Below are 56,481 nucleotides of genomic sequence, written 5' to 3'. Positions count from 1 at the left end.
TCAGCGCCATGAAGCCGGAGGCGATGGCGGCGAGGGCCGGCGTGAGCGACGGGAACCGGCCGAGGTTGATCAGCAGGCCGTTGAGGCCCGCGATGATCCCGCAGCCGATCAGGGCGGGGATCAGCGGGACGAAGATGTTCGCCACGCGGCGCAGGAGGAGCTTGCCGGGGGTCGCGTTGCGCCGGCGCCGCGCCTCCCTCAGCTCCGATCCGCGCGCGGCGAGTTCGGCGGCTGCGGTGGCCGGGCCGCCGCCCCGCTCACCCGTCGGCATGCCCGGCCCGTACGCCGACTCCGGCACCGACCCTGATGTCGGCGTAGGTGTCGGTGTCGGCGTCCGCGTCGGTGTCTCCGCCGCCCGGACCAGCGCCTCGAACTCCGGTGTGACGCGGGCGACGCGGCCCGGACCGAGGACGACCTGGTAGGTGTCCTCGTCCGCCACCACGCCCAGGACGGCGGGGAGGGCTCTGAGGGGTTCCTCCTGGACCAGGGTCCGGTCCCGCAGGCCCACGCGGAGGCGGGTCATGCAGTGGGCCACGGAGGTGATGTTCGCGGGGCCGCCGAGGAGGGGGAGCAGGGCTGCCGCGGTGGCGGCGGGCGAGGTGGGGTCCTTCGGTGTGCGCACCACCCGAGGGTGCTGGTCAGCGGGGCGCCGCCGCGAGCGCCGCGCGCAAGTGGCCGTCGCTCTCCTCCAGAAGGCGGGCGGCGGTCGGCCCGTCGACGCCGCCGAGGATGGTGAGGATCGCGTTCTTCACCTCGCCGTCCGTCGCGGCGAGGGCCCGCTCGATCTCCTCGTCGCCCGCGCCCGTCGCGAGCGACACGATGCGCCGGGAACGGGCCCGGAGCTTCTCGTTCGAGGCACGTACGTCGACCATCAGGTTCCCGTATGTCTTGCCGAGCCGGATCATCGTGATCGTCGAGAGCATGTTCAGGACCAGCTTCTGTGCCGTGCCCGCCTTCAGCCGGGTCGAGCCGGTCAGCAGTTCGGGTCCGACGACCACCTCGATGCCGTGGTCGGCGGCGGCCGCCAGCGCGCTGTCCGCGTTGCAGGACAGGCCGATCGTCAACGCGCCCCGCGCACGGGCGTGTTCGACGGCGCCGATGGCGTAGGGGGTGCGGCCCGAGGCGGACACCCCGACCACCGTGTCGTCGGGGGTCAGGCCGAGATCCGCGAGGTCCCGCGCCGCCAGCTCCTTGGAGTCCTCGGCGCCCTCCACCGACGTGACCATCGCGCCAGGGCCGCCCGCGATCAGGCCCACCACCTCGGAGGGGTCGGTGTTGAACGTGGGCGGGCACTCGGACGCGTCCAGGACACCGAGCCTGCCCGCGGTGCCCGCGCCCGCGTAGACCAGCCGGCCACCCCGGGACATCCGCTCCGCGACGGCGTCGATCGCGGCGGCGATGAGGGGGAGCCGCTCGGCGACCGCGGCCGGGACGGTCGCGTCCTCGCCGTTCATGATCTTCGCGATCTCCAGCGTCGGGAGCCGGTCGATCTCGGACAGCTCGGGCCGGAACGCCTCGGTGGTGAGGGTCTCCAACTCGGCCAGCAGGTTGCGGTAGTCGGCGTTAGAGGTCATGAGGAACGGCTCTTTCCGGTGCGGGGCGGTGAGACGCGCCCACAGGGGGGCGCGGGGTGGTGAGACCCGCCCACAGGGGGCGCGGGGTGGTGACAGGTGCGGCTCCGCCGCGTGGGCGCGACCGTCCACGAACGGGCCGCGGTGGTTCCGTCGGCATCCGGGCTCTCGGTCCTCCGCGCGGTTCTGGCGGCATCCGGGCTTCCCGGTCCTGCGCGGTGGTTCCGTCGGCATCCGGGCTTCCCGGCCTTCCGCGGTGGTCCGTCGGCATCCAGGCTTGACGGTCCTCCGCGGTGGTCCGTCGGCATCCAAGCTTCCCGGTCCTCCGTGGTGGTTCCGACGGCATCCGGGCTTCCCCGGCTTCCGTGGTGGTTCCGTCGGCATCCGGCATCCGGCATCCGGCATCCGGCTTCCGCCGCGCGTCAGCGCGTACGGCCCCGGGGGCTGTGCCGGTGCGCCAGCGCTTCGTACGAGGCGGACAGCGCGGGGGCCGCCGTCTCGTACGTGCGCTGGGCGACGCCCACGAACAGGCAGTCCACGACCAGCAGCTGGCTCGTGCGCGAGGACATCGCCGCGGGCCGCAGCTCGCTCTCGCGGGCCGTCGAGGTGGTGAGGATGTGGTCCGCGTACTGCGTCACGGGCCCGTCGGGGCGTCCGGTGACCGCTATCGTCGTCGCGCCGTGCTCGAAGGCGACCCGCAGCGGTTCGATGACGTCCCCGGTCGAGCCGGAGTGGGTAATGGCTATCGCCACGTCCTTGGCACGCAGCTGCACCGCGTTGGTGACGGCGAGATGCGGATCGCTGTGCGCGTGGGCTATGAGCCCGATGCGCATGAGCTTCTGGAAGAGGTCCTGGGCGACCAGGCCGGACGCGCCGACGCCGTAGATGTCGACGCGGCGGGCGGTGGCGAGCGCGGTGACCGCCGCGCCCAGCTGGGCCATGTCGAGCCCGGCCGCGGTGTCGGCGAGGGTCTGCTGCTCGTCGTAGGCGAGCTTGGCGACCACGTCGGCGATGGGGTCGTCGACCGCGATGTCCGCGGTGACGGCGGGCGCGCGGCCCGACTGCTGCTGGGCGGCGAGCCCGGCGAGGGCCAGCCGCAGGTCGCGGTAGCCGGGGTAGCCGAGAAGGCGGGCGGTGCGGACCACCGTCGCCTCGCTGGTACCGGTGAGCTCGGCGAGGCCGGTGACCGTGAGGGCCGCGCAGCCGGCCGGGTCGGCGGCGACGGCCTCCGCGACCCGCTGCATGGAGCGGGTCATCGACGGGGCGAGCGTCCGCACCTTGGCCGCGAGGGCGGCCGGGGCGGGCGGCGCCTCACCGGCGAAAATTTCCTTCACTTCATGGGTCACTCCTGAAAGATATTTTCTGCTGGGGTACACGGTCAAGGGTGCGCACAATAGGTGCATGGACCCCATCGGCGACCCCACCGACGACCCGGGCAGCGGCCCGGTCAGCCCCCTGGAGCAGGCGCTGCACGCCGCCCGCGCCCGCGTCCTGGCCGACCTCGCCGCCCGGGAGGTCGCCGACGCCGACGTCGTCTCGCTCGTCGAGGACTCGGTGGTGCAGCGGCGCTGGTGGGTCGAGCAGTGGCCCGAGGGCGCGGAGTACGTGGCGGGGCTGGTCGCCCAGGACGTACAGGACGGCCTTCTCGAACGGTACGGGCGGTGGCCGCTGTGCCCCGTCTGCGGCTCCGGCGACCCGCACGCCCTGGAGGTCGAACCCGAGCTGGGCCCCGACCCGCACTGGGTGTGCCACCAGGCCGGCGTGAAGGTGGCCTCGGTGGGCTCGCTCGGCTCCGCGGGCGAGGGGTCCGGGCCCTCATGACCGTCTACATCGATCCGCCGATCTGGCCGGGCCACGGCCGGGTCTGGTCCCACCTGATCAGCGACGTCTCCTACGACGAACTCCACGCCTTCGCCGACGGGCTGGGCGCCCCGCGCCGGGCCTTCGAGCGCGACCACTACGACATCCCCTCGCACCGGTACGAGGACGCCGTGCGCGCCGGGGCGGTGCAGGTCAGCAGCCGCGAGGTGGTACGGCTGCTGCACGGGGCGGGGCTGCGCAGGCCCAAGAGGTGGGAGCGGCAGGGCGGTTCGTAGGCGGGCGGGGTTCAGCCCCGCAGCTCGTACGCGTACTGGTCCCCGTCCTCCCCGTGCTCCTCGCTCACCCGCGTGAACCCGGCGCGCAAGACGACACCCTGGGACGGGGTGTTGACCCGGTCGACGGTCGCGAACAGCGCCTTCACGTCGTCGCGTGCGAGGGCCCGCTCGGACAGGGCGCGCAGGGCCTCGGTCGCGTAGCCCTGGCCGCGGGCGGCCGGCGCCAGGTCGTAGCCGATCTCGGCGCGGCCCTCCTCGTCCGGGTTGCCGTGGAAGCCCATGCCGCCGACCGCGCGGCCGTCCTCCGTCCTGACCAGCACGAACAGTCCCCACTCGGGGCGGTGCACCCCCGCCTCGTACGCCTTCAGGACCATGCCGGCGGCGTCGCGCGTGCCCTCGAAGGGGCCGCCCTCGATCCACTCGAACCCGCCGGTGCCGCCCGCGCGCAGCTCGGCGGCGGCGGCCGGGGTGACCCCTTGCAGGGTGAGCCGCCCGGCACCGATGACCAGGTTGTTGCTCCAGGTCCACCCGGTCACCGGGGCGCGGCCGGGCAGTTCGCCGCGCCCGGTGGCCCAGAGCAGCGTGCGCCACGGATAGAGGCCGGGCCTGACGTGCGGGAAGATGCGGGTGAGGACGCCCTCGCAGAGCTCGGCCGGGGGCTCGTACGGCACGCCCAGGCCCTCGGCGATGTCGTGCGTGTGCAGCAGGACCTCGGCGACGCCCATCGCGGCGAAACCCTCGCGGTTCGCGCTGCGGAAGGGGGACGGGTGGAAGGCGCGCACCTCGCGGGGTGCCGTACGGATCGCGGCGGTGAGCAGGGCGCCGGTCGTCTCCAGCACGTCCACGACACCCGCGTTGTCCGTGCCGTCGGGGACGACGATCTCGAAGGGGACATATCCGGTGGCACGCGCGGCCAGCCGGCCCGCGTACATGATGAGATCAAGACAGATGTGCTCGGCCGTCCGGCGGCAACTCCAGTCCAGCCGGCCCGCGTTGACGCCCTCCCAGTCCCGCTCTCGCACCGACCGCAGCAGCGCCGCGCTGCCCGCCACGGCTTGCGCCACCTGATCCCCGCCCATGTCTCCCATGCGGGTGAGGATAGGCGCGATCACACGTCGGTACGTACCGGATTGTTCGGGGCGGCGCCCGTCTTCGTCATGGCCACCACACGCGATGCCCGGGTACGCCGGTGCAGTCGCAGCGAGACCCCGGCGACCCCCAGTCCGGCCACCGTCAGGGCCGCGCCGGCCCAGGCCGGGGAGGCGTATCCGAGCCCCGCGTCGATGACCGCGCCGCCGATCCAGGGGCCGCCGGTGTTGCCCAGGTTGAACGCGGCCGTGGTGGTGGCGCCGGCCAGGGTGGGGGCGGTGGCGGCCACGTCGAACATGCGGGCGTTGAGGGCGGGGGCCGTGTAGAAGGCGGAGATGCCGAGGAGGAGCGAGAGCACGATCGCGGCGACCGCGTACCGGCCCAGCAGGGCCAGCGTGAGCAGGATCACCGTCGAGGCCGCGGTGCCGGTGAGCAGTACGCCGAAGAGGTGCGCGTCGGCGACACGGCCGCCGATCGTCGTGCCGATCAGCGCGCCGACCCCGAACAGCGCCAGCACCGTCGGGACCCAGCCGTCGTCCAGGCCCGCCACGTCCGTGAGCAGCGGGGCGAGATAGCTGAACGCGCAGAAGACGCCGCCCGCGGCCAGCGCGATCATGGTGATGGAGAGCCAGACCTGTCGGTCGCGGTAGATCCGCACCTCCCTGCCGAGCCGCGGTTTCTCCTCGGGACGGGGGAGGGCCGGGATCAGCGTGAGGACCCCGACGAGGGCGATCGCGGAGGCGGCGGCCACCGCCCAGAACGCGGCGCGCCAGCCGAGTCCCGCACCGAGGAAGGCGCCCGCGGGCACGCCCAGCACGTTCGCGATCGACAGTCCGCCGATCATCACGGCCAGCGCACGGGCCCGCGCGTTCACCGGCACCATCGCGATCGCCACCGCCGCGCCCACCGCCCAGAACCCGGCACAGGCCAGCGCGCTGACCACCCGGGACGCGAACAGCACGGCGTACGTCGGGGCGAGCGCGCCCGCGACCTGGCCCAGCCCGAACACCGCGATCAGCGCGACGAGGGTGGTACGGCGGGGAAGCCTGAGCGTCGCCACCGCGAGCAGCGGCGCGCCCACGACCATGCCGATCGCGAACGCCGATATCAGCAGGCCCGCCCGCGGGATGGTGACGCCCATGTCCTCGGCGATGGGCGGGAGGAGCCCGGAGAGCATGAATTCGGAGGTCCCGAGGGCGAAGACCGAGAGCCCCAGGACGTAGACGGCCAGGGGCATGCGGGGGCGATCGGCGCGGGTGGGCATATCGGGGTTCAACGGGGGCGGGGTGGTGGCGCATTCCTCCGGGGGGCCGCCTGTCGTCGTGTCGCCGCATGCGCCGAGGCGGTCGCTCACCGGGGGTCGCCCGCTGACTGAGGAGCGCTCGCTGACCGAGGGGCGCTCGCTCACCGCGGGTCGCCGTCGAGCCGTGCGAGCTCCGCCCGCAGGTTCTGCCGGGCGGGCCGCTCCCACTCCCGTTCGCCGTGCGGCGTCCTGAACAGCCTCGGCAGTTCCAGGAGCTGGCGCAGGATCGCGGCCCTGCCGGTGCGGAAGGCCTCGGCGGGGACGAAGGCGTACTCCTCGCGGACGGCTGTCGTGTAGAGCGCGTACGCCGGTGCGGGGGACGCCAGGACGGCCAGGTCGGCGTCGCAGAGGACCTGGCCGTTGCGGTCGTCGTCGGCCGGGGCGTGGCTGACCGTGAGGCGGACCAAGCGGGCCACCTCGGCGGTGCCGGACGCGGACACGCCGGCTTCGGGGAGGGCGCGTTCGGCGAGGTGGGCGGAGCGTTCCTCGTTCTCGGAGCGGTCGGGGAGGTAGACGGCGTCGTGGAACCAGGCGGCCAGGCGTACCAGGTCGGGGGCGTCCGCGTACTTCTCCAGTACGTCGATGTGGTCGAGGACCGCCGTGAGGTGGGTGAGGGTGTGGTAGCGGCGCTGGGGCTCCTGCCAGCGGGTGAGGAGGTTGTCCGCGTACGGGGCCGGGGCGGGGGTCCGGCCGCCGGGGGAGCGGGACCCTTCCAGGGCACGGGTCCAGCGGGTGCGGAGGGCGTCGAGGTCGGGCATGGGGTCATTGTGCGGGCCGGGGTGCGCCGGTGTACGCGGCCGGGGCGGGGTTTGTTCGCCCCCTCCGCCCCTTCCCGTCCCTTTTCCGGGGCTGCCGCCCCGGGCTCCGTTTTCGGCCTGAAGGGTTGCGGCCTGAAGGGTCTCGTCCTCGAACGCCGGACGGGCGGTGAGCGCGTACGCTTTGATTGGACTAGACCTGTCGCCGTCCTAGGGAAGAGGTCCGATGAGCAAGCGCAAGCGTGCGGTCCTGGAGGTGATCGCCCTCGGTGTGGAGGACGCGGTCGCCGCTGAGGCGGGAGGCGCGGACCGTCTGGAGCTGGTCACCGACATGGCCGCGGACGGGCTCACCCCGGCCGTCGAGACCTTCGCCGGGATCCGGGCCGCCGTCGACGTCTCGCTGCGCGTGATGCTCAGGCTCACGGACGGGTTCACGGCGGGGAACACCGACGCGCTCGTACGGGCCGCGGGGGAGCTGCGTACCGCCGGGGCCGACGAGTTCGTGCTCGGCTTCCTCGACGAGCACGGCGGCCTCGACCTCGACGCCGTGGAGCGGATCGTCGCCGAGCTGGACGGCTGCCGGTGGACCTTCCACCGCGCGATCGACCGCGCCGCCGACCGCGACGCCCTGCGCAAGCAGCTCGCCGAACTGCCGGGCCTCGACGCCTACCTCACCGCCGGTTCCCCGGCCGGCGTCGACGACGGCATGCCCGTCCTCCTCACCGAGGCCGCGCGCCGCGGCGAACCCGGCTACGAGCCGGAGGTCATGGTCGGCGGCGGCCTCCGCCTCGACCACGTGCCACCGCTGCGCGCCGCCGGCATCGACGCCTTCCACATCGGCGGCGCCGCCCGCCCCGACGGCTGGTCCGGCCCCGTCTCGGCGGACTCGGTACGTCAGTGGCGGACGACCCTGGACGCGTAGCGCCGCCCCTCAGGCCGACGCGGCGAGTTGGGCCGGCAGCGGGGCCGTGTGAGTCACGATCAGGCCTGAGACGGCTCGGGTGAGGGAGACGTAGAGGCGGCGTAGGCCGGTGCGTTCGTCGGGTTCGGCGTCCACGACCGCCCGGGGTTCGTCCAGGACCACGTAGTCGTACTCGAGTCCCTTGGCGAGCGAGGCCGGTACGAGGGTGAGGCGGGTGTCGGGGGTCGTCTCCTCGCCGGGGCCGAGGGTGGTGATGCCGGCCGCCGCGAGGGCCTCGGCGAGGACGGGGATCCGGGCGTCGGCCGCGATCAGCCCGATCGAGCCCTCGTTGCGCAGCAACTCCTCGCAGGCCGCGACGACTTCGGAGTCGGCGGACGTCGTACGCACCTCGAAGAAGCCCGGGTTCTCCCGTACCGACGCCACCGGCGTCAGGCCGGGCGCGATGTGCGGCAGCAGCCGGGACGCGTAGGTGATGACGTCGGTGGGGACGCGGAAACCCGCCGTCAGTTCCTCCACGACCGCGTCCGCCTTGCCGAGATGGCCGAGCGCCTCGGCCCAACTCCGCGTCGCCCACGGCGTCGTGCCCTGCGCGAGGTCACCGAGCACGGTCGCCGAGCCGGTGGTGCAGCGCCGCCCCACCGCCCGGTACTGCATCGGCGACAGGTCCTGCGCCTCGTCCAGGACGACATGGCCGAGCGAGTGCGTCCGCTGCACGAGATCGGTCGCCTCGTCGATCAGCACGGCGTCCGCCGGAGCCCACCTGGCCGCCTTCACCGACCGCGCCGGCTTCTGCCAGAGGATCTCCTTCTGCTCCTCCTCGTCGAGGAGTCCCGCCGCGTGCACGGCGAGGAAGTCCGCGTCGCAGAGCAGGCGCAGGACGAGTCTGGCGGGCTCGACGGGCGGCCAGATCGCCTTGACGGCCGCCTTCACCGCGGGGTTTCGGGCGACCGCGTCCTGCACCCGGTCGTCCGGCGCCTCACCCGCGCGCTCCATCTGGACCAGCACGGCGTGCGCGATCCGCTGCGGAAGGGCGTCGCGCGCGGCACCGTACCGGATGTCGCGGTCGAGCAACTCACGGACGATCGCCTCCAGTTCGTGCGCCGGTACCCGCCAGCGCCGGGAGCCGCGCACGACCATGACCGGTTCGGTGGGGAGGGTCACGTGCGAGCGGACCGCCCTGCGCAGCACCTCGGCCATCCGGGCGTCGCCCTTGACGACCGCGGCGGCGGCGCCGTCCGTGCCGCGCACCTCCACATGGGCGACCAGGTCGTCGACCGTCGCCTGCCTGACCTCCAACTCGCCCAGCGCGGGCAGCACCTGCTCGATGTAGTGCAGGAAGGAGCTGTTCGGTCCGATGACCAGGGTGCCGGTGCGGGCGAGCCGCTCGCGATGGGCGTACAGCAGATACGCGACCCGGTGCAGGCCGACGGCGGTCTTCCCGGTGCCGGGGCCGCCCTGCACGCAGACGGAGCCGGCCAGCCCCGACCGTACGATCTCGTCCTGCTCCGGCTGGATCGTCGCCACGATGTCGCGCATCGGGCCCACGCGCGGACGCTCGATCTCCTGCTGGAGCAGCTTGCTGGTGGCCGCGGCCTCGGACGGGTCGGAGAGGTGCTCGTCCTCGTACGCCGTGAGGTCGCCGCCCGTGTAACCGAACCGGCGGCGCAGCCCGACATCCAGCGGGTTCTTCTTGGAGGCCCGGTAGAACGGCTGCGACACGGGAGCGCGCCAGTCGATGACCATCGGGTCGCCGTCGGCGTCGTGGACATGCCGCCGCCCGATGTAGAAGCGCTCGCCCTCCGCGCCCTCGGCCTTGTCGGCGCCGGGCGCGTGCAGGTAGTCGAGCCGCCCGAAGAACAGCGGGGTGTGGCTGAGGTCGGCGAGGGCCTTGATGCGTTCGTCGATCTGGTGCTGGAGGACGGCCGCGTTCACCCAGTTCGCGGTGACGTCCTTGATGTCGAGGTTCTCCACGTCCTCGCGCATCGCGCGCAGGGCGGCGCGGGAGTCGCCGAGGTGGGTCCGTTCGCGGGTGAGGGGGTCCTGGGGGTCGGTGCGGGCGTCGGACGGGGTGGACACGGGGGTTGCCTCCGGGGGCCTGCTGCCTGAGTGAATCCGAAAGCCGCCCGGTTTCCGTCCGGGTGGCGGCACTCCACGACGGGAGGCGGGCAAGAGCGGAGATTGTAGGCGAGCGGGCGATTCCGGGGCCAACCGTTTTAGCGGCCTCAGGGGCGCGCCCCTGACGTCCCTAGGGGTCGGGTCCGTCGCGAGGTGTAGGCGGGGCACCCCCCTGGTGGATGAGGGACGAGTCGAGGTTCGGTCCGCAGGGCGACGCCATTCGGGGCGGTGCGACGGACCATGGATACATGAGCGCAGCAACCTTCACCCCAGGTCCTTCCGCCAAGACAGGTGCGACCGCCGTCTCGGGCGTCCACCGTCGTCACCCCGTGGGCGACGCCCTGCGCGCCGTCAAGGTGTTCGCGGGCGCGGCACTCAGCGTGGTGCTCCTCGGTGAGTACGGAGAGGAGGCGGGCGTGCGGCGCCGGTGAGCCGCGCGTCGCACATCGGCCGCCGGTGAGGCGCGGAGCCGTGAATCCCGCGCCGGATAGCCGTACATCCTGCGTCGGTGACCCGTGAATCCCGCGCCGGATAGCCGTACACCCTGCGCCGGTGACCCGTGAATCCCGCGCCGAAGAGCCGTACACCCCGCGCCGGTGACCCGTACACCCCGCGCTGGTGACCCATCACACCGCGCCGGTGAGCCGCACGCCGAGCTCAACCGCCCGCCCACTAGGGTCACTCCGTGCTTCAACGGAACGTGACCTGCTGCTCACCCAGTGAAGTCGCCCCCGACCGGACGACGATCGCGGGTCCGGTCCTCCTCGTCCTCTCCCTCACCGCCTTCGCCGCGCTGTGTGTCCTCACCCGCGCGCCCATGGCCGACGTGCTGGTCTACCGGGCGGAAGGCGCTGCCGTCGCCGCAGGAACGGACCTCTACGGGTTCACCGTCACCCGCTGGCGGCTGCCCGCGACGTACCCGCCCTTCGCGGCGCTCCTCTTCGTGCCGACGACCTGGCTCCCGCTCGGCGCCCTCAAACTCGCCTTCGCCGCGGCGAACGTGGTCCTGCTGGCCGCGCTGGTCCGCCTCTCCTGCCGCCTCGCCGATCTGCCCGTACGTCTGTCCGCGGGCTGCGCCGCCACCGCCCTCGCCCTCTGGCTCGAACCCGTCTTCCAGACCGTGCTGTTCGGCCAGATCAACCTCGCCCTCGCGGTGCTGATCCTCTGGGACCTCACCCGCCCGGCAGGCGCCCGCGGCAAGGGCATCGCCCTCGGAATCGCGGCCGGGGTGAAACTCACACCGGCCCTCTTCATCGCGTACCTGCTGCTCAGGGGCCGCCGCCGGGAAGCGGCCACCGCCGCGTCCACCTTCGCGGGGACCGTGCTGCTCGGCGCGCTCGTCCTGCCCGCCGCGAGCGCCGACTTCTGGACCCGGCGGCTGTACGAGACCGGCCGCGTCGGCAAGGCGTGGATCGTCGACAACCAGTCGCTCCAGGGGGCGGTCGCCCGCGCCCTGGGGGAGCAGTCGCCCGGCCCGGCCTGGGCGCTGCCCGCGGCCGCCGTCGCCGTCGGCGGCCTCTGGCTCGCCCGCCGCGCCCGGCGGGAGCGCTGGGGCGTGCTGATCACCGCCACCACGGCGCTTCTCATCTGCCCGATCAGCTGGTCGCACCACTGGGTATGGTGCGTCCCGCTGATCGCCGTGCTGTACGCCGAGCGCCGACTCCGTACGGCCGCGGTGGTGACGGCGGTCTTCACCGCCCGCACCCTCTGGCTGGTCCCGCACGCGGGCGACCTGGACCTGCGACTCCCGTGGTGGCAGCAGCCGCTGGCGTCGCCCTACGCCCTGGCGGGACTCGCCCTGCTGGCCTGCCGGGCTGCCGGGTCTCAGCCGTCGGTGTCCGCCGCCAGCAACTCGTCCGCGTCCATGATCCGGTAGGCGTATCCCTGCTCCGCCAGGAACCGCTGCCGGTGGGCGGCGAAGTCCTGGTCGATGGTGTCGCGGGCGACGACGGAGTAGAAGTGCGCCTGATGGCCGTCGGCCTTGGGCCGCAGCACCCGCCCGAGCCGCTGGGCCTCCTCCTGGCGCGAACCGAAGGTCCCCGACACCTGGATGGCCACGGTCGCCTCCGGCAGGTCGATGGAGAAGTTCGCCACCTTCGACACCACCAGGACCGAGATCTCGCCCTGCCGGAAGGCGTCGAAGAGCTTCTCCCGCTGGGCGTTGCTCGTCTCGCCCTTGATGACGGGCGCGTCCAAGTGCTCGCCGAGCTCGTCGAGTTGGTCGATGTACTGGCCGATCACCAGGATCTGCTGCCCCGCGAACCGCCGTACCAGCGCCTCCGTCACCTTCCGCTTGGTCGCGGTCGTCGCACAGAAGCGGTACTTCTCCTCCGTCTCGGCGGTGGCGTACGCCAGCCGCTCGGACTCGGTGAGATTGACGCGGACCTCGACGCAGTCGGCGGGCGCGATGTACCCCTGGGCCTCGATCTCCTTCCACGGCGCGTCGAACCGCTTCGGCCCGATCAGCGAGAACACGTCCGACTCGCGGCCGTCCTCACGCACCAGCGTCGCCGTCAGACCGAGCCGCCGCCGCGCCTGGAGGTCGGCGGTGAACTTGAAGACCGGCGCGGGCAGCAGGTGCACCTCGTCGTAGAGGATGAGCCCCCAGTCGCGCGAGTCGAAGAGTTCGAGGTGGGGGTAGACGCCCTTCCGCTTCGTCGTCAGCACCTGGTAGGTGGCGATGGTGACGGGCCGGATCTCCTTGCGCGTACCGCTGTACTCGCCGATCTCCTCCTCCGTCAGCGACGTGCGCTTCACCAGCTCGTGCTTCCACTGCCGGGCCGACACGGTGTTCGTGACGAGGATCAGGGTGGTCGCCTTGGCCTCCGCCATCGCCCCGGCGCCGACCAGGGTCTTCCCCGCGCCGCAGGGCAGCACGACGACGCCGCTGCCGCCGTGCCAGAAGTTCTCCACGGCCTGCCGCTGGTAGGGCCGCAGCGCCCAGCCGCTCTCGTCCAGCTCGATCGCGTGCGCCTCGCCGTCGACGTACCCGGCGAGGTCCTCGGCCGGCCAGCCCAGTTTCAGCAGCGTCTGCTTGATCTGCCCGCGCTCGGAGGGGTGCACGGCGACCGTGTCGGCGTCGATCCGGTTGCCGACCAGCGGCGCGACCCGCTTGGAGCGCAGGATCTCCTCCAGGATCGGCCGGTCGGTGGTGGTGAGGACCAGCCCGTGCGCGGGGTGCTTGCTGAGGGTGAGCCGCCCGTAGCGGTCCATGGTCTCCGCGATGTCCACCAGCAGCGCGTGCGGCACGGGATAGCGGCTGAACTCGACGAGCGCGTCCACGACCTGCTCGGCGTCGTGCCCGGCCGCCCGCGCGTTCCACAGACCCAGCGGTGTCACCCGGTAGGTGTGGATGTGCTCGGGCGCCCGCTCCAGCTCGGCGAACGGCGCGATGGCCCGACGGCACGCGTCGGCGTTCTCGTGGTCGACTTCGAGCAGGAGTGTCTTGTCGCTCTGGACGATGAGAGGTCCGTTCACGCCCGTACCTTTCTGCGCGGCGGCACCCACGCGCGGGTGCTCGGCCAAACGTCCAGTGTGCATCACCGGCGGGCGATCATGGGCGGTCGTCGCCCAGCCTTGGCCTCGCCCACACCTGGTGGTCGCTCAGGCCTGCCCGTCGGCGAGCTCCGCGACCCCCGTCACCCGGTGCAGCGGATACGTCCGTACCTCGTCCGCCGTGTGGTCGTACGCCGTCACGAAACCGCCCTCGACGCGGATCGGGGCGATGACCCGCTGGGTGGCGGTGCCCTCGGCGTTGACGTAGCCGATCCACAGGGCCTCGCCGGTCATGACGGCGGCCTGCATGGTGGCGAGGGTCTCGGCGGAGCTGGTGCGGGGCAGGTCGCCGCCGGGGCCGTCGGCGGACGTGGGCTTGCGGGGCGCCGTGGAGGCCAGGTCACCGGCGCGGATCGCGCGGACCGCGGCGCCCAGCAGGGTGGCGTCGGGGACCGGCGGGCCCTCCGGGACGGGCGCGGGGGCGGTGCGCGGCGGAGTTCGGCGGGCGTGCGCGCGGGTGATCAGTACGTCGCCCTCCGCGGACTCGGCGGCGGGCGCGAAGCCCATCGCGCGCAGCCCCTCCAGGAGGGCCGCCGGCTCGGCCTGCGCGGCGAGCACGGTGGGCGCCAGCCGTCTCAGCCGCATGACCTGCGACCGCTTGTCGGCGAGGATCTCGTTCAGCACCGCGTCGTCGTCGCACCGCACGTACGCCGACGCCGAGCCGATCCGCAGATGGCCGTGCCTGCGCGCCACGTCGTCGATCAGATACGTCAGCGGCTGCGGCACCGGCGTCCGCGAGTGCGCGGCGAGGAACGCGTGCAGGTCCGACGCCGACCGGCCCGCGTCCAGCGCCCGCCGCACCGAACCCGGCGTGAAGCGGTAGACCGTCGCCCCGCCCTTCGACTCGACGTCCGCGAGGACGCCCAGGGTGTCCGCGAGCGGGCGCCGCAACGGGCCCGGCGCGACCGCGGTCAGGTCCGCCTGGAGGAGGACGTGGTCCAGGGGCTCCGGGAGCAGCGGCGTCAGGAGCCGGACCGCCCGCGCGGTGGCCGCGGCCCGTTCGGCGGGGGAGGTGGTGGCGGGGAGGGACTCGGGGACGGGATGGGGACGCTTGTGGACGGGCAGCTTGTCGCCGGGTCCCGCCGCGGGAGCGGTGTCGTGGGCGACCGCGGGCGGCAGACCCAGCAGCGCCCGCCCCTGCGCCGACAGCGCGCCCCGGCCCGTCACGCCGAGCGACTCCGCGTCGGACAGCGTCCAGCGGGCCAGCCGGGTGCGCAGGTCGTCCGCCGACTGCGGGTTGCGCGGCGGGCGCTCCCACCGCAGCCGCGCCAGGACGGAGTCCGGGGCGGGGGAGGCGCCTTCGGGGAGGGTGGCGAGCAGGGCGAGGACACGGTGGCGGACCTCGGGGGCCGAGGAGCGGTCGAGTCCGGGGCCGAGCGCCGACAACGTACGGTCCTTCGCGTCCCGCGCGCCCACCAGGCCCGGCGTGCGGGTCGAGGCCAGCCACGCCGAGGCGAGCACCGACCAGCGCTCGGCGGCGGGCCGCTCAAGCCACTCGTCGTAGGCGGGCGTCGCCGCGTACCGCTCCTCCGCCTCACCGTCCGACGCCAACAGGCCCGCCGCGTAGGCGAGTTCGACCCAGAACGCGGCGACCGGCTCCGACACGTCCAGCGCCACCGCCGTCCGCTTCAGGTCCCGCACGCTCAGCCCGCCCGCGCGCAGCACCGCCGGACCACCCTCGTGCCAGTCCTTCAGCAGCTCCTCGACGGTCGCCAGCGCCGTGTACGCCTGCCCCGCCGCCGTACTGTCCACAACCTGTGGACGGTGCGTCGCCGCCGCCTCGACGGGCGGCCCCACCGGCTCCGTCACCCGGTGCGCGCGGCCCGCCCGCAGATGCAGGGCCACCTCCCGGGGCAGTACGACCGTGCCGGGCGCCGTCGGAAGCAGCAGCCCCCGGTCGATCAGCCAGCGCAGATGGCGCGCCGGGTCGGCGGTCACCTGCCCGTACGGCGGCCCCCACACCAGCCGGGAGAGCACGTCCACGGAATCGGCGGGGGCGCGGTCCAGCAGCGCCGACATCTCGGCGCGGTCCGTGAACAGGGCGGTCAGCGACGCCACGGCTGACACGGAGTCGTGGGTGCTCGCCAGCCCCGCCGCGGTCACGATCTCCTGGATCCGGCCCGGCGACATCCCCGTCGTGGCCTCCGCGACCGTCGGCCCGAGACCCGTCGGGGACGGATGCTGCGGGGACGACGCGAGCAGCTCACGGGCCGTACGCACGAGCCGCAGCTTGTCGTGGGGCCCCCACACCAGAGCCTGGTCGCGGAGCGTGCCGAGGGCGTGCGGGAAGGCTCCGGTGACCGCCGGGTCGCGGTCGTCGCCCGCCATCAGGGCCAGCAACTGCTCGTACGTCGCCGGTTCGGGCGCCACCGCCAGGGCCTCCGCCGTCTGGAGGGCGAACCGGTCGAGCCGCTCCAGGGCGCGCACGACCGACGCCCGGGTGCCCGCCCGGGTGGCCAGCTGGGTGAGGTCCGTCGGGACGGGGGTGATCAGGTCCGGACGGGCGCGCAGGAGCGCGGACAGTGAGGCGTCGTCACGCGTGCGGAGGGCTTCCGCCAGCGAACGCGGAGCGTTCCCCGCGGGGGCGGGGTCCGCGCTGGGGTGCTCCTCGGTGCTCATCCGGCCAACGGTAGCGGGTTTCCCTTCCTGTGCCCCTGACCTCCCCGGGCCGGAGCCGGGACATACCTGGGCGCGGGCGATGAGGGAAACCCGGTACCGTCGTGAGCACGGAGTATCCAACGCGTGCGCCCCGGAGGGGACTTCGTGGGGATTGAGAGCGACCAGCTGGTCTTCGACTACCTGAGCCGGGTCGGGGACCTGGCCCAGCAGCGCCAGGTGCCGTCCGCGACGCGCATGCGGCTCGTGTCGGAGCTGCGCAACGAGATCGACCGCCGCAGGGCCAAGGCGGTCGCCGACACCCCCGCCGCCGTCCGCCGCATCCTGGACCGGCTCGGCACCCCCGACGAGATCGTGGACGCCGCCGGCGGCGGCACTCCCGGCGAGGTGGCCGGCGGGACGGGCGGCTGGGCCGCCGTTCCCAGCCAGCGTCAGGCCGACGCGCCGCCGCCCCGCGCCAAGGGCCTGCGCCGTGTCGTCCCCAGGCCCCGGCCCGCGGCACAGGACACCGCCGAGGACGCGGACGCGCCGTCCCCGCCGCATCTCGCGAGCGCGAGCGAGCTGGGTGACAGCGCCATGCGGCCCGACTGGTGGCGGGTCGACAGCAGCCTCTTCGGGCCCGGGGAGAGCGTGCCCGGGTTCGTGGGCGGCGTGGAGATTCCCGAGCTGCTGAAGCCGCCGCCCGCCAAGGGTGAGGCGGTGCGTGAGGCCGAGGCCGTGGCCAAGGCCGATGTCGTGGACGCCGAGGAGGCGCCCGTCGTCGAGGCCCCCAAGCGCCGGCTCATGCGGCTTCCCCGGCTCGGCCGGTGGAGCAACCCCCTGCTCCTGCTGGCCGCCGCGCTCCTCGTCGCGGGCGCCGTCCTGGGCAACCTCTTCGCCCTCGTCCTCGGCTGGGTCATCGCCTACGCCTCCCGTCGGCTGACCCCCGCCGAGGTCAAGGGTGCCGTCCTCGTCGTGCCCGGTCTGGCGGCGGCGGGTGGCATCGGCTGGCTCTGGGGCCGTATGAACGGCCGCTGGGGTGATCCCGTCGCCGAGGGGCACCTGAACGACGCGATCGCCGAGACCTGGCCCTGGGTCGTCCGGGCCGCCGCCATCGGCTCGGCCCTGTACCTGGTCTGGCGCTCCCAACGCCGCCGCTGACCACCGGGTTTCCTCGCCCCCTCCGCCCCTACCCGTCCCGTTCCTGGGGGCTGCCGCCCCCAGACCCCCCCCTTTCGCGCTGACGCGCTCGTCCTCAAACGCCGGACGGGCTGAAAGAATTTCAGCCCTCCGGCGTTTGAGGAGCGGGGGTTCGGGGGCGGAGCCCCCGAGAGACGGGACGGGAAGGGGCGGAGGGGGCGAAAAAAGCACCGCTCCCGCCCCTGGGCACAATGACCCCATGACTCTCACCGTCGGCTTCGACCTGGACATGACGCTGATCGACTCCCGGCCCGGGATCCACGCCTGCTACCGGGCGCTCTCGGCACGGACGGGGACGTACATCGACTGTGACCTGGTCATCACGAGGCTGGGCCCCCCGCTGGAGGAGGAGCTCGTCAACTGGTTCCCGGCCACGGAGATCGCCACGGTGGCGGACACCTACCGCGAGATGTACCCGACGCACGCGATCACCCCCACCCCCGCCATGCCCGGCGCCCGCGAGGCCATCGCCGCGGTACACGCCTCCGGCGCCCGCGCGATCGTCGTCACGGCGAAGTGGGAACCCAACGCGAAACTGCACCTCAAGCACCTGGGCATCGACGCGGACGCGGTCGTCGGCAACCTGTGGGCGGAGCAGAAGGCGCAGGCACTGCGCGAACAGGGCGCGAGCGTGTACGTCGGCGACCACACCGGCGACGTACGCGGCGCCCGCACCGCACACGCGTACTCCGTCGCGGTGCCCACCGGCCCGTGCGACGCCGCCGAACTGCGCGCGGCCGGCGCGGACGTGGTGCTCGCCGACCTGACGGAGTTCCCGGCGTGGCTGACGGACTACCGCGAGGTGTCGGCGCGGGCCTGACGACGTCCCGCTGCGAGCGACTGGAACACCCCCGCTCCGGCGATCAGGAAGCCGACGCCCATCAGCATGCTCAATCCGAACATGTATGTCGGGAAAGGCGTCGTGTCGAGCAACAGCGGGGCCACGGTGACCAGAGTGGCCACGGCGCCGATGAAGAAGACGATGGCACCGGCACGGATCAGCCGGTCACCGGGTTCGGCGGAATTCGCTCGGGTTTTGTCACGCACCGGACCAGGGTAGTTCCCGGCGCGAGGGAACGATCCGGCGACTCGGACGGCTCCACTCCCAGTCCGGGCTATCCGTTGTGTGCTTCGAGTTCGGTCGCCGGCGTCTGCTGGGTGGCCGCCCACGACGCCAGGAGCGCCGAATTGTGGGCGGTCGGTGTGCCCGCGGGTGCGGTGTAGACGTTGAGGTGCAGGCCGGGTTCGGCGGGCAGTTGCAGGGACTCGACGTCCAGGTCGAGCCGGCCCACGATCGGATGGCGCAGACGCTTGCGGCCGGACCGGCGCAGCCGCACGTCCTGAGTCGCCCACCGCTGCCGAAACAGCTCACTGCACGTCGACAGTTCGCCGACCAGGGCGATCAGCTCCTCGTCGTGCGGATCGCGGCCGGCCTCCATGCGCAGCTTCGCGGCCACGTCACCGGCGATCTGGTCGTAGTCGACGAAGAAGTCTCTGGCCGCCTCGGGGTTCAGATAGATGAACCGCGCGGTGTTCGCGGGCCGTCGCGGGTCGGCCAGCACCGGTGAGAACAGCGCGCGGGCGAGGTGGTTCATGGCGAGCACGTCATAACGGCCGGTACCGATCCAGGCCGGGGCACCGGAGATCGCGTCGAGCACCTGCTGGAGCGTCGAGCGCACCGTCACGGCAGGCCTGCGCCGGCGTGTGCCGCTGGGCGCCCTGGATTCACGCGCGAGGTGGAACAGGTGGTCGCGCTCGGCCTCGTCGAGTTGCAGAGCGGAGGCCAACGCGTCGAGCACGCCGTCGGAGGCACCGGCGAGGCTGCCGCGCTCCATGCGCACGTAGTAGTCGACCGATACCCCCGCCAGTAGCGCCACCTCCTCGCGGCGCAGACCTTTGACCCGACGGTTGCCGCCGTAGGCGGGCAGGCCCGCACGCTCGGGTGCGATGCGGGCGCGACGCGAGCTGAGGAACTCCCGGATCTCGGTGCGTGGATCCATTGTGGCCATCCCCTCACCGTAATCCCGTCCCGCGGTCTAAGGAGTACCCGTCGCGGTCGTCGCGATGCCGCCGTCCACCGGGATGATGCTGCCCGTGAGATAGGCGCCGGCCCGGCCGGCGAGAAACACGGCGATACCTGCCATGTCGTCGTCGCGGCCGACCCGGCGCAAAGGGGCCGCCGCAGCGATCTTGTCGCCGATGGCGTCGAGCGTGGACGCCATCATCTGCGACGGGAACACCCCCGGTGCTATCGCGTTCACCGTGACGTGCTGTGGGCCCAGCTCTCTGGCAAGCACTCGGGTGAGTTGATGGAGTGCCGCTTTGCTGCTGGCGTACGAGTAGTTGGGCGACTGGGCGACGTGGATGGCGGCGATACTGCCGATGTTGATGATCCGCGCGGGATCATCGGCGGTGCCCGCCCTGCGAAGTGCGGGAAGGAGCGCCTGCACCAGCCGGAACGGCGCCTTGAGGTTGAGGTCGATCACTGAGTCCCAGGCCTCGTCCGGGAACGTCGCCAGCGGCTCGCGCCACATCGCTCCCGCGTTGTTGACGAGGATGTCCAGACGTTCCGAGTCGCCCTTGACGAGATCGGCGAGGCGCTGACACTCGTCGCGCCTGGACAGGTCGGCGGGGATGGCTTGAACATCGCCGAACCCGGACAGGAGATCCTGTGCCTCCGCGCACGCGTCTGCCTTGCGTGAGCTGATGACGACGCGGGCGCCCGCCTGGAGGAGGCCGCGCGCGATCATCATCCCGATGCCCTTGGTGCCGCCAGTGACAAGGGCGTACTTCCCACTCAGGTCGAAAAGTTCTGTGTGAGTGGTGAATTGGCTGGCCGCCATTGGTCTCCGTTCCTTCGGCCGTGAACGAATGCGCCGACACGGTCGCGCATTCGGGGCAGCTGAATTGAACTGATGGGGGTTTAGCCGCAGCGCGTGTCCATGGAGTTGTCCACGGAGTGTTGTCGGCGCTTTCGGCACAGCCAGGCTGGCAGGAGTTCTGGACGTCGGGGAGACCCTGGTGATACAGGTACTGCGAGATCCCCCCTGCCTCGCGTACGGCGCCGACAGCATGGACGACCTGGACCGGCGGCGGCACGGCGCGACGGCCCATCACACTCCCCACACCACTTTCAGCCTCCGCCGCCACAGCCAGGGCCCGAGTCTCGTTTTAAGGCGTATCTCGGTGGAGAGACCCCCGGTAAGGTGATTCGACGGCAGTTCAACGGCGTCCGGGTCCAGTCCGGGAGTGATCGAGGGAGCGTGTGCTTTGCCGACTGGCAAGGTCAAGTGGTTCAACAGCGAGAAGGGCTTCGGCTTTCTCTCCCGCGACGACGGCGGCGACGTCTTCGTTCATTCCTCGGTCCTGCCCGCCGGAGTCGAAGTCCTCAAGCCCGGCCAGCGCGTGGAGTTCGGCGTCGTCGCCGGCCAACGCGGTGACCAGGCACTTTCGGTGGTCCTCCTGGACCCGACACCCTCCGTCGCGGTCGCCCAGCGCCGCAAGCCGGACGAACTGGCCTCCATCGTCCAGGATCTGACGACCCTTCTCGAAAACATCACGCCAATGCTGGAGCGGGGCCGCTATCCCGACAAGGCCTCCGGCAGCAAGATCGCCGGCCTCCTGCGAGCGGTCGCCGACCAGCTCGACGTGTAGGCGGAATCCGGGTTCTACGGAAAGTTCAGCGCGTCCGGGGCCAGGGGCGGTACGAGCCCCTCGGCCGCCGCCCGGGTCAGCAGGCCCCGGATCGCCGCGTAACCGTCGTCGCCCAGATCGGCCGTGAACTCGTTCACGTACAGGCCGATGTGCTGGTCGGCGACGGCGGGATCCATCTCCTGGGCGTGTTCCAGGACGTAGGGACGGGAGATCTCCGGGTCGTCCCAGGCCATCCGGACCGACGTGCGGGCCGCGTTGGCGAGCGCGTTGAGCCGCTCCTCGCCCAGCGAGCGCTTCGCGATGATCGCGCCGAGCGGGATGGGCAGCCCGGTGGTCCGCTCCCAGTGCTCGCCCATGTCGGCGAGCTTGTGCAGCCCGTAGTTCTGGTAGGTGAAGCGGGCCTCGTGGATGACGAGTCCCGCGTCGACCTTCCCGTCCCGCACGGCGGGCATGATCTCGTGGAAGGGCATGACCACGATCTCGCCGACCCCGCCCGGAATGGTGTCCGCGGCCCACAGGCGGAAGAGCAGGTACGCCGTCGACCGCTCGCTCGGCACGGCGACCGTACGGCCGGTGAGGTCCGACCCCGGCTCCCGGGACAGCACCAGCGGCCCGCAGCCCCGGCCCAGCGCGCCCCCGCAGGGCAGCAGCGCGTACTCGTCGAGGACGTACGGCAGCACGGCGTACGACACCTTCAGTACGTCCAACTCGCCACGCTCGGCCATGCCGTTGGTGATGTCGATGTCCGCGAAGGTGACGTCGAGCGCGGGCGCGTCCGGCACGCGGCCGTGGGCCCAGGCGTCGAAGACGAAGGTGTCGTTCGGGCAGGGCGAGTACGCGATCCGCAGGGACTCAGTGGTTGCGTTCACAGGGCTCATGTGGGTTCCAACTCTCCAGTACGGGCGCGAGCTTCCCGAAGGCTTCGGTGAGTGCCGTGAGTGCTTCGCCGATGCGCCAGGCGGCGCGGTCGCGCGGGCCGACGGGATTGGAGACCGCGCGCAGCTCCAGCACGGGCACGCCGTGCGCGGCGGCGGCCTCGGCGACCCCGAAGCCCTCCATCGCCTCGGCGAGGGCGCGCGGGTGGCGGGCACGCAGTTCGGCGGCGCGGGCGGCGCTGCCGGTGACGGTGGACACGGTCAGGATCGTTCCGATGTGTCCTCCGGTGGCCGCCGCGAGCTCTCGTACGAGTGACTCTGGCGGACGATGGCTGACGACCCCGAAGCCGAGCTCGGTGACGGTCACGAAACCGTCCGCGGTCTCGGCGCCCAGATCCGCCACCGTGATCTCGTCGGCGACCACGAGGGAGCCGACGGGCGCGTCGGGCTGGAAACCGCCCGCGATGCCCGTCGAGACGACGAGGTCGTACGGGCTGTCCGCCAGGGCGGCCGCGGTGAGGGCGGCGGCGGTGGACGCGGCGGCGCGGGCGGGGCCGACGCCGGCGGCGAGCAGGTCGAGCGCGCCGCTCCGGTGCAGGACGGCCCCCGGGAGCGGGACCTCAAGGAGGGGCAGGGGCGCGAACGCCCGCGCCACCGCGTCCCGTTCGAGGGGGACGGCGGTGGCCGCGAGGACACGTGCCGCGGGTACGTAGGACGTGGTCAGGAGTCCTTCTTGAGCGTGAAGGACCACAGCCCGGTGACCGTGTCGTCGCCCTCCTTGATGGAGACCAGCGTGGAGTCGCCGCTCGCGCCGTACTGCGCGTTGAAGAACACGCTGCCCGGGATCGTGCGGTACGTCTTCTTGCTGGCGTCGGTCAGCGGCTGACCGTTCATCAGGATCGTCCAGCCCTTGTCCGCGATGTCGGGGTCCACACCGAACCGCACGGTCTCGTCGGGGTCGACCTTGATGGACTTGAGGTCCTTGGCCTTGAGGCACTTGGCCAGCTCAGCGGCCTTCACCTCCTTGCCGTCGTTGTAGCAGTCGGTCTCGGAGCTCACCGAGTTGTCGCCGACCGTGATGGTGGCCATCGGCGTCGGCTTGTCACAGGCGGACAGGGCGAGAATTCCGGCGGATACGGCTCCGACGGCGGCGACGGCGCGACGGCGGCGCGCGGCGCTGAATCCAGAGGTCATGGCCGAAGGTTATCCGGCGGGCCCACCGCTTCCCCCACGTGGGGTACGGCGTGCCGCCCCCGGACGAGGCACCTGGCGCGCCCGGACGAGGCACCTGGCCCACCCCCGGCCAGGAGGATACGGACGTGCCGGGTCCGTGGGTTCCGTGGGTTCCGTGGGTTCCGCGGCTCCGTGGGTACGCGGGCGCGACCACACCCGTACGGCCCGTTCGCCGCCGCTATTCCACCCGGGGACGCGGATGCCCCCCGTGCCGGGCCACCCCCACCAGCCCCCGCACGGTGCTGAGCCAGCCGACGGCGACGATCGCGGCGGCCACCGACAGGCCGAGCGTGCCGTTCAGGGGCAGCACCATGCCGATGCCGCCGCCGAGGACCCAGGCCATCTGGAGCAGGGTCTCCGAGCGTGCGAAGGCGGACGTACGGACGAGTTCGGGCACGTCGCGCTGGATCAGCGCGTCCAGGGACAGCTTGGCGAGGGCCTGCGCGAAGCCGGCGACGGCGGCCAGGCAGGCCACCACGACCGCGCCGAAGAACACCGCCGCGGTGATCGCGGCCCCCAGCACGAACGCGACGACCGTCACGATGATGATCTCGGGAGCACGCGATTTCAGCCAGGCTCCGACCGCCGTACCGAGCGCGTTGCCCGCGCCCGCCGAGACACCCACTATCGCCAGCGAGGCCGCCGCGCTCGCGCCCGCGAGGGGGTGCTCCCGCATCAGGAAGGCGAGGAAGAAGATCAGGAAGCCGGAGAGACAGCGCAGCGCGGCGTTCGCGCCGAGGGCGTGCGTGACGGCGGTGCCGACCGTACGCAGTCCGGGACGCGGCGTCTTCTTCAGGTGCGGCCCGTGCAGATGCTCGGGGTCCGCCGCCAGCAGCGCCTTGTCCTCGCCCTTGGCCGAGTCGACCTTGGGCGGCAGCGAGAACGACAGGAACATCCCCGCGATGAAGATCACGAAGGCGCCGTAGAGCGGATAGCGCGGGCCGAGTGCCTGGAGCCCCGCCCCGATGGGTGCGGCCACACCGGTGGCCAGCAGGCCGCCGAGGGTGACCCGTGAGTTCGCCTTGACCAGGGAGAACCCCGGTGGCAGCAGTCGTGGCACCACAGCGCTGCGCACCACCCCGTACGCCTTCGAGGACACCAGCACGCCCAGCGCGGCGGGATACAGCTCGATGCTGCCGGTCACCACCGCGCCCGACAGCAGCAGAGCCAGGAAGGCGCGGGCGAGCATCGCCGCCGCCATCGCGGCCCGGCGGCCGTGCGGGAGACGGTCCAGGAGCGGGCCGATCACCGGGGCGAGGAGCGTGAAGGGCGCCATGGTGATGGCGAGATAGAGCGCGACCCGGCCGCGGGCCTCGTCCGTGGGCACCGAGAAGAAGACGGTGGAGGCCAGGGCGACGGTGATCATGACGTCGCCCGCGCCGTTCACCCCGTGCAGTTCGATCAGTTTCCCGAGGCCCGACTCGCCCGCGCCGTGCGCGTGTGTCGCCTTGCGGATTCCGCGCGCCGTGCCTGTCACCGGGAAGTGCAGGGCACGGCCGACCGCGCGGACGGACCCGGTCACCCGGGCCGATCCACCACCTCGGCTACTCCCCTTGGCCCCACCGACCCCGGTGGCTCCGTGGGGCGTCCTTGCGGCTGCCACCCCGTCATAGTGCCCCGAGATCGGGGTGCGTAGTGCAGTTACCGCGCGTATGGGGGCTGAGTGGGGTGAGGGAGGGGAGGCGCGGGGGTGAGCGGCGCGCAGGGCGGCGCGTCCGTGATTCTCAGCGTTTTCCGTCACTTTCCAGCCGACAGTCACGGGCGGGTGGGCGGGAAAGATCGCCGCGGAGCGGCGGGGATCCGGCCGCGGAGCGGCGGGTGGCGGGGACCGCGGAGCGGCGAAAAACCGGGCGCGGAGTGCCGAAAAACCCGGCGCGGAGCGCCGAAGAGGCCCGCCGGTGTGGGCCCAGGGGCCAGGAGAAGGTAGCGTGCGTAGCGCGCCAGTGGCGATTGTTCTCGGCCGCGCGCCTCTCGGTCATCCCGCAGAATGGATGACGTAGGTGCGCCCGAGTGCGATCGGGCGCGGACGTCGACGCGGTCCCCCGGTCCGCTCCGTCCGCACCCCCGCCGTGGAATGGCGCACCCGTGAGACGGCGTAGGAGAGAAGCGATACCTGTGAGCGCAGCGACCACGCGAAGCCGCACCCCCGACCGCCTGTGTGCCGAGGCGATCGATCTCGCCCGCGCCGCCGCCGAGGAGGCCGCCGCCCCCGGCGTCGTCGGTGAGCATGTGGAGCTGGTCTCCGAGGGCGACCGTGTCGTCACGCACTTCTTCGAGTGCAAGGAGATGGGCTACCGCGGCTGGCGCTGGGCCGTCACCGTCGCCCGCGCCTCCCGCGCGAAGCTAGTCACCCTCAGCGAGACCGTGCTGCTGCCCGGCCCGGACTCCCTCCTGGCCCCCGAGTGGGTGCCGTGGAGCGAGCGGCTGCGCCCCGGTGACCTCGGCCCCGGTGACCTGCTGCCCACGGACGCCGAGGATCTGCGTCTGGAGCCCGGTTACACCGGCGAGGACGAGCCGCCGCCCAACTCGCCGCTCTCCGAGGAGATGGCCGAGCTGGTGGAGGCGGAGGACGCCGAGGTCTCGGGCGTGGCGCCCGCGGACCTGCTCCTCGCGCCGAGGCGCGGTTCGATCGCGTCCGTCGCCGAGGAACTGGGGCTGCGGCGTGCGCGAGTCCTGTCGCGGTACGGGCTGCACGTCGCGGCCGACCGCTGGGAGGAGTCGTACGGGCCGAAGACACCCATGGCGCAGGCGGCACCGGCGGCGTGCGTCAGCTGCGGGTTCCTCAACCGGATCGGCGGGTCGCTCGGTCAGGCGTTCGGAGTCTGCGCGAACGAGTTCTCACCGGCCGACGGTCACGTCGTTTCCCTCGCCTACGGCTGCGGCGGCCACTCGGAGGCCGCGGTCATGCCCGCACCGCCGCGTCCGGCACCGCACGTGATCGACGAGACCCGGGTGGACCCCTTCCCGCTCCGCCCGGCGGCGGACTCGGGGTCGGTGTCGGAGGACTCGGACGAGGCCGCGGCGGAGTTGGGCCACTCGTAGTCAGCTCCTGGTCAGTTCCTGATCAGCTCCTGCTGCCACCTTCGGCCTCGTCGGAGTAGCGAGGCAGGTCCTCCGTCGAGATGGTCCAGTCGCCGATGGTGACGTCCTCGCCGTAGACGAAGTCCTTGCGGGTGGCGTAGCGCGGGCCGGCGGGGGTGGAGTGGATGTCGGTGAGGACGGCGCCGGTGCCGGTGCGGGGGTCGAAGATCGCGTAGATCGGGATGCCGATCAGCGGGTAGTCGCGCACCTTGCCGACCCAGTCGTTGTCGGGGTTGGAGCGGGAGACGATCTCGACTGCGGCGATGAGCGTACGAGGGTCGAAGGAACCTTCTCCCTCCATGTCCACCTCGGCGATCACCATGATGTCGGGGCGGCGCATGATGCCTTCTGGCACTACTTCGACGTCGGGCTCGCCCGTGTGGGCCACGATCTCCTCCGGCATGACCTTCTCAAGGCTTTTGCGGAGACGCAGTGCGGTGAGTTCGTGCGGTCGGACCGGCGCCATCATGTCGAGGACGATCCCTTCCTTGGTGATCTCGAACTTGCCGGGGAGGGTGCCGTCCGTGGACTCCACGAAGTCCCGCATGGCCCGGTACAGGTGCGAGGCGCCCTGCTGGGCGTGGTCGGGGGCGATGGTCATGGCGTTCGCTCCTCGTCTGTGCCCAGGGGCAAGGATCGTCACGTTCATGTTAGGCGGCCTCCGGGAGATCGGATCGGCAGTGGTGGCAGCGGCCGGGGGTGGGGGAGCGGAACGCCCGGTCGCAGCCGTCGCAGTTCTGGAGTGGGTGCCGCACCTCCGGGTGTGGGTCCGGGGCCCGAAATGGCGGCGGCGGTGGCAGTTGGGCGGTCAGGCGGTGGGCCAGGAAGGCCGCCGGGCGGCGTAGGTCCTCGGGTGGCAGGTCCGCTGCCAGGGCGTGGCGTACGGCGGTGGGGGTGAGGTCGCGCTCCAGCCAGGCGGCGACGCCGGGAGCGAGGTGTTCGGCGTCGGTGGCCGAGAGGAGAAGGCGGGGGTCCTGGCGTCGGAGGCCGGCGAGGAGGTCGGTGGCCTGCTGGAGGAGGGTGGGGGAGGAGTAGGCAGGCCGCGGGACGGGTGGGAGCTTCCTGCGCGGTGGAGTGGCGTCCGGGCGTCTGCGCGGTGGCTTCGGGGCGTCGGCGGCCCGGTCGTGGTGTCCGGGCCGGTTGCAGGACACGGTCCGGGTGACGATGCGGCCGCCGGGAACGCGTTCGCGGGTGCGGCGCAGATAGCCGTGGGCTTCCAACTCCCGCAGGGCGGCGGCGATACGGGCCGGGCTCTCCGGGAAGCGGGCCGCGAGCGTCTTGATGTCGGCGGAGGCACCCGTGGGGAGGGACTGGATGTGGACGGCCAGTCCGATGGCGAGGCCCGACAACTCCGGGTGCTGGGCGAGGTGGTTGCCGATCACCGTGAAGCGTTCGGTGTGCCGGGCGTTGTCGTGAATCACACCGGAGTGGGGGTGATTCCGGGCCCGAGTACGGGACTGGGGGCGCGCGGGAGCGCTAGTGTTTTGCGTGTCCATCGGGAAGCGATCTCTTCCTTGGTGGTCAGGCCCTCGCATTGGGATGCCAGTCCCGGCGAGGGCCGTCGTATGTCTGCGGTTGTCCGTGCTTGTCGCGCTGAGCGTAGGGCAGGCAACTGGGCCCGAGCCCACCCGAGTTGGTGATGTTCACTCTCGCGAGTGAGTTTGCGTTGCGGGAGGGAGGGGTGAGGCTTGGTCAGGGTTCTTTCTCCCCGGTCCTTTGAAGAGACCGCCCACGTCACCGGAGCTCAGAGGACTGAGCTTCGGTGGTGGCGCTGCCGGGAGGGCGACTTCGGCCCACACGGTCTTGCGAGGATGCGGACCCGTGTTCGTGCCCCAGCGGTCGGCGAGGGCGTCCACGATGAGCAGCCCCCGGCCCGACTCCGCGTCGGCGGCGGCGGGGTGTTGAGCGTGCGGGGCACGGTCACCTCTCGTGTCCGTGACCTCGATACGCAGCGTGTCGCCGACGACGTAGAGCGTGAGCCGGAAGTCCCGGCCCGGGACCCGGCCGTGCGTGACCGCGTTCGCCGCCAACTCAGCCACGATGTGCGCCGCCGGGTCCAACGGGAGCCCCCAGTCCCGCATTTGCTCCGTGGCGAGCAGCCGGGCGAGCCGGGCGCCGCGTGGCGTCGCGGACAGGGGCACGCTGAAGTTACGGATGAGGGTGGAGGTTTCCTGATTCACGTCACTCAGCGTGGCCGCGCCTGCCTACCGTGAACAGTGACGACGCCGTTGCGTACGGTGACTGTCCGGAGCTTGTCCGGTGCTGTCCGGGCTGTCGGGGGCGGGCGTACGGGTAGGCCGTCGTGAGGCGTTGGGTACGGCGGAGGGGGCGGGATGTCGGTGGACGCGGGTGCGGGTCGGCTCAGGACCGAGGCGGACGAGCCGGGTTGGGAGGTGGACCCCGACGACGAATGGGGCGTCGCGGTCATCGCCACGGTGGGGCGGCAGCTCAGGCTGCGGCGCGAGGCGTCCGGGCTGCGGGCCGCCGAGTTCGGCGAGGCCGTCGGGTACGGGGAGGACCTCGTCTACAAGATCGAGGGCGGCAAGCGGATCCCCCGCCAGGAGTATCTGGACAGGGCGGACGAGGTGTTGGGGGCGGGGGGACTGATCTCGGCGACGTGGGAGGACGTGAAGAGGGTCCGGTATCCGAGGAAGGTGCGGGAGCTGGGGCAGTTGGAGGCCAAGGCGGTCGAGCTCCAGCTCTACGACCCGCTGAACATTCACGGGCTCTTGCAGACCCCGGAGTACGCACGCGGGTTGCTCCTCATGAGGCGTCCCGCGTACACCGAGGACGAGGTGGAGCGGTTCATCTCGGCACGGGTGGCCCGTAAGGCCGTATTCGAGCGGGACCCGGTGCCCGAACTCAGCTTCGTCCTGGAGGAGTGGGCCCTTCGACGTCCGCTCGGAGGACGCGAGGTGCTGCGCCGGCAGCTTGAACTCCTCCTGGAGACAGCGCAGTTGCGGAACGTCGAGCTTCAGGTGATGCCGATGGATCGCGAGGAGCACGCAGGAACGGACGGCGGCATCGAGGTGTTGAAGTTCGCCGACGGCGCCGCGGTGGGACGGTCACCGGTGGTGGCCGGTGGGCGGCCGGTCTCTGAGCCCAGGCAGCTCCGTATCCTTGAACTGCGGTATGGCATCATCCGGGCCCAAGCTCTCACGCCCCGTGAGTCGGCGGCCTTCATCGAACAACTGCTGGGGGAAAGATGATCCGTGACACCTCGGCCGGGGACGCCTCCGATCTCGCGTGGTTCAAGAGCAGCTACAGCAGCAGCAGCGAGGGTGACTCTTGCGTGGAGATCGCGCTGGACTGGTTCAAGAGCAGCTACAGCAGTGGCAGTGAGGGCGATTCCTGCGTCGAAGTCGCGGTAGCCCCCCGAACCATCCACGTCCGTGATTCCAAGTGCACCGGCACCGGTCCCCGGCTCGCGCTCACGCCGCAGGCCTGGGCCGACTTCGTGCCGTACGTGTCCGGGGCGCCCCGGATCTGACCCGCCCCCGGCGTTCGCGGGAACGCGGAGGGGGTTTTCGGGGGCCGCCCGCTTGCGGGGCGGCATCGGCGTGGGTGGGCGGGGCACCCGGAGTCCGTCGCGCGGTACCTTCATCGTCACGCCGATGAGGAGAACCAACGTGAGCAAGTTCGTGCGGCCCGCAACCGAGGGCACCGACCCGTTCGGGACCGCCCGTCTCAGGCGGGGTGTGCTGGACGCCTGGGCGACCAGCCCGGCGCGGTTCCGCGAGGACGCCAACGCCGAGGAGGACCTCGTACTCGGCGGATACCGGGACCGCCTGGTCGTCGAACTCGCTCAGAACGCCGCCGACGCCGCCGCCAGGTCCGACACCCCCGGCCGTCTCCGGCTCACTCTCCGTGACGGCGCGCTCGTTGCGGCGAACACCGGCGCTCCCCTCGACGCGACCGGCGTCGAGTCGCTCTCCACTCTGCGCGCCTCCGCGAAGCGGGACACGCACTCCGCCGATACCGCCGTCGGCCGTTTCGGCGTTGGCTTTGCGGCGGTCCTCGCGGTGACCGACGAGCCCGCCGTGGTGGGCCGGCACGGCGGCGTGCGCTGGTCCCTCGCCGAGGCCCGCGACCTGGCCTCCGAGACCGCGGGACACAGCCCCGGCCTGGGCGAGGAGATCCGCCGCCGCGACGGTCATGTGCCCCTGCTCAGGCTGCCGTTCGCCGCCGAGGGCACCGCCCCGGACTCGTACGACACCGCCGTGATCCTGCCCCTGCGGGACCCCGCCGCGCAGGATCTCGCCGAGCGCCTTCTCCAGAACATCGACGACGCGCTGCTCCTCGCGCTGCCCGGCCTCGAAGAGGTCGTCGTCGAGATTGGTGACGACGAAGTCCGTACGCTGCGCCGCCGCCCCGACGAGCACGGCGCCGTCATCGAGGACTCCCGCGACGGCACCACCCGCTGGCGCACCGTCTCCCGCCACGGCTCCCTCGAACCCGACCTGCTCGCCGACCGCCCCGTTGAGGAACGGCTGCGCCCGCACTGGTCGGTGACCTGGGCCGTCCCCGTGGACGCCGACGGCGCCCCGGCCCGCCCCCGCACCAGCCCCGTCGTGCACGCGCCCACGCCCAGTGACGAACCTCTGGGCGTACCCGCGCTGTTGATCGCCTCCCTGCCGCTGGACCCGACCCGCCGCCACGCCGCTCCCGGCCCCCTCACCGGCTTCATCGTGGAGCGCGCGGCGGACGCGTTCGCCGAACTGCTCGCCGCCTGGCGGCCGGTGGACACCGGGATCATCAACCTGGTGCCCGGTCCGCTCGGCAAGGGCGAACTGGACGGCTCCCTGCGGCAGGCGATCCTGGAACGGCTGCCGCGCACCGCGTTCCTGCCGCCCGCCGCCGCGCCGGGCGCCGCCCCGGAGACCCCCGCCGACTGGCCCGACACGGACATCGACCCCGGCATCGACACCGGTATCGGATCCGTGGAGAACCCGGCGGCCCTGCGTCCCCGTGACGCGGAGATCGTCGAGGGCGTCGGTGCCGAGACCGTCCGGGTGCTCGCCGAGGTGCTGCCCAGCCTGCTGCCCGGCGGGCTCGAACGCCGCGCGGAACTGCGCACGCTGGGCGTCGCCAGGGTCCCGCTCACCGAGGCCGTCGACCGGCTGGCCGGCCTGGAGAAGGACCCGGTCTGGTGGCGGCGGCTGTACGACAGCCTCGCCGGTGTCGACCCCGACCGGCTCTCCGGACTGCCCGTGCCGCTCGCCGGCGGCACCTCGCAGGCGTTCGGTTCCGGGGGAGGACGTACGACCATCGGCCCCCGGCACGTGCTGCTGCCGCTGCCCGGCGACACCGAGTCCGCCGCGGCGCCCGAGACCCTCGCCCGCCTGGGGCTGAAGGTCGCCCACCCGGACGCCGCCCACCCGCTCCTGGAGAAGCTCGGCGCCCTCCCGGCCACCCCCCGCGCGGTCCTCACCACCCCGCAGGTGCGTGCCGCCGTCGCCGCCTCGCTCGACGACGAGGGCGGAGTCTGGGACGACGACGCCCCGGACGCCGAGGAGTTGGCCGACACCGTCCTCGCGCTCGTGCGCGCCGCGGCTCTCGAACCGGGCGACGAACCCTGGCTCGGCGCCCTCGCCCTCCCCGACGAGGAGGGCGAGTTGGTGCCCGCGGGCGAACTGGTTCTGCCCGGCAGCCCGTTCGCCCAGGTCATGCGCGAGGACGAACTCGCCTTCGTGGACGCCGAACTGGCCGACCGCTGGGGCGAGCAGCCGCTGGCCGCCTGTGGAGTCCTCGCGAACTTCGCCCTCGTACGCGCCACCGACGTCGTCCTCGACCCGGACGAACTGGAGCCGCGCGACTCCGACTTCGCCGAGCCGGACGACGCGGGTCTCCTCGACGCCGTGGACGTCTGGAGCGAGGACGTCCTCGACCGGCTGCCCGACACGCCCGTGCCGCCCGTCGCCACCGAGATCGTCGCCGTACGGGACCTGGATCTCGTGGACGACGAACGCTGGCCGCAGGCGCTCGCCCTGCTGTCCAGGCCGCCACTGCGGGACGCCCTCACCCAGCCGGTGCGGCTGCTGCTCCCGGACGGGACGCACGAGACCGTACGGTCCTACACCGCCTGGTGGTTGCGTGGGCACCCCGTCCTGGACGGCCGTCGCCCGGCCGGCCTGCGGTCCGCCGGCGGCGACCCGCTCCTTCACGGGCTCTACGACGCCGCCGACGCGAGCGGCTTCGAGGACGAGCAGGTGCTGCGGGCACTGGGCGTACGGACCTCGCTGGCCGCGCTCCTCGACGAGCCCGGCGGCGCGGCCGAACTCCTGGACCGCCTCGCCGACCCCGACCGCGAGGTGTCCGGCGCCCAACTGCACGCCCTCTACAGCGCCCTGGCCGACCTCGATCCGGAGCAGGTGACCCTGCCGGACGAGTTGCGGGCGGTGGTCGACGGTCGGGTGACCGTCGTGGACGCGGCCGACGCCGTGGTCGTCGACTCACCCGACCTGCTCCCCTTCACCGGCGGCGTGCCACTGCTCCCGGTCCGGCCCGCCCGCGCCGCCGAACTCGCCGAGCTGTTCCAGGTACGGCGGCTCAGCGAGTCGGTGACGGGCGAGGTCGACTCCGAGGGCGTCGAGCACGACGTACCGGAGCCGGTACGGGTACTGCTCGGTCCCGGCACCCCTTCGACATACATCGAGCACGAGGAACTCGTCGTAGACGGAGTCGAGTTGGACTGGCGCCGCACCCGCGACGGCGTACTCCACGCCGCCACCCTGGAGGGCGTAGCCGCCGCCCTGGCCTGGACCGCCGCCCAGTGGCCCCGCCGCTTCGAGGTCGCCGCCCTCCTGGAGGACCCGTCCCGCACGGAGGAACTGGAACGGGACCGCTGGTTCGACTGAGAGCTGTACGGATGAGAGGCCGCCCCATCGCTGAGATGCCGGTGGGGCGGCTCTTTCGTCTATTCCCAGAGATGCTTGGACATCGCTGCGTACCGCGTGTACATCCGTCCCAGATCCTGGGGATCGTTCCGCACGTCCAGGAACTCAAGGAGAAGCGCGAACAGATGCTCCACGGCTTGGCGGTGCTGGTCCGGGGTCAGGTGGTCTGTTCGCTTCCAGTCGTTGAGGCGCATGTCGGGGAACAGGTCCAGGAGGACGAGCTGATGCCAGTAGGCGCTGCTGCGCTCGTTCTGGCGGACGACCAGCCACTCGATGAAGCCGCGCAGCAGTCCGTTCGACCTGCCGACGTCGAGTCCCATGAGGAACATGACCGTCGGGTAGTAGGTGCCGTTCAGGCCGTATTCCTCATAATGATCACGGATATCCTGAATGGTCTGCTTGTCGGTCATTAGTCTCCGAACCCGAAATTGATGTTGTCGTGGTTGGACCACTGCGCCTTGTACTCGGCGATTGTGTCGCCGCCCCGTCCGGTCCAGGCGTCATAGACCCGACCGTTAAGGACCACGACCACGTGGTGGTACCAGCCCGCGTCCACCCCTCGGTACCGGGGAAGTATTCTTTGGGTCACCGGCTTGATGGTGACGATCTCGCCGTCTCCGAGGCTCTTCCTGATCTTATCGGCACATACTTCGCAGCCAAAGGAGTCCTTGATTTCGTCAACACTTCGAGGCAGCCCCGGAACATCGTGCTCCCCACAAGGCACCCCGCTCGACGCGGCCACCGCACTCGTGGTGAAGCTCGCCGGGATCGTCGTGGTCAGCGATGCCCCGTCTACGACTTTGCAGCCGCGCTTCAGCAGCTTCAGCTCGTCATACGCCCGCTCCAGCGACTTGAGTTTGCTGCTGAGGAGGGCGTCGACGGCAAGACTCTTGCAACTGTCGAAGTCCTTGTTCTGCAAGCACTTCTCGAGTTCGCCGAGGCCCAGGAGCTCCTTCTCGATGTTCCAGAGGTCCTCCATGGCGTCGCCGAATTCCTTGCCGTGCGCCACGATGTCGCAGTAGACCTCCTGGTGCTGGCACCAGCGGGCGAAGCCCTGCGGGTCACACGGGATGTACCCCTGCTGGCAGCGGTACATTTCGGCGGCGCTGGGCCCGTTCTCGGCCTCCTCCTTGGCCTTGACGGCGGCCTTGCGCCGCGCCTCTTCCTCCTCGCGGTACTTCTTGACCGCGACGGTGAAGGCGTTGGTGGCCGCCTCGAGCGCGGCGGCGGCATCCTTGCCCGCCGCGACCGCTGATTCGCGGGCGTCCTCGGCGTAGTACGCCGCGTTGGACGCGGAAGCCTGTGCCGCCTCGGAGGAGAGCGTGGCATCTGCAGCGGACCGGGCCGCGTTGGCGGCGGAGACGTCCGCGCGGTTCGCGGCGTCCCGTGCCGTCTTGGCCGATGCGGCGGCCTGGGCCGCGGATGCCTCGGCGTCCTTCGCGTACTGGTCGGCCTGCTCGGCGTAGTCCTCGGCCTCGGCCGCGGAGGCGTTGGCCTTCTGGGCCCACTGATTGGCCTCGGCGGCCGCCTTGCGAGCGGTGGCGGCGACCTTCTGAGCGGTTGCCGCGTTCTGCTGGGCGGTGGCCGCGATCTTCGCCGCGTCGGAGATCAGCTTCTGGACCTGGGCCGTGTGGGTGGCGGCCAGGTAGTCCTTGCGCTGCGCCTTGTACTGGCCGACGGCAACGAATGCGTGCAGCGCCTGGGGCGAGCCTTCCAGGGCGACCCGGGCCGCCGACCTCACCTCAGGGCTGCCACTGCCGATCAGCTGCACGGCCTTGACCCGCTCGTCCTGGGTCCGTGCGCTGTACTGCGTTCCGACCAGGAACTCGCTGTATTTCTTCGGATCGTTCGTGGCGAGGGCTTTGCGGCCGGCCTCTACGAGGATGGGACCGGCATCGGCGAGAACCTGCGCGATGGCGATGCGCATGCCCTGAGCGCCGACCTGGTACTGACCGTTGTCGACGAACTCGCTGATGGCGGTGGCGTCCCCGTCGAGGGCGACCTCGGCCGCGTCGCGCACGGCCTTGTCCGCGCTCTCTTCGGCGAGACGTTCGACGTAAGCGCGCTCGTCCTGCTCTTCGGCGGTCTTCCAGCCATTACGGAGGTAGTCGAGGACGACCTCGTCGGGTCCACTCAGAGCGGCCTCGGCCGCGCCACGGCCCCACGCCGTGCCGTTCTTCATCACCAGGACGGCCAAGTCCCGGCCCTGGTCGGCGACGGCCGCGAGGTCGGCGCCGGGCTTCGCTGCCTCGGCGACCAGTCGGTCCCGTTCGACGTTCCGGTCGTTCGTGCCCTTCTCACGCTCGGTTTGCGCAGCGACGCGGGCATCGTTCGCGGCCTTGTCGTCCTTGGACCGCTCTACGCCCTCATTGGTTCGGACCAGTAGTTCCTCGGTCTCGACCTCACGGGAGAGGGTGTAGATCTCCTGGGCCTTGACCACGGCGGCGGAGGCCGCGTTCGCGGCAGTGCTGGCGGCGCCCGCGTGCTGGGTGGACCTGGTGGCGGCTTGTGCCGAATCACCCGCGTGATCGGCGGCGTCTCTGGCGGCTGCTGCGGCGTTCTTCGCATGCGTGGCTGCTGACCTGGCGGCATCCCGTGCCTCACGGGCCGCGGTGGCTGCCTTGCGGGCCAGGCTCTCGGCCGCGGCCGCGGCTCGGTTGGCTTCGCTCGCATGGCGCTTGGCTGTCGCCGCCGCGGCACGCGCCTCGGCAGCTGCGGAACTCGACTGACCGGCGTAGTTACCGGCTTCGATCGCGGCGTCGGCGGCTGCGTTCGCATTGGCGCCTGCGCTCGCCGCCGAGTGGGCGGCGTCGCCTGCCGCGTCGGCAGCCTTGGCCGCCTCGTCGGCCGCGTCCGCGGCCAGGGTGGCTCCTGCGGCGGCCTTGTCGGCGTCCTCGGCCGCGGCACGGGCCGCGTTCGCATTCTTGGCGTCGACCGCGGCGTCCGCGGACGCGTTGCGGGCACGCGAGGCAGCCTGGGAGGCACCGGCCGCTGCGGCAGCCGCTTGAGCGGCCGCGTTGGCAGCCACACGTGCTGAGTTGTTCGCGGCACTGGCCGCGTCGATCGCGCGTTGCGCAGAGGCGGCGGCCTGGGACGCCGCGGTAGCGGCCCGCTTGGCGGCGCGGGCGGCCTTGTCGGTGTCGTCCTTGGCGGCCTTGGCCTCTGCCTCGGCTTCCTGCGCGGCTGCCTTGGCCAGCTCCGAGGCCTTCACGGCCTTCGCGGACTCTGTCTTGGCGGCGGCGGTCTGCTCGGCGGCCTGCCGTCCCGCTTCCTTTGCCTGCGCGGCGAGTTCGGCGACGGTGGCGTGTTCCTGGTCCTTGGCCCGTGCTACGAACTGTCCGACCTCGAGAAACTCCCGGATGTCCGTGGCGGTGCCGCTGATAGCGATGCGCCCAGCCGCTCGCACGTTGGTGCCGCCCACGCTGATGATCTGCGTGAGCTGGACACGTGCGTCCTGCTCACCCTGGAAGTACCGGCCCTCCGCCAGGAACTTCCTGACGTCTTCGGCCGTGCCGTTCAGCGCGGCCCTTCCGGCGTCCTGGACGTTCGGCCCGCTGGTGTCGATGATCTGGGCGACGCGGATCCGGTTGTCCTGCCGCATCGGGGCTTCCCAGCCCCAGCTGACGAAGGCCTGCAACTCCTCCGGGGTTCCGGAGAGCGCCCCACGAGCCGCAGTCAGCAGTTCCGGGCCCCCGACAGAAGCCAGTTGGACTGCCGTCACCCGCTCGTCCTGGAAAGCCAAGCCGTCCGCAACGGCGAGGAAGTTCTGTACATCGGTGTCGCTGCCGGTCAGTGCCGCTTCGGCGGCTGCCCTGACGCCGGGACCGCCTGCCCTCCAGTAATCGACAACCAGGCCACGGTCCGCGGCTGTGACCACAGCCTGGTTGGCACCCCGGACACTTGCCTGCGAGCTGTAGGCGGCCTCGGCCGGCGCAGCGCCCAACAGGCCGACGGCGAGGGCGAGCGGTAACAGACTCAGTACAGCCCTCCGCAGGACACCTGTCGTTTTCCCCGCGGTATCGAGCTGGTCAGTTCTTCGATTCACTGAACACCCGTCTCGGTAATCGGCGGCGACCCGTGAAAGGCAAGTCGCCGAATGTCGACGGGTAAGCATAGCTTTTATTATTCGTTGCGCGAGCGGATATTTGATCGTGCACAGTTGAGGTGATATGGGGTTTTTGGGAAGGCTTGAATGGCTCTTTTGGGGTGGCCGGTAAATACCTGTTGACGCTGACTAGGGCTATGCATACGCTATGCCTTGACTTTTCCCGGTGATGTTGGCCTGACCAGCGCATATCTCTTCCGGGCCTACTCTTTTGGGGGTGAGTGAAGGCCTGGACGTACGCTCGCGCGGCTGGCTGATCGGGGCGTATATGGCGACCGAGAGTGGTCGCGCCCTTGCGTTTTCTGCCTTCCAGTAAACATCCTGGCGGGGGCCTTGCGATGCGAGGAGCCGTGCCGGAAAGGATCTCCTGATGCCTTTTCATGCTCGAAAACTAATGGTCTCCGGAATCGTGGCAGCGTGTGCCACGCTAACGGGAATTTCTGTGGCCTCTGCCGATGACCCGCCGCAGTCCCAGGTGGACGAGAATCCGCCTGCCGCGGTCGAGGAATACGGTTATCCCGGGGCAGATCGAATTCTGGCCGACGAAGGAATCAAGTTGAAGAAGGGCGACGGACGCATCCTGCTGGTCGACTGCGACCAGGCTGCTCAGCAGATCCGCGTGCTGAGTGTCGGGGACCCCACCGTTGGCCGCAAGGACGTGTACTGCTTCAAGGCCCTTGGCGAAACCGGCCGACTCACGCTGGAACTCCCCAGAGTGATCGCCGTGGAGACCATGGACCATCCGGTCCGAGCCGACCTCACGGCCAACGGCGAGACCACGTCGGTCATTGTCGAGAAGGATGGATGGGCTTCTGTCGGTGAAGGGGTCTTCGGGGGCGCCAGGGCGGTACTCGTCGAACTCATAGTGACCGGCTGACCTTGCTCGATCCACCGGTCGGTCCCGGCCTCGTTGCCGTACATCGACGGTGGGAGGCGCCCTTCCCTCCTCTCTTTGCGGGGCCTGTGCCCCGTCCGGACAGACTTTGATGCGAGGCACAAGTGAATGACACCCGTCCGCGCAAAACGCGCACAGTGTGGGCCACCGGACTGACGGCAGCCGGGTTGGTCACCGGCCTGTTGGCCGCGGCCCCGGCTCAATCCGTCGTCGGCGATCAGGTCGCCGATGGCAAGGATCAGTTCGCGGTGAAGCTGCACATCGCCATGGGTTCCGAGAAAGAGCGCAGTTGCTCTGGCACCCTGGTCGACCAGCAGTGGGTTCTCACCGCCGCGAGCTGCTTCGCCGCCAACCCCCAGCAGGCGACTTCGCTCACTCGGGGCGCACCGCCTTTCCTCGCCGTAGTGGCTGCCGATGGTATAAAGCCCTCCCTCGGAGCTCAGTTGAAACAGGGAGTCCGCGAGATCGTGCCCTACCCTGGCCGCGATGTCGTGATGGCGCGTCTGGGCGACTTGACCACCCCCATTGACCATCTCGACGGGCCGTTCCCCGAGATCCGGTCCGCTGCCGTCAGTGGCGCCACCCCGGCCCAGGGGGACGAGTTGAGGGCGATCGGATACGGCCGCACGCACTCGGAATGGATCCCTGAGCGCGCCCACACCGGTTCCTTCGGAGTGGACCTGGTCAACCCCACCACCCTCGCGATCTCGCCCGCATCGAGTGGCGCCCTGTGCAAGGGGGACGCCGGAGGCCCGGTGCTCAACTCCAGCGGCCAGGTCACCGCTGTCGTGTCTGCATCCTGGGACGGCGGATGCTTCAACTCTGATGAGACTCGCACTGGTGCCGTCGCCACCCGTGTCGATGACATCGCGGACTGGGTGCAGCAGGTCCGGCTCAGCTTCCGTCAGCAGCACATCACCGGCGTCATGACCGGCGGCGACTTCAACGGGGACGGTATCGATGACGTTGCTTCGCTGATGGAACCTGACTATGGCGAGGTTTTCCATGGACGTCCGGACGGCACTCTTCAGTTCGGGGCCTCCATGGCAACCGTCATACGGGGCGATCAGAAGGCACTCGTCGCCGGTGACTTCGATGCTTCACAGGGCGCTGAAGTGATCTCAGGTGACAGCACCGGTGAACTCATCCTGTCCAGCCGTCACGCCTGGGCTGTGGGCGTATGGAAGCGGACCCTGCTGTGGACCGACGCGACCTGGAAGGACGGCCTGCCCGCCGCACGCCTCCGGACAGGCACCGCCGCGCGCGACACCTTGGTCTTCCAGTGGCCCGATGGCTCCCTCTACAGCTACAAGCGGGATGCCGCCGGCAACCTGGTCAACCAGAAGAACACGCTGTCGTCGACCAAGTCGTGGAAGAAGAGGCTCATCACCACGGCCGACTTCACCGGCGACGGCCGGGACGACATCGCCGCGGTCGCTACCGACGGAGCGCTGCACCTCTATGCGGGCAAAGCCGATGGCACCTTCGACTTCGGCACCGGCCGTTCGATGTGGTCCGAGAAAAGGTGGGGCACCGTGCGTTCTGTGCTCGGCGGTGACTTCAACGGAGACGGCCTGGCAGACCTCGCTGCCCTGGAGGCCAACGGCGACCTGGTTCTGTACGCGGGCGACGGCAAGGGCGTGCTGTCGGCGGGCAAGTCCATGTGGCCGACGGTGTAGCGCCACTCACGAATTCTCCGCGGAGTCGTACAACTATTCGCCTGCGCTGTGGATCTGATCAACCGGGTCAACAGACTCCACGATCACTTGGGCCCCGTACGTGACCACGAAGGCATGTGGACTGACGCGCGGCGGGGCCCCTTCTCCACTTGGGGAACACACATGCGCATGCGCGCCACCGTGGCCGCCCTCTCGGGCGCCCTGGTCCTCTCCGCTTTCGCCGTCCCGGCCGCGGAGGCCTCCGATTCTCCGGTCTCCAGCAAGGTGGCCCTGAGTTCGGTCGGCGCCACGGCTGCCGTCGCCGATCTCGACGTCACCTTCTCCAGCATCAAGGTCAACAACGGCAAGTCGATCGTTGTCGGTGCCACCGGCGAGGTCTCCGTGCCGGTCACCTACAGGCTGACTCACGACGCCGGCCTCGACGCCGGCGAGAACAGCCTTGCCAGCGCTCCGTTCATCTATCGCGGAGGCACCTCGCCGCTGACGGCGCCCTATGGCTTCAGCAGTGACGACGTGGCGAACTGCACCGAGGTCTCCACCACCGTTCTCAACTGCTCGGCCGTGATCTACATCAGTCCGTCCAAGGAATTCCTGCCGAGTTCTCAGGCAGGCACCTGGAAGACGGGTGGCCTCGCCGCCGCAGCAGACGGAAGCACGAAGATCCAGGGCGATGTCGGCACCGTCAAGGTTCTGCGCACCGCCAAGCTCACGGTCAACGCGGCCCCGGAGCCGGTGAAGAAGGGCAAGACCATCACCGTCACCGGCAAGCTGACCCGAGCGAACTGGGACACCAACACCTATGGCGGCTACGGCAGTCAGTCGGTGGTGCTGCAGTTCCGCAAGAACGGCACCACCAACTACACCAATGTCAAGGGCATCAAGTCCACTTCGACGGGCGCCCTGAAGACCACGGTCACCGCCTCCACCGACGGCTACTACCGCTTCACCTACGCGGGTTCGGCGACCGCCGCGTCGGCCGCAGTCGCCGGTGACTACGTAGACGTGCAGTAGGAACGCGCCCCACGGCGGGGCCGCATCGACAAGCGGCTCCGCGGTGTGGCGCGGGCCCGGCCACAACGGCAGCCCAGTCGGCACTCGGTCCTCTCAGCCGGCCGAGCGCTAAGCGGAAGCGCGGCGGCCCACCCACCTCCAAGCGAGTTCCAGGGTGGCCGCCGCCACCGCGGCGATACCCACCGCGAGCCACGGCATCGTCACGCCGACCAGTTTCAGCGCGAAGAAGTCCTGGAGCCAGGGCACGACGAGCACCAGCAGGAACCCGGCGCCCATGGTCGCGACGAGGGCGATCCGCCACCAGGTGTAGGGGCGGGCGATGATCGCCAGTACCCACATCGAGATCAGGAAGAGCGTGAGTGTCGCGGCACTCGTCTCCGCGCCCAACGCGTCGGTGCCGGTGTAGTGGTGACGGGCGATCAGGTAGGTGACGAAGGTCGCCACCGCCGCGATCACGCCTCCGGGGATCGAGTACCGCATCACCCGCCGTACGAAGTGGGGCCTGGCCCGTTCCGTGTTGGGGGCGAGGGCGAGGAAGAACGCCGGGACGCCGATCGTCAGCGTGGACAGCAGGGTCAAGTGGCGCGGCAGGAAGGGGTATTCGACCTGCCAGCACACCACCAGGATGGCCAGCAGCACCGAGTAGACCGTCTTCACCAGGAACAGGGTCGCCACCCGGGTGATGTTCCCGATGACCCTGCGGCCCTCCGCGACCACCGAAGGCAGCGTCGCGAAGCTGTTGTTGAGCAGCACGATCTGCGCCACGGCCCGGGTCGCCTCGGAGCCCGACCCCATGCTGACCCCGATGTCGGCGTCCTTGAGGGCCAGTACGTCGTTCACGCCGTCGCCGGTCATCGCCACGGTGTGGCCGTTCGACTGCAACGCGCCCACCATGTCCCGCTTCTGCTGCGGGGTGACGCGGCCGAACACCGTGCCCTGATCCAGCGACTTCGCCATCTCCGCCTGGTCGGCGGGCAGATGGCGCGCGTCCACCACCGCGCCGCTGAGCCCGAGCTTCCCGGCCACCGCGCCCACCGACACCGCGTTGTCGCCGGAGATGACCTTTGCGCTGACGTCCTGTTCCTCGAAGTACCGCAGGGTGTCCGCCGCGTCCGGGCGCAGCCGCTGTTCGAGGACGACGAGGGCGGTGGGGCTCGCGCCCACCGTGACGTCGGGATCGTCGAGGTCCCGGTCGGCCCGGGTCAGCAGCAGCACCCGCAGCCCGGCCTCGTTCAGCCGCTCGGTCTCGGCGAGCGCCGGGTCCCCTTCGGCCAGCAGCACGTCGGGGGCGCCCAGCAGCCAGGTGCTCGACTCGCCGTCGTCCTCGCTGAAGGACGCCCCGCTGTACTTGCGTGCCGAGGAGAAGGGGAGCGACTCCGTGCAGCTCCAGTCGCCGCTGTCCGGGTAGGCGTCGATGATCGCCTGGAGGGAGGCGTTCGGCCGCGGGTCCGACGCACCGAGCGCGCCGAGGACCGTACGTACGTACGTCTCGTCGCCGTCACCCAGCGGGCGCACCTCGGTGACGTCCATGCCGCCCTCGGTGAGCGTGCCCGTCTTGTCGAGGCAGACGGTGTCGACGCGGGCGAGCCCCTCGATCGCCGGCAACTCCTGCACCAGACACTGTTTCCGGCCAAGCCGGATGACGCCGATCGCGAAGGCGACGGAGGTGAGGAGCACCAGGCCCTCCGGGACCATCGGCACGATCCCGCCCACCGTGCGGGCGACGGAGTCCTTGAAGTCGTTCTCCTTCACCACCAGTTGGGTGATGACCAGGCCGATCGCGCTCGGGATCATCATCCACGTCACGTACTTGAGGATCGTGGAGATACCCGTGCGCAGCTCGGAGTGGACGAGCGTGAACCGTGAGGCCTCCTCGGCGAGCTGCGCCGCGTACGCCTCCCGTCCCACCTTCGTCGCCGTGAACGCGCCCCCGCCGGCCACCACGAAACTGCCCGACATCACCTGGTCGCCCGGCTGCTTGACCACCGGGTCGGCCTCACCGGTGAGCAGCGACTCGTCGATCTCCAGGCCTTCGGCCTCCACACAGGCGCCGTCCACGACGATCTTGTCGCCCGGCCCGATCTCGATCAGGTCGCCGAGCACGATCCCGGAGGTGCTGACCTCGGCGGCGACCCCGTCCCTGCGGACGGTCGGCTTGGCCTCGCCGATCACCGCGAGTGAGTCCAGGGTCTTCTTGGCCCGCCACTCCTGGATGATGCCGATCCCGGTGTTGGCGAGGATCACGTACCCGAACAGGCTGTCCTGGAACGGCGCCACGAACAACATGATCAGCCAGAGCACGCCGATGATGGCGTTGAACCGGGTGAAGACGTTGGCCCGGACGATCTCCCCCACGGAGCGGCTGCTGCGCACGGGTACGTCGTTCACCTCGCCGCGCGCCACCCGCTCGGCCACCTCGGCGGCGGTCAGCCCTCGCGCCCGCCCGGAGGCGGCGGGTATGGGCACGGGGTGAACGGGATCGAGTTCGGCACCCGCGTCGATGTGCGTCATGCGTCCGACGGTACGTGCGGAAATACGGCTTCACCCGCCGAGTGCCCCAAAGATCCGACCAGGGGAGGACGGGGGGCGGCGGTCAATGATGCCGTGGGTGTAGGGGGAGCCCGGTCACTCCGCCGGAGAGTCGACGCCGGGCGGGTCGGTGCGGGCCCGGAGCGCCGCGTCCCGTGCGATGGCCGCCTCCCGGCCCCGGGCGTACCAGATGCCGATCAGGCCGAGTCCCGTGCCGACCAGGCACGTCCACACCCACCAGGTGTGCCCGTGGTCGTCGAACCAGCCGTAGAACGGCAGCTGCGCCACGAAGAGGACGAACCAGAGGATCGTGCCGCCGGTGACTGTGGCGACCACGGGACCCTCAAGGGGCTCCGGCGCCTCGTGCTTGGGGGTCCACTTCGCCATGGGGACAGCTTACGAGCATGCCTTGCGGGGCTTCGCGCAGGCCGGTCACCGGCTTTTTACCGGCCTTGTATACCAAGGGTCTACGCGCGGAGATGGCGATTTAGGACTCATATGTTCATACTGAAACCGCCTGAGTCTGGCTCTTTCTGTTCGTACGAAACACCAATGGAAACACTCAGGAAACCCGTTGGTGATCACGCGACGGCCAGACTCGATCACGTTCCCAGCCCGGCGCCGTCCCGCCCGGCGCCCACCGGCCCGCAGGGCCCCCGCACGTATGAGGTCACGCATGTCCACCTCGGCCCTCACCAAGGCGACCGACCCGGAACAGCCGGAACCCCGGCCCGGCCAGGGCGCCCTGGACCGCTACTTCAGGATCTCCGAGCGGGGCAGCACGCTGTCCCGCGAGATCCGCGGCGGGTTCGCCACCTTCTTCGCGATGGCCTACATCATCGTGCTGAACCCAATCATCCTGGGCAGCGCGAAGGACATGTACGGGCACCAGCTGGACAACGGCCAGCTGGTCACCGCGACCGCCCTCACCGCGGCCCTGACCACGCTCCTGATGGGCGTCATCGGCAACGTGCCGATCGCGCTGGCCGCCGGACTCGGCGTGAACACCGTCGTCGCCCTCCAGCTCGCCCCGCGGATGTCCTGGCCGGACGCCATGGGCATGGTGGTCCTCGCGGGCCTCGTCGTGATGCTCCTGGTCGCCACCGGCCTGCGCGAGCGCGTCATGAACGCCGTGCCGCTGGGCCTGCGCAAGGCCATCTCGATCGGTATCGGCCTCTTCATCATGCTGATCGGCCTGGTCGACTCCGGCTTCGTCTCGCGCATCCCGGACATCGCGCAGACCACCGTCCCGCTCCAGCTCGGCGGCGACGGTCACCTCAACGGCTGGCCCGTCCTGATCTTCGTCCTCGGCACGCTGCTCACGCTCGCGCTGATGGTGCGCAAGGTGTCCGGCGCGATCCTCATCTCGATCGTCACGATGACCGTCCTCGCGGTGATCATCAACGCCGTCGCCAAGATCCCCTCCTGGGGTCTGACCACCCCGGAGTGGCCCGGCAACCCGGTCGCCACCCCCGACTTCGGGCTCGTCGGCAAGGTCAGCCTCTTCGGCGGCTTCGACAAGGTCGGCGTGCTGACCGGCGTCCTCTTCGTCTTCACCGTGCTGCTGTCGTGCTTCTTCGACGCGATGGGCACGATCATGGGCGTCAGCGACGAGGCCAAGCTGACCGACGCCCAGGGCAACATGCCCGGCATCAACAAGGTCCTCTTCGTCGACGGCATCGCGGTCGCCGCGGGCGGCGCCACCTCCTCCTCGGCCACCACCTGCTTCGTGGAGTCCACGGCGGGTGTCGGCGAGGGTGCGCGCACCGGCTTCGCGAACGTCGTCACCGGCGGGCTCTTCGCCGTCGCGCTCTTCCTGACCCCCGTCGCCACGATGGTCCCGTCCCAGGCGGCCACCCCGGCGTTGCTCGCGGTCGGCTTCCTGATCCTGTCCCACTCGATCAAGGACATCGACTGGGCGGACTACACGATCGCCATCCCGGCCTTCGTGACGATGCTGATGATGCCGTTCACCTACTCGATCACGAACGGCATCGGCATGGGCTTCATCACCTTCGTGGTGCTGCGGCTGGCGGCGGGACGCGGCCGTGACATCCCGGTCCCGATGTACGTGGTGGCGGCGGTGTTCGGCTTCTACTACCTGATGCCGGCGCTGGGCCTCACGTAGGCGGTCGTACGGGGTCACGTGACCGACCGGCTCACGTGACCCCGGCTCGCGTGACCGACCGGCTCACGCGGGCCCCCCGGCTCTCGTGACCACCGGCTCACGTGACCCCGTAGAACTTCTCCGTCTCGTCGACCGCGGTCTGGAACCGCTCGTCGAAGTCGTCGCGAACGAGCGTCCGGACCACATAGTCCTGGACGCTCATTCCGCGTTTGGCGGCGTGGTGTCGGAGCCGGTCGAGCAGCTCCCCGTCTATCCGCAGGCTGAGCACGCTGGTCCCCATGGAGTCGAGGGTCGCGGTACCCCGCCGGGTGAGGGGTCACTTTCCGGATCGGACTCACTCATATGAGTGACGTAAAGATTCGGTTTTCGGTTTCGCGGGCACCCGGGTGGTCTTTAGCGAGAGTAATGAGTTATGCTAAGGAACATGCCTGACCTCAACCATGGCGACGACGCTGCCGCCGTGAACTCCCTCCGCTCCGCGATCATGCGGTTGTCGCGTCGGCTCAAGCACCAGCGCGTCGACGAGTCGCTGAGCCCCACCGAGATCTCGGTGCTCGGCACCCTCGCCCGCTGTGGCAACGCCACGCCCGGTGAACTCGCCCGCAAAGAGCATGTGCAGCCCCCCTCGATGACCCGCATCGTCGCCCTGCTCGAAGCGAAGGGACTGGTCAGGCTGGAGCCGCATCCCGAGGACCGGCGCCAGAAGGTCGTCACGCAGACCGACAAGGCCGAGGCCATGCTCGAAGAGGCCCGCCGCAAGCGGAACGCGTGGCTGGCCGGACTCGCCGAGGTCCTCGACGAGGACGAGTGGGCCAAGCTCCGCGCCGCCGCCCCCGTCCTGGAGAAGCTCGCCCAGATCTGACCGAAGAAGTTTTCCTACGCCCAGGAGGCGAGCCCTTTTGAGTTCGGGACCCGGAGCAGACTCCGCCCCCGCACCTGCCACCCACGACTCTCCGCCCGCCCCCCGCACCCGCTCGTCGATGTTCAGCTCGCTCAAGGTCCGGAACTACCGCCTGTTCTTCATGGGCCAGGTCGTCTCCAACACCGGCACCTGGATGCAGCGCATCGCCCAGGACTGGCTGGTGCTGAGCCTGACCGGCTCCTCCGCCGCGGTCGGTATCACCACCGCGCTCCAGTTCCTGCCGATGCTGCTCTTCGGGCTGTACGGCGGTGTCCTCGTCGACCGGCTGCGCAAGCGCCCGACCCTGCTGGCCACCCAGGCGGCCATGGGCGTCACCGGCCTCGCGCTCGCCGTCCTGACGCTCTCCGGACACGTCGAGGTCTGGCACGTCTACCTGGCCGCCTTCCTCGTGGGCATGATCACGGTCGTCGACAACCCGGCCCGGCAGTCCTTCGTCTCCGAGATGGTCGGCCCCGACCAGCTGCAGAACGCGGTCAGTCTGAACTCCGCCAACTTCCAGTCCGCCCGCCTGGTCGGCCCCGCCGTCGCGGGCGTGCTGATCACCGGCGTGGGCACGGGCTGGGCGTTCCTCTTCAACGGCCTCTCGTTCGTCGCCCCCGCCGTCGGCCTGCTGCTGATGCGCACCCGCGAGCTGCACCTGGTCAAGCGCGCCCCGCGTGCCAAGGGCCAGCTCCGCGAAGGCCTGCGCTATGTCGCGAGCCGCCCCGAACTGCTCTGGCCGATCGTCCTCGTCGGCTTCATCGGCACCTTCGGCTTCAACTTCCCGGTCTGGCTCTCCGCCTACGCGGACGACATCTTCCACGCGGGCGCCGGTGCCTACAGCCTCTTCAACACCCTGATGGCGGTCGGCTCGGTGGCCGGCGCGCTGCTCGCCGCCCGGCGCGGCACGGCCCGCCTGCGTGTCCTGATCGCCGCCGCGGTGGCCTTCGGCGCCCTGGAGGTGGTGGCAGCCGCGGCGCCCTCGCTCTGGCTCTTCGCCCTCCTCATGGTCCCGATCGGCGTCTTCGGCCTGACGGTCAACGTCACCGCGAACACCTCGGTCCAGATGGCCACCGACCCCGCCATGCGCGGCCGGGTCATGGCCCTGTTCATGATGGTCTTCATGGGCGGTACGCCGCTGGGGGCGCCGCTGGTCGGCTGGGTCACCGACGCCTACGGCCCGCGGGTCGGCTTCGCCCTCGGCGGCCTGATCTCCACGCTCTCCGCGGTCACCATCGGCCTGGTCCTGGTCCGCATCGGCGGCCTGCGCCTCTCCCTCGGCTGGAACGGCGGTCACCCGCACGCCCGCTTCGTGCCGAAGGAGCGGCGGGAACCGCTGGCAGCGGCGGCGTGAGGCGGGCCCGTGCGCTGCCTGCGCTGCCTGCGAGGGTGAGGGCATGAGGCTCTTCGCGGCCGTGCTGCCGCCGGCGGACGTGGTGGACGAACTCGCCACGGCGGTCGGGGAACTGCACCGGCTGCCGGGCGCCGACGGGCTGCGCTGGACCGGCCGGCCCGGCTGGCACTGCACGCTCGCGTTCTACGGGGAGGTCGACGAGGAATCCGTTCCCGGCCTCTCGGAACGCCTTGCCCGCGCGGCCCACCGCACTCCCGCCTTCCCCCTCTCCCTGTGCGGCGGGGGCCACTTCGGCGGGCGGGCGCTGTGGGCGGGGGTGGCGGGCGAGATCCGTACCCTCCGCCTGCTCGCCGACCGCGCGGAGGCGGCCGGCCGGAAGGCGGGCGTCACCCTGGCGGACCACCGCCACTACCGGCCCCACCTCACGCTGGCCCGCGGCCGCTCCGACACCGCCTTCGACGCGTACGCCGGTGTCCTGGACGCCTTCGCGGGGCGCGAGTGGACGGTGCGGGAGCTGTGCCTCGTACGGAGCGAGCTGCCGAGGTCGGGGGTGCCGGGGGAGCGGCCCCGTTACGAGACGGTGCGGCGCTGGCCGCTGGGGGCGTAGCCGCTGTTCGGCGGTGCTTCGGGCAGGCGCCTGAAGGCAGCGGGCCGCGGCCCGTTAACCTCGACTCGTGAACCCGAAGACTCGTAACCGGATCATGGCAGGCGTGCTCGTGCTGATGTTCGTCGTGGTGGCGCTGGCGGCGGCGGTCGGCCAGTAGCCCGCCGCCGCCTCCCGCGCGTCGCCCCCGGAGGGGCTGGGTGACCAGCGCCCTCCAAGGTCAGAGGGGCTGGGTCACCAGGCGAAGGCCTCCGGAGAGGGGCCGGGGCCGGGGAAGATCTCGTCGAGCGAGGACAGCACGTCCTCGCTCAGCTCCAGCTCCACGGCGCGCAGCGCGGACGTGAGCTGTTCGGCGGTGCGCGGGCCGACGATGGGACCCGTGACGCCGGGCCGCGTCAGCAGCCACGCCAGGGCGGCCTCGCCGGGCTCGATCCCGTGCTTCTCCAGCAGGTCCTCGTACGCCTGGATCTGCGCCCGTGAGGTGGGGTTGGCGAGGGTGTCCGCGGCCCGGCCGCTCGCCCTGCGTCCGCCCTGGATCTCCTTCTTGATGACCCCGCCGAGCAGTCCGCCCTGGAGCGGCGACCAGGGGATGACCCCGAGGCCGTACTCCTGCGCGGCCGGGATGACCTCCATCTCCGCGCGCCGTTCGGCGAGGTTGTAGAGGCACTGCTCGCTGACGAGCCCGATGGTGTTGCCGCGACGCGACGCGATCTCGTTGGCCTGGGCGATCTTGTAGCCGGGGAAGTTGCTCGATCCCGCGTAGAGGATCTTTCCCTGCTGGACCAGGACGTCGATCGCCTGCCAGATCTCCTCGAAGGGGGTGGCGCGGTCGATGTGGTGGAACTGGTAGATGTCGATGTAGTCGGTCTGGAGCCGCTTGAGGCTGGCGTCCACGGCCCGCCGGATGTTGAGCGCGGAGAGCTTGTCGTGGTTGGGCCAGGGCTCGCCGTCGCCGGCCATGTTCCCGTGCACCTTGGTGGCGAGCACGGTCTTGTCGCGCCGCGCGCCGCCCTCGGCGAACCAGGTTCCGATGATCTCTTCGGTACGGCCCTTGTTCTCGCCCCAGCCGTACACGTTCGCCGTGTCGAAGTAGTTGATTCCCGCGTCCAGCGCCGCGTCCATGATGGCGTGGCTGTCGCTCTCGTTGGTCTGCGGACCGAAGTTCATGGTCCCGAGAACGAGCCGGCTGACCTTGAGTCCCGTGCGTCCGAGCTGCGTGTACTTCATGACTGCTAAGCCAACGACGTGGAGTGCGCTCTAGGCAAGGGCAGCTCGCGGCGGGCGGGGGCCGAGTGCGGGTCGGGCGCGGGTCGAGCGCGGGTCAGTCGCGGCCTAGGTGGGTGCCTTTGAGGTCCACGTCCGTGCCGAAGGTGGAATTTGCTTTCGCGGGGGAAGTGTGAGCACGAATTCGGGGTTTCGGGGCTGGTGTTGTGGGGTTCTGTGCTCACAGAAACCGTTGGGTAGTCAAGGGGAGAATTGCCACAGCGGGGCGGGTTAATTCGGGCCCGGGGGGTCGCCTGGGGGCTGTTACGGTTGGGGTTCGTCCCGGGACCGGGCCGTGCACTGTCGGTGCACCCGTCCTGGATTGCATGGTGAGCGTCGTGTGTCCACCGGTTCCGTACGCTCTGGCTTTCCCTCCGGCAATGGAAGTTGACTTTTCGGGTCGATTCCGTTCTCGGGAAATCGATTGAGTCCCTTTTCGGGTTCACAGCCCATTCTTTGGAGTATTCCCATGTCTGCTGACAGCACCGCTGTCATCGCCCCCGCGGGATCGGACACCGGCCCCGGTCACGCGTCCGGCGGGCGGCACCTCGGGCTCGCCCTGGTCGTGATCGCCGCCGCCCAGCTGATGGTGGTCCTCGACGCCACGATCACCAACATCGCCCTGCCCGCCATCCAGACCGACCTGGGGGTGTCGGACGCGAACCTGGCGTGGATCGTCAACTCCTACGCGCTCGCGTTCGGCGGTCTGCTGCTGCTCGGCGGCAAGGCCGGGGACCTGTTCGGGCGCAGGCGGATGTTCCAGGTGGGCATCGCGGTGTTCACGCTCGCCTCGCTGCTCGGCGGGCTCGCCCCCGGCGAGGGTCTGCTGATCGGCGCCCGCATACTCCAGGGCGTCGGCGCGGCCTTCGCGGCGCCCAACGCGCTGGCGCTGATCACGACCACGTTCCCGGAGGGCAAGCCGCGCAACGCGGCGATGGGCGTGTACGCCGGGATGGCCGGCATCGGCGCCACGGTCGGCCTGCTGCTGGGCGGCGTACTCACCGATGTCCTGGACTGGCGCTGGGTGTTCTTCGTCAACATCCCCATCGGCCTCGCCGTACTGGCCGGGACACGGACCCTCGTGGAGGCCGAACGCCACCACGGGCGGCTGGACGTTCCCGGCGCCGTCACCGGCACCGGCGGACTGATCACCCTGGTCTACGGAATCACCCGCGGCGGCGACCAGGGCTGGACCGACGGCCTCACGCTGGCCTCCTTCGGCGCGGCGGTCGTCCTGCTCGTCGCCTTCCTGTTCCTCCAGGCCCGGACCACGCACCCGATGATGCCGCTGCGGCTGTTCTCGGAGCGGAGCCGCTGGGGTTCCTACGCGACGATGCTGTTCATCGGCGCGGGCATGTTCGCCACCTTCTACTTCCTCACGCTGTACATGCAGTTGATCCTCGGCTACAGCCCGGTCAGGACCGGCTTCGGCTTTCTGCCGATCAGCTTCGGGATGGCGGCCGCCGCGGGCGTCAGCTCCAAGCTCGTCGCCCGGTTCGCGCCGCGCGTGATCGCCGGGCCGGGGCTGCTGGTGGCGGCCGTGGGCATGTGCTGGTTCGCGACGCTGGAGCCGGACTCCTCGTACGCGGGGCACGTCATGCCCGCCATGTTCGTCACGGCACTTGGCCTGGGCGCGACCTTCGTCCCGATGACGCTCGGCGCGGTCAGCGGTGTCTCCCACGACGACACCGGGGTCGCCTCGGCGCTCCTCAACACCGCCCAGCAGATCGGCGGCGCGCTCGGCCTCGCGATCCTCTCGACGGTCTCCACGTCGGCGGCGAACGGTGAACTCCCCGAGGCCGCCTCGTCCCTCTACCGGGGCCTGGCCACCGAGGACTTCACCCTGGTGGCGAAGGCAGGCGACGCGGTGACCCACGGCTACACGATGGCCTTCGCCGCCGCCGCGGTCCTGTTCCTGGCCGGCCTGCTGGTCACGGCCTTCGCCGTCAACGCGGGCAGGCAGCAGCACACGGAGGGCGCGGCCCCGGTCCACCTGGGCTGAGCCCGGCGCCCGACGGCTCAGCCGGAGTACGGCTCGCCCAGGTCCCAGGCCTGGTACATCGCCTCCGCGAACCCCGCCGCGATCCGGTGCTCGCCGTTCTCGTTCGGGTGGGTGCCGTCGTAGGTGTCGAAGGTGGTGTCGTACGACGGCGGGGACGCCAGGAGGAGGGGGGAGCGGGGTTCGTCGAGGTCGGCGACTGCCTTGGCGAGGAGTTCGTTGAAGGAGGCGACCTCGGCGGCGAAGGGGGCGTCCGTCTCGACGCGGACGTTCGGGATCACCGGGAGCACCACCATGCGGATGCGGGGGTTGGCGGCGCGGGCCTCCGCGACGAAGGCGCGGGCGTTGTCCGCCGTCTGGGCCGCGTTCGTGTAGAAGCCCAGGTCGATCAGGCCCAGCGAGACCAGCAGCACGTCGGCCCGCTGGGTCCGCACCGCCTCGCGGATCAGCGGGGTCAGGTGGATCCAGCCCTCGCCCCAGCCGGCGAGGTGGGCGCGGGGGAAGCCGGGGTCGGCGTACTCGTAGGAGTCGGGCGAGCCCGTCGCCTTGTCGTAGAGGGTCTCGCGCGGGCCGACGATCCGGAACGGCCCCGGGTACGTCTCGCGCAGGTGCTGCCACATCCGGTAACGCCATGTGTGTTCGCCGGCGCTTCCGATCGTCATGGAGTCGCCGACGGGCATGAACCTGAGCATTGGCTCATCATGAACGATGGCTGGGGGTGGCACGGACGGTGCGGATGTGAGTCCCGCCACGCCGACGGGCCCGAGTCCTGCCACGCCGGCGGGCCCGAGTCCTGCCACGCCGGCGGGCCCGAGTCCTGCCACGCTGTGGGCGTGAGTTCGGAGCCGTCTGTGGACGGGGTCGGGACGTGCTTGTGGGTGTGAGTTCGGAGCCGCCTGCGGGCGGAGTCGGGACGTGCCTATGGGTGTGAGTTCGGAGCCGCCTGTGGACGGGGTCGGGACGTGCCTGTGGGCGTGAGTCCGGAGCCGCCTGTAAACGGAGTCCGACCCGCCTGTGGGCGTGAGTTCGGACCTGCCCATGGGCGTGAGTCCGGACAGCCTGCGGACGGGGGTTTGGACCCGCCTGCGGAGGTGCGTCCGGAGCCGCCTGCGGACGGAGTCCGACCCGCCTGCGGGCGTGAGTCCGGACCCGCCAGCGGAGGTGCGTCCGGACCCGCGCGCGGACGGAGTCCGGACCCGCCCGCCGACGTGAGTCCCGCCGTGCCACGCCCGTCTCGCGACGGGTCGGTCGAGAAGGCCGATGTGAACGGGCGTCCGGGGTGGCAGGCTTGGGGCATGCGTCGAACCCTTTCCCGCCTCGCCGGAGCCGCAGTCGTCCTCGTCATCGCGCTGGCGGCGCCGGCCGCGGGCGCCGACGGGGACGAGGGGTTCACCATCAAGGACCCCCGGATCACCGAGTCCAGCGGCCTCGCCGCCTCCCGCGCCCACCCCGGGATCTACTGGACCCACAACGACAGCGACGACGGCGCCTACCTCTACGCCGTCGACAGCGCCACCGGCGAGACCGTCGCGACGGTCACCATGACCGGCGTCGGCGCCCCCCGCGACATCGAGGCCATCTCGATCGGGCCCGACGACGACCTCTACGTCGGCGACATCGGCGACAACCTCGGCGGCACCTGGAACCACGTGTGGATCTACAAGCTGCCCGAGCCGAAGGAGCTGAAGGACCAGACGATCCGCGCCACCCAGTACGTGGTGAAGTACGCGGACGGTCCCCGTGACGCGGAGGCGCTGATGGTGCATCCGAAGACCGGGCGGGTCTACATCGCCGACAAGAAGGACGAGGGCGGCCACCTGTACGAGGGCCCCGCCGAGCTCTCCGCCTCCGGCACCAACGTCTTCCGCAGCATCGCCCCCGTCGACATCCAGGTCACCGACGGAGCCTTCTCGCCCGACGGGAAACAGCTCGCGCTGCGCGCCTACTTCGGCGGCCACGCGTACGCCTGGAACGGCGGGAAGATCAAGGAACAGGGACGGCTGAGCGTGCCCCTGCAACGGCAGGGCGAGTCCGTCACCTACACCGCCGACGGCTCGAAGCTGATGTTCGGCAGCGAGGGCACGCAGAGCCCCGTGAACGCCGAGGACGTGCCGGGCGGCGGTTCTTCGGACTCCAAGTCGCCCTCAGGGGGCGGGAGTTCGTCGGGCACGGACTCGGGCGGCGAGGGCATGGACTCCGACGTCAGGGTCGGCGCGCTCGTCGTCGCCGTCGTGCTGGGCGGGGTGTGGGGGCTCCGCCGTCTGCGCCGCAGGGGCTGAGCGGGTCACCCGAGGGGCGGGCCCTCCCTCAGTCGCGGCGGCGGCGCTCGACGAGGACCTCAAGGCCGTCCAGGATGCGCTGCAGCCCGAACTCGAAGTGGTCGAAGTCGGGGCCGAAGGAGTCCTCGGACAGTGAGGCCATGACGGGGTAGCGGCCACTGGTCATGATCTCCTCCAGGACCGGGTACTGGGCCGCCCAGAACTCCGCGTCGGTCAGGCCCGTCCGCCGCTCCGCCTCCCGCGCGTACAGCTGGGTCCTGGCGGCGCCGGTGACGTACGAGTCGATCATGATGACCACCGAGACCAGCTCGGGGTCGGACAGCCGCATGGGCCTGATCCGGGAGATCACCTTCTCCATGCCGTCGATCGCGCTCGGGCCGAGCACCGGGCGGGACTGGTTGACCTGGAGCAGCCAGGTGTGGCGCCGGTGCAGCGCGAGGCTCTCGCGGGCCAGGGCCTCCAGCGCGGAGCGCCAGTTCTCGCCGAACACGGCCAGGTCGTCGCCGGTGCGCTGGACGCGGTCCAGCATCAGGTCGAGCAGTTCGCCCTTGCCCGGCACGTACCGGTACAGCGACATCGTGCCGGTGCCCAGCTCCGTCGCGATCCGGCGCATCGACACCGCCTCGATGCCCTCGGTGTCCGCGACCTGGACGGCGGCTTCCACGATCCGCTCGACCGAAAGACCCGGTTTCCGGCCGCGGCTCGGGCGCTTGCCCGGGTTCCACAGCAGTTCGAGGGTGCGGACGATGTCTCCGCTGCCGCTGGTCTCCGTACCGCCGCTGCCGTTGGTCATGGGGCTCAGGATAATCCCCGCCGCAAGATATGAGTACGGTGTACTCTCCGAAGAGTACGGTGTACTCATAGAGGGGTTTCCGGGGTGGAGGGGTGCTGTGGACGGATACGCGGTGCGGGCCGAAGGGCTTGAGAAGAGGTACGGGGAGAAGCGGGCCCTGGACGGGTTCGACCTGGCGGTGCGGGAGGGGACGGTGCACGGCCTGCTCGGGCCGAACGGCGCGGGCAAGACCACCGCCGTCCGCATCCTGGCCACGCTCCTGCGGGCGGACGGCGGGAGCGCGCGGGTGGCGGGCCTGGACGTGGCCCGCCGGCCCCGGGAGGTGCGGGCGCGGATCGGGCTCACCGGTCAGTACGCGGCGGTGGACGAGGTGCTCAGCGGGCGGCAGAACCTGGAGATGTTCGGGCGGCTGTTCCATCTGGGCGGGCGCGGGGCGCGGGTGCGGGCGGGGGAACTGCTGGAGCAGTTCGACCTCGTCGAGGCCGCCGACAGGGGGGTCGGGAAGTACAGCGGGGGCATGCGTCGCCGGCTCGACCTCGCCGCGTCGATGATCCTCACCCCGAGCGTGCTGTTCCTGGACGAGCCGACGACCGGGCTCGACCCGCGCGGCCGGGGCGAAGTCTGGGACTCCGTACGGGCGTTGGTGACCGGCGGCACGACCGTCCTGCTGACCACGCAGTATCTGGAGGAGGCCGACAGGCTCGCCTCGCACATCACCGTGCTCGACCAGGGCCGGGCCATCGCGGACGACACCCCGGACGGGCTGAAGAGCACCGTCGGCGGTGACCGCGTCGAGGTGGTGGTGCGTGAACGCGCCGACATCCCGCGGGCGGTGAAGGTGGTGGCCCGGGTCGCGGACGGCGAACCGGAGACGGACGAGACCGGACTCCGCGTGCACGCCCCGGTCACCGACCGGGTGGCCGCGCTCACGGAGGTGGCGCGCACCCTCCAGGACGAGGGCGTCGCGGTCGAGGACATCGGACTGCGCAGGCCGAGCCTCGACGACGTGTTCCTGCGCCTGACCGGACACCGCACGGAGAGCTCTCCCGAGGACAAGGAGGCGGCGGCATGAGCGCGTTGGAGCTGACCGGACCCCGTCACGGCCGCGCGTACTGGGCGATCGCCGACTGCTGGAACGTGGTGCGCCGCGGGCTGACCCACTACCAGCGCCAACCCGTCAACATCGTCTGGCAGTTGGGCTTCCCGATCCTCTCCGTGCTGCTGTACGGATACGTCTTCGGCAGCGCGATGAAAGTGCCGGGCGGCGGGGACTACAAGGACTTCCTGATGCCGGGGATGTTCGTGATGACGATGGCCTTCGGGTTCATCAACACCGCGACCGTCGTGGTCTACGACTCCACCAAGGGCGTCATCGACCGGTTCCGCTCGATGCCGATGGCGCCGTCCGCGGTGGTCGCCGGGCGCGGGGTCACCGATCTGCTGGTCGCCTGCGCGGAGTTGGGGATCCTGATGCTCACCGCGGTCGCCATGGGCTGGCGCCCCGACGGCGGATTCGGCTTCCTCGCCGCCTTCGCCCTGCTGCTGTGGCTGCGCTTCGCGCTGATCTGGCTCGGCGTGTGGCTCGGCCTGATGGTGCCCAACCCGGAGGCCGCGGGCGGGCTGTTCGCGGTGGCCTTCCCGCTGACGATGATCTCCAGCATCTTCGTCGCGCCGCAGCTCATGCCGGACTGGCTCGGCTTCGTCGCGGCCTGGAACCCGATCTCGTCCACGGCCGCGGCCACCCGCGAGCTGTTCGGCACGCCGGTCGGCAGCGGCGACTCCTGGGTCGAGCAGCACGCGCTGCTGATGGCCGGGGTGTGGCCGGTGATCCTGACGCTGGTCTTCCTGCCGCTGGCGGTACGGCGGTTCAGGAAACTGAGCCACTGACGAGAGAGGGGCGCCCCGCCCCATTAAACTGCCGGGCGCCCCACCCCCCCGGCAGACGGGTACAGCGTAAAGATCAAGAAGTCGACGCCAATTGTGTGCGCCCCGCCCTGCGCC

General features: G+C 71.1%; 50 protein-coding genes (1 of these 50 only partly in view). 23 read left to right on the top strand and 27 right to left on the bottom strand.

The genetic code is table 11. From position 1 onward, the window contains the following. The 3 genes from ACIP79_RS33445 to ACIP79_RS33435 all read right to left on the bottom strand — a co-directional run. Positions 1 to 622: the start of a PTS transporter subunit EIIC gene (locus tag ACIP79_RS33445; RefSeq protein WP_401229363.1), read on the bottom strand. 941 nt of this gene lie to the left of the window's left edge; the window shows 622 of its 1,563 coding nt (coding positions 1-622); it begins with the start codon at positions 620 to 622; its stop codon lies beyond the left edge, outside the window. Positions 623 to 638: 16 nt separating this feature from the next. Further along, positions 639 to 1,574 carry an N-acetylmuramic acid 6-phosphate etherase gene (murQ, locus tag ACIP79_RS33440; RefSeq protein WP_387188179.1) on the bottom strand — a complete coding sequence of 312 codons (936 nt, stop codon included), beginning with the start codon at positions 1,572 to 1,574 and terminating at the stop codon, positions 639 to 641. A 419-nt stretch (positions 1,575 to 1,993) separates the two neighbouring features. Further along, entirely contained in the window at positions 1,994 to 2,917 is a 924-nt protein-coding gene (locus ACIP79_RS33435) for a MurR/RpiR family transcriptional regulator (RefSeq protein WP_383682394.1), read from the bottom strand. A 55-nt stretch (positions 2,918 to 2,972) separates the two neighbouring features. On the opposite strand from ACIP79_RS33435, the gene ACIP79_RS33430 reads away from it, so the two are divergent. After that, the gene (locus ACIP79_RS33430; protein ID WP_383682396.1) at positions 2,973 to 3,392 is read left to right on the top strand and encodes a hypothetical protein; all 420 of its coding nucleotides are present in this window, start codon (positions 2,973 to 2,975) and stop codon (positions 3,390 to 3,392) included. Continuing rightward, a complete protein-coding gene (locus ACIP79_RS33425; RefSeq protein WP_401229360.1) occupies positions 3,389 to 3,667 on the top strand; it encodes a DUF4031 domain-containing protein in 279 nt (92 codons plus the stop codon). Before ACIP79_RS33430 ends, ACIP79_RS33425 begins: the two co-directional genes overlap by 4 nt. Before the next feature lie 11 nt (positions 3,668 to 3,678). On the opposite strand, the gene ACIP79_RS33420 is transcribed toward ACIP79_RS33425, so the two are convergent. From ACIP79_RS33420 to ACIP79_RS33410, 3 genes are all read right to left on the bottom strand, one after another. Further along, the gene (locus ACIP79_RS33420; protein WP_401229357.1) at positions 3,679 to 4,755 is read right to left on the bottom strand and encodes a GNAT family N-acetyltransferase; all 1,077 of its coding nucleotides are present in this window, start codon (positions 4,753 to 4,755) and stop codon (positions 3,679 to 3,681) included. Positions 4,756 to 4,775: 20 nt separating this feature from the next. Further along, positions 4,776 to 5,993, bottom strand: coding sequence for a Cmx/CmrA family chloramphenicol efflux MFS transporter (locus ACIP79_RS33415; RefSeq protein ID WP_401229354.1), 1,218 nt, complete (start codon positions 5,991 to 5,993; stop codon positions 4,776 to 4,778). Between the two features lie 167 nt (positions 5,994 to 6,160). Continuing rightward, positions 6,161 to 6,817 carry a hypothetical protein gene (locus ACIP79_RS33410; RefSeq protein WP_387188174.1) on the bottom strand — a complete coding sequence of 219 codons (657 nt, stop codon included), beginning with the start codon at positions 6,815 to 6,817 and terminating at the stop codon, positions 6,161 to 6,163. Between the two features lie 223 nt (positions 6,818 to 7,040). Here ACIP79_RS33410 and ACIP79_RS33405 point away from each other — a divergent pair, with 223 nt between their 5' ends. Further along, positions 7,041 to 7,736 carry a copper homeostasis protein CutC gene (locus ACIP79_RS33405; protein ID WP_401229351.1) on the top strand — a complete coding sequence of 232 codons (696 nt, stop codon included), beginning with the start codon at positions 7,041 to 7,043 and terminating at the stop codon, positions 7,734 to 7,736. Between the two features lie 9 nt (positions 7,737 to 7,745). Here ACIP79_RS33405 and ACIP79_RS33400 read toward each other — a convergent pair whose 3' ends face one another. Further along, on the bottom strand, positions 7,746 to 9,812 hold the full coding sequence (locus ACIP79_RS33400) for a HelD family protein (RefSeq protein WP_401229348.1): 2,067 nt from the start codon (positions 9,810 to 9,812) through the stop codon (positions 7,746 to 7,748). A 287-nt stretch (positions 9,813 to 10,099) separates the two neighbouring features. Here ACIP79_RS33400 and ACIP79_RS33395 point away from each other — a divergent pair, with 287 nt between their 5' ends. Then, the gene (locus ACIP79_RS33395; RefSeq protein WP_383682407.1) at positions 10,100 to 10,282 is read left to right on the top strand and encodes a hypothetical protein; all 183 of its coding nucleotides are present in this window, start codon (positions 10,100 to 10,102) and stop codon (positions 10,280 to 10,282) included. A gap of 386 nt (positions 10,283 to 10,668) precedes the next feature. After that, positions 10,669 to 11,727: a glycosyltransferase 87 family protein gene (locus tag ACIP79_RS33390; protein WP_401229704.1), complete on the top strand. Its 1,059-nt coding sequence runs from the start codon at positions 10,669 to 10,671 to the stop codon at positions 11,725 to 11,727. Here the strand turns inward: ACIP79_RS33390 and ACIP79_RS33385 are convergent. Beyond that, on the bottom strand, positions 11,676 to 13,328 hold the full coding sequence (locus ACIP79_RS33385; RefSeq protein ID WP_383682409.1) for a DNA repair helicase XPB: 1,653 nt from the start codon (positions 13,326 to 13,328) through the stop codon (positions 11,676 to 11,678). The two genes, ACIP79_RS33390 and ACIP79_RS33385, sit on opposite strands and share 52 nt — an antisense overlap. Before the next feature lie 126 nt (positions 13,329 to 13,454). Then, positions 13,455 to 16,025: a helicase-associated domain-containing protein gene (locus ACIP79_RS33380; RefSeq protein ID WP_401229345.1), complete on the bottom strand. Its 2,571-nt coding sequence runs from the start codon at positions 16,023 to 16,025 to the stop codon at positions 13,455 to 13,457. A 144-nt stretch (positions 16,026 to 16,169) separates the two neighbouring features. Between ACIP79_RS33380 and ACIP79_RS33375 the strand changes: the two genes are divergently transcribed. Together ACIP79_RS33375 and ACIP79_RS33370 are read left to right on the top strand one after the other, a co-directional pair. Then, positions 16,170 to 17,162 (top strand): hypothetical protein, encoded by a 993-nt coding sequence (locus tag ACIP79_RS33375; RefSeq protein WP_401229343.1) that lies wholly within the window; start codon positions 16,170 to 16,172, stop codon positions 17,160 to 17,162. Positions 17,163 to 17,400: 238 nt separating this feature from the next. Then, entirely contained in the window at positions 17,401 to 18,021 is a 621-nt protein-coding gene (locus tag ACIP79_RS33370; protein ID WP_401229341.1) for an HAD family hydrolase, read from the top strand. Here ACIP79_RS33370 and ACIP79_RS33365 read toward each other — a convergent pair. The 3 genes from ACIP79_RS33365 to ACIP79_RS33355 form a co-directional block, all read right to left on the bottom strand. Next, a complete protein-coding gene (locus ACIP79_RS33365) occupies positions 17,994 to 18,248 on the bottom strand; it encodes a hypothetical protein (protein ID WP_401229338.1) in 255 nt (84 codons plus the stop codon). The genes ACIP79_RS33370 and ACIP79_RS33365 overlap by 28 nt on opposite strands. 68 nt (positions 18,249 to 18,316) lie before the next feature. Next, on the bottom strand, positions 18,317 to 19,201 hold the full coding sequence (locus ACIP79_RS33360; RefSeq protein ID WP_401229702.1) for a helix-turn-helix transcriptional regulator: 885 nt from the start codon (positions 19,199 to 19,201) through the stop codon (positions 18,317 to 18,319). A 36-nt stretch (positions 19,202 to 19,237) separates the two neighbouring features. Beyond that, positions 19,238 to 20,044, bottom strand: coding sequence for an SDR family oxidoreductase (locus tag ACIP79_RS33355; protein ID WP_401229337.1), 807 nt, complete (start codon positions 20,042 to 20,044; stop codon positions 19,238 to 19,240). A 427-nt stretch (positions 20,045 to 20,471) separates the two neighbouring features. Here ACIP79_RS33355 and ACIP79_RS33350 point away from each other — a divergent pair, with 427 nt between their 5' ends. Beyond that, complete coding sequence (locus ACIP79_RS33350; RefSeq protein WP_365432565.1) at positions 20,472 to 20,855, top strand: cold-shock protein; 384 nt, start codon at positions 20,472 to 20,474, stop codon at positions 20,853 to 20,855. A 14-nt stretch (positions 20,856 to 20,869) separates the two neighbouring features. Here the strand turns inward: ACIP79_RS33350 and ACIP79_RS33345 are convergent, their stop codons facing one another. The 4 genes from ACIP79_RS33345 to ACIP79_RS33330 all read right to left on the bottom strand — a co-directional run bounded on the left by ACIP79_RS33345 (position 20,870) and on the right by ACIP79_RS33330 (position 24,566). Then, positions 20,870 to 21,724 carry a 1,4-dihydroxy-6-naphthoate synthase gene (locus tag ACIP79_RS33345; RefSeq protein WP_401229334.1) on the bottom strand — a complete coding sequence of 285 codons (855 nt, stop codon included), beginning with the start codon at positions 21,722 to 21,724 and terminating at the stop codon, positions 20,870 to 20,872. Continuing rightward, positions 21,708 to 22,481, bottom strand: a complete 774-nt coding sequence (locus ACIP79_RS33340) for a futalosine hydrolase (RefSeq protein ID WP_401229331.1) — start codon at positions 22,479 to 22,481, stop codon at positions 21,708 to 21,710. The genes ACIP79_RS33345 and ACIP79_RS33340 overlap by 17 nt, the downstream gene beginning before the upstream one ends. Further along, a complete protein-coding gene (locus ACIP79_RS33335; protein WP_401229329.1) occupies positions 22,451 to 22,924 on the bottom strand; it encodes a DUF2771 domain-containing protein in 474 nt (157 codons plus the stop codon). The genes ACIP79_RS33340 and ACIP79_RS33335 overlap by 31 nt, the downstream gene beginning before the upstream one ends. Before the next feature lie 217 nt (positions 22,925 to 23,141). Next, positions 23,142 to 24,566, bottom strand: a complete 1,425-nt coding sequence (locus tag ACIP79_RS33330; protein ID WP_383677985.1) for an MFS transporter — start codon at positions 24,564 to 24,566, stop codon at positions 23,142 to 23,144. 512 nt (positions 24,567 to 25,078) lie between these two features. Here ACIP79_RS33330 and ACIP79_RS33325 point away from each other — a divergent pair. Beyond that, entirely contained in the window at positions 25,079 to 26,005 is a 927-nt protein-coding gene (locus ACIP79_RS33325; RefSeq protein ID WP_401229326.1) for a DUF3027 domain-containing protein, read from the top strand. Positions 26,006 to 26,027: 22 nt separating this feature from the next. Here the strand turns inward: ACIP79_RS33325 and ACIP79_RS33320 are convergent, their stop codons facing one another. The 3 genes from ACIP79_RS33320 to ACIP79_RS33310 all read right to left on the bottom strand — a co-directional run bounded on the left by ACIP79_RS33320 (position 26,028) and on the right by ACIP79_RS33310 (position 28,224). After that, positions 26,028 to 26,645, bottom strand: coding sequence for a Uma2 family endonuclease (locus tag ACIP79_RS33320; protein WP_401229325.1), 618 nt, complete (start codon positions 26,643 to 26,645; stop codon positions 26,028 to 26,030). Between the two features lie 49 nt (positions 26,646 to 26,694). After that, positions 26,695 to 27,540: a helix-turn-helix domain-containing protein gene (locus ACIP79_RS33315; RefSeq protein WP_401229322.1), complete on the bottom strand. Its 846-nt coding sequence runs from the start codon at positions 27,538 to 27,540 to the stop codon at positions 26,695 to 26,697. A gap of 147 nt (positions 27,541 to 27,687) precedes the next feature. Next, a complete protein-coding gene (locus ACIP79_RS33310) occupies positions 27,688 to 28,224 on the bottom strand; it encodes an ATP-binding protein (protein ID WP_401229320.1) in 537 nt (178 codons plus the stop codon). Positions 28,225 to 28,377: 153 nt separating this feature from the next. Between ACIP79_RS33310 and ACIP79_RS33305 the strand changes: the two genes are divergently transcribed. The 3 genes from ACIP79_RS33305 (at position 28,378) to ACIP79_RS33295 (ending at position 32,901) form a co-directional block, all read left to right on the top strand. Continuing rightward, positions 28,378 to 29,253 carry a helix-turn-helix domain-containing protein gene (locus tag ACIP79_RS33305; protein WP_401229317.1) on the top strand — a complete coding sequence of 292 codons (876 nt, stop codon included), beginning with the start codon at positions 28,378 to 28,380 and terminating at the stop codon, positions 29,251 to 29,253. Further along, positions 29,250 to 29,534, top strand: coding sequence for a DUF397 domain-containing protein (locus tag ACIP79_RS33300; RefSeq protein WP_401229314.1), 285 nt, complete (start codon positions 29,250 to 29,252; stop codon positions 29,532 to 29,534). The genes ACIP79_RS33305 and ACIP79_RS33300 overlap by 4 nt, the downstream gene beginning before the upstream one ends. A gap of 139 nt (positions 29,535 to 29,673) precedes the next feature. Next, positions 29,674 to 32,901, top strand: a complete 3,228-nt coding sequence (locus ACIP79_RS33295) for a sacsin N-terminal ATP-binding-like domain-containing protein (protein WP_401229312.1) — start codon at positions 29,674 to 29,676, stop codon at positions 32,899 to 32,901. Between the two features lie 59 nt (positions 32,902 to 32,960). Here ACIP79_RS33295 and ACIP79_RS33290 read toward each other — a convergent pair whose 3' ends face one another. After that, positions 32,961 to 33,350 carry a hypothetical protein gene (locus ACIP79_RS33290; RefSeq protein ID WP_401229309.1) on the bottom strand — a complete coding sequence of 130 codons (390 nt, stop codon included), beginning with the start codon at positions 33,348 to 33,350 and terminating at the stop codon, positions 32,961 to 32,963. Next, entirely contained in the window at positions 33,350 to 36,883 is a 3,534-nt protein-coding gene (locus ACIP79_RS33285) for an ALF repeat-containing protein (RefSeq protein ID WP_401229306.1), read from the bottom strand. Before ACIP79_RS33285 ends, ACIP79_RS33290 begins: the two co-directional genes overlap by 1 nt. A gap of 604 nt (positions 36,884 to 37,487) precedes the next feature. On the opposite strand from ACIP79_RS33285, the gene ACIP79_RS33280 reads away from it, so the two are divergent. From ACIP79_RS33280 to ACIP79_RS33270, 3 genes are all read left to right on the top strand, one after another. Further along, on the top strand, positions 37,488 to 37,922 hold the full coding sequence (locus tag ACIP79_RS33280) for a hypothetical protein (protein ID WP_401229304.1): 435 nt from the start codon (positions 37,488 to 37,490) through the stop codon (positions 37,920 to 37,922). 122 nt (positions 37,923 to 38,044) lie between these two features. After that, on the top strand, positions 38,045 to 39,619 hold the full coding sequence (locus ACIP79_RS33275; protein ID WP_401229301.1) for an FG-GAP-like repeat-containing protein: 1,575 nt from the start codon (positions 38,045 to 38,047) through the stop codon (positions 39,617 to 39,619). Between the two features lie 168 nt (positions 39,620 to 39,787). Then, complete coding sequence (locus ACIP79_RS33270; RefSeq protein ID WP_401229298.1) at positions 39,788 to 40,630, top strand: hypothetical protein; 843 nt, start codon at positions 39,788 to 39,790, stop codon at positions 40,628 to 40,630. Positions 40,631 to 40,738: 108 nt separating this feature from the next. On the opposite strand, the gene ACIP79_RS33265 is transcribed toward ACIP79_RS33270, so the two are convergent. Continuing rightward, positions 40,739 to 43,141 carry an HAD-IC family P-type ATPase gene (locus tag ACIP79_RS33265; protein ID WP_401229295.1) on the bottom strand — a complete coding sequence of 801 codons (2,403 nt, stop codon included), beginning with the start codon at positions 43,139 to 43,141 and terminating at the stop codon, positions 40,739 to 40,741. Between the two features lie 114 nt (positions 43,142 to 43,255). Then, positions 43,256 to 43,546: a DUF2530 domain-containing protein gene (locus ACIP79_RS33260; protein WP_401229292.1), complete on the bottom strand. Its 291-nt coding sequence runs from the start codon at positions 43,544 to 43,546 to the stop codon at positions 43,256 to 43,258. 289 nt (positions 43,547 to 43,835) lie between these two features. On the opposite strand from ACIP79_RS33260, the gene ACIP79_RS33255 reads away from it, so the two are divergent. Continuing rightward, positions 43,836 to 45,287, top strand: a complete 1,452-nt coding sequence (locus tag ACIP79_RS33255) for an NCS2 family permease (RefSeq protein WP_401229289.1) — start codon at positions 43,836 to 43,838, stop codon at positions 45,285 to 45,287. Positions 45,288 to 45,384: 97 nt separating this feature from the next. Here the strand turns inward: ACIP79_RS33255 and ACIP79_RS33250 are convergent, their stop codons facing one another. After that, complete coding sequence (locus ACIP79_RS33250) at positions 45,385 to 45,567, bottom strand: ribbon-helix-helix protein, CopG family (RefSeq protein ID WP_387183455.1); 183 nt, start codon at positions 45,565 to 45,567, stop codon at positions 45,385 to 45,387. A gap of 144 nt (positions 45,568 to 45,711) precedes the next feature. On the opposite strand from ACIP79_RS33250, the gene ACIP79_RS33245 reads away from it, so the two are divergent. The 3 genes from ACIP79_RS33245 to thpR all read left to right on the top strand — a co-directional run bounded on the left by ACIP79_RS33245 (position 45,712) and on the right by thpR (position 48,149). Continuing rightward, positions 45,712 to 46,149, top strand: a complete 438-nt coding sequence (locus tag ACIP79_RS33245; protein ID WP_401229287.1) for a MarR family winged helix-turn-helix transcriptional regulator — start codon at positions 45,712 to 45,714, stop codon at positions 46,147 to 46,149. 118 nt (positions 46,150 to 46,267) lie between these two features. Beyond that, entirely contained in the window at positions 46,268 to 47,542 is a 1,275-nt protein-coding gene (locus ACIP79_RS33240; protein WP_383678009.1) for an MFS transporter, read from the top strand. 43 nt (positions 47,543 to 47,585) lie between these two features. Further along, complete coding sequence (gene thpR, locus ACIP79_RS33235; RefSeq protein ID WP_401229284.1) at positions 47,586 to 48,149, top strand: RNA 2',3'-cyclic phosphodiesterase; 564 nt, start codon at positions 47,586 to 47,588, stop codon at positions 48,147 to 48,149. A 231-nt stretch (positions 48,150 to 48,380) separates the two neighbouring features. Here the strand turns inward: thpR and ACIP79_RS33230 are convergent, their stop codons facing one another. Further along, positions 48,381 to 49,373, bottom strand: coding sequence for an aldo/keto reductase (locus ACIP79_RS33230; RefSeq protein WP_401229281.1), 993 nt, complete (start codon positions 49,371 to 49,373; stop codon positions 48,381 to 48,383). Positions 49,374 to 49,878: 505 nt separating this feature from the next. On the opposite strand from ACIP79_RS33230, the gene ACIP79_RS33225 reads away from it, so the two are divergent. Next, the gene (locus tag ACIP79_RS33225) at positions 49,879 to 51,411 is read left to right on the top strand and encodes an MFS transporter (protein ID WP_401229278.1); all 1,533 of its coding nucleotides are present in this window, start codon (positions 49,879 to 49,881) and stop codon (positions 51,409 to 51,411) included. Positions 51,412 to 51,428: 17 nt separating this feature from the next. Here ACIP79_RS33225 and ACIP79_RS33220 read toward each other — a convergent pair whose 3' ends face one another. Further along, positions 51,429 to 52,100 (bottom strand): SGNH/GDSL hydrolase family protein, encoded by a 672-nt coding sequence (locus ACIP79_RS33220; protein WP_401229275.1) that lies wholly within the window; start codon positions 52,098 to 52,100, stop codon positions 51,429 to 51,431. A 603-nt stretch (positions 52,101 to 52,703) separates the two neighbouring features. Here ACIP79_RS33220 and ACIP79_RS33215 point away from each other — a divergent pair. After that, positions 52,704 to 53,687 (top strand): WD40 repeat domain-containing protein, encoded by a 984-nt coding sequence (locus ACIP79_RS33215; RefSeq protein WP_401229273.1) that lies wholly within the window; start codon positions 52,704 to 52,706, stop codon positions 53,685 to 53,687. A gap of 28 nt (positions 53,688 to 53,715) precedes the next feature. Here the strand turns inward: ACIP79_RS33215 and ACIP79_RS33210 are convergent, their stop codons facing one another. Continuing rightward, positions 53,716 to 54,480: a TetR/AcrR family transcriptional regulator gene (locus tag ACIP79_RS33210; protein WP_401229270.1), complete on the bottom strand. Its 765-nt coding sequence runs from the start codon at positions 54,478 to 54,480 to the stop codon at positions 53,716 to 53,718. Positions 54,481 to 54,577: 97 nt separating this feature from the next. On the opposite strand from ACIP79_RS33210, the gene ACIP79_RS33205 reads away from it, so the two are divergent. Together ACIP79_RS33205 and ACIP79_RS33200 are read left to right on the top strand one after the other, a co-directional pair. Next, positions 54,578 to 55,552, top strand: a complete 975-nt coding sequence (locus ACIP79_RS33205; RefSeq protein WP_401229267.1) for an ATP-binding cassette domain-containing protein — start codon at positions 54,578 to 54,580, stop codon at positions 55,550 to 55,552. Next, positions 55,549 to 56,367 carry an ABC transporter permease gene (locus ACIP79_RS33200; protein ID WP_401229265.1) on the top strand — a complete coding sequence of 273 codons (819 nt, stop codon included), beginning with the start codon at positions 55,549 to 55,551 and terminating at the stop codon, positions 56,365 to 56,367. Before ACIP79_RS33205 ends, ACIP79_RS33200 begins: the two co-directional genes overlap by 4 nt. The last annotated feature ends 114 nt before the right edge of the window (positions 56,368 to 56,481 follow it).

The organism is Streptomyces sp. NPDC088747 (assembly GCF_044751025.1).
Lineage (GTDB): Bacteria > Actinomycetota > Actinomycetes > Streptomycetales > Streptomycetaceae > Streptomyces.
This window is presented reverse-complemented; position numbering and strand designations above follow the sequence as displayed.

Bases quoted from the DNA above. Each gene is read 5' to 3' on its own strand.
- murQ (WP_387188179.1), bottom strand. From the start codon at position 1,574: ATGACCTCTAACGCCGACTACCGCAACCTGCTGGCCGAGTTGGAGACC.
- ACIP79_RS33430 (WP_383682396.1), top strand. From the start codon at position 2,973: ATGGACCCCATCGGCGACCCCACCGACGACCCGGGCAGCGGCCCGGTC.
- ACIP79_RS33425 (WP_401229360.1), top strand. From the start codon at position 3,389: ATGACCGTCTACATCGATCCGCCGATCTGGCCGGGCCACGGCCGGGTC.
- ACIP79_RS33420 (WP_401229357.1), bottom strand. From the start codon at position 4,755: ATGGGAGACATGGGCGGGGATCAGGTGGCGCAAGCCGTGGCGGGCAGC.
- ACIP79_RS33415 (WP_401229354.1), bottom strand. From the start codon at position 5,993: ATGCCCCTGGCCGTCTACGTCCTGGGGCTCTCGGTCTTCGCCCTCGGG.
- ACIP79_RS33410 (WP_387188174.1), bottom strand. From the start codon at position 6,817: ATGCCCGACCTCGACGCCCTCCGCACCCGCTGGACCCGTGCCCTGGAA.
- ACIP79_RS33405 (WP_401229351.1), top strand. From the start codon at position 7,041: ATGAGCAAGCGCAAGCGTGCGGTCCTGGAGGTGATCGCCCTCGGTGTG.
- ACIP79_RS33395 (WP_383682407.1), top strand. From the start codon at position 10,100: ATGAGCGCAGCAACCTTCACCCCAGGTCCTTCCGCCAAGACAGGTGCG.
- ACIP79_RS33390 (WP_401229704.1), top strand. From the start codon at position 10,669: ATGGCCGACGTGCTGGTCTACCGGGCGGAAGGCGCTGCCGTCGCCGCA.
- ACIP79_RS33380 (WP_401229345.1), bottom strand. From the start codon at position 16,025: ATGAGCACCGAGGAGCACCCCAGCGCGGACCCCGCCCCCGCGGGGAAC.
- ACIP79_RS33370 (WP_401229341.1), top strand. From the start codon at position 17,401: ATGACTCTCACCGTCGGCTTCGACCTGGACATGACGCTGATCGACTCC.
- ACIP79_RS33360 (WP_401229702.1), bottom strand. From the start codon at position 19,201: ATGGATCCACGCACCGAGATCCGGGAGTTCCTCAGCTCGCGTCGCGCC.
- ACIP79_RS33355 (WP_401229337.1), bottom strand. From the start codon at position 20,044: ATGGCGGCCAGCCAATTCACCACTCACACAGAACTTTTCGACCTGAGT.
- ACIP79_RS33335 (WP_401229329.1), bottom strand. From the start codon at position 22,924: ATGACCTCTGGATTCAGCGCCGCGCGCCGCCGTCGCGCCGTCGCCGCC.
- ACIP79_RS33320 (WP_401229325.1), bottom strand. From the start codon at position 26,645: ATGACCATCGCCCCCGACCACGCCCAGCAGGGCGCCTCGCACCTGTAC.
- ACIP79_RS33315 (WP_401229322.1), bottom strand. From the start codon at position 27,540: ATGGACACGCAAAACACTAGCGCTCCCGCGCGCCCCCAGTCCCGTACT.
- ACIP79_RS33305 (WP_401229317.1), top strand. From the start codon at position 28,378: ATGTCGGTGGACGCGGGTGCGGGTCGGCTCAGGACCGAGGCGGACGAG.
- ACIP79_RS33300 (WP_401229314.1), top strand. From the start codon at position 29,250: ATGATCCGTGACACCTCGGCCGGGGACGCCTCCGATCTCGCGTGGTTC.
- ACIP79_RS33290 (WP_401229309.1), bottom strand. From the start codon at position 33,350: ATGACCGACAAGCAGACCATTCAGGATATCCGTGATCATTATGAGGAA.
- ACIP79_RS33270 (WP_401229298.1), top strand. From the start codon at position 39,788: ATGCGCGCCACCGTGGCCGCCCTCTCGGGCGCCCTGGTCCTCTCCGCT.
- ACIP79_RS33265 (WP_401229295.1), bottom strand. From the start codon at position 43,141: ATGACGCACATCGACGCGGGTGCCGAACTCGATCCCGTTCACCCCGTG.
- ACIP79_RS33260 (WP_401229292.1), bottom strand. From the start codon at position 43,546: ATGGCGAAGTGGACCCCCAAGCACGAGGCGCCGGAGCCCCTTGAGGGT.
- ACIP79_RS33255 (WP_401229289.1), top strand. From the start codon at position 43,836: ATGTCCACCTCGGCCCTCACCAAGGCGACCGACCCGGAACAGCCGGAA.
- ACIP79_RS33250 (WP_387183455.1), bottom strand. From the start codon at position 45,567: ATGGGGACCAGCGTGCTCAGCCTGCGGATAGACGGGGAGCTGCTCGAC.
- ACIP79_RS33245 (WP_401229287.1), top strand. From the start codon at position 45,712: ATGCCTGACCTCAACCATGGCGACGACGCTGCCGCCGTGAACTCCCTC.
- ACIP79_RS33240 (WP_383678009.1), top strand. From the start codon at position 46,268: ATGTTCAGCTCGCTCAAGGTCCGGAACTACCGCCTGTTCTTCATGGGC.
- thpR (WP_401229284.1), top strand. From the start codon at position 47,586: ATGAGGCTCTTCGCGGCCGTGCTGCCGCCGGCGGACGTGGTGGACGAA.
- ACIP79_RS33230 (WP_401229281.1), bottom strand. From the start codon at position 49,373: ATGAAGTACACGCAGCTCGGACGCACGGGACTCAAGGTCAGCCGGCTC.
- ACIP79_RS33225 (WP_401229278.1), top strand. From the start codon at position 49,879: ATGTCTGCTGACAGCACCGCTGTCATCGCCCCCGCGGGATCGGACACC.
- ACIP79_RS33220 (WP_401229275.1), bottom strand. From the start codon at position 52,100: ATGCTCAGGTTCATGCCCGTCGGCGACTCCATGACGATCGGAAGCGCC.
- ACIP79_RS33215 (WP_401229273.1), top strand. From the start codon at position 52,704: ATGCGTCGAACCCTTTCCCGCCTCGCCGGAGCCGCAGTCGTCCTCGTC.
- ACIP79_RS33210 (WP_401229270.1), bottom strand. From the start codon at position 54,480: ATGACCAACGGCAGCGGCGGTACGGAGACCAGCGGCAGCGGAGACATC.
- ACIP79_RS33200 (WP_401229265.1), top strand. From the start codon at position 55,549: ATGAGCGCGTTGGAGCTGACCGGACCCCGTCACGGCCGCGCGTACTGG.